The sequence below is a fragment of the Xenorhabdus sp. PB62.4 genome, from assembly GCF_014467285.1.
Lineage (GTDB): Bacteria > Pseudomonadota > Gammaproteobacteria > Enterobacterales > Enterobacteriaceae > Xenorhabdus.
The window spans coordinates 1-43,316 of the sequence record NZ_NKHR01000025.1 but is presented as its reverse complement, the minus strand read 5'-3'; the positions used below and the strand labels follow the sequence as shown (position 1 = coordinate 43,316).

At 40.6% G+C, this 43,316-nt stretch carries 40 protein-coding genes; 20 read left to right on the top strand and 20 right to left on the bottom strand.

From position 1 onward, the window contains the following. Positions 1-111: 111 nt before the first annotated feature. The 4 genes from Xenpb_RS16340 to Xenpb_RS16325 all read right to left on the bottom strand — a co-directional run bounded on the left by Xenpb_RS16340 (position 112) and on the right by Xenpb_RS16325 (position 1,179). On the bottom strand, positions 112-309 hold the full coding sequence (locus tag Xenpb_RS16340) for a DNA translocase FtsK (RefSeq protein WP_187655289.1): 198 nt from the start codon (positions 307-309) through the stop codon (positions 112-114). A gap of 145 nt (positions 310-454) precedes the next feature. Beyond that, positions 455-697: a hypothetical protein gene (locus Xenpb_RS16335; RefSeq protein WP_187655288.1), complete on the bottom strand. Its 243-nt coding sequence runs from the start codon at positions 695-697 to the stop codon at positions 455-457. Positions 698-711: 14 nt separating this feature from the next. Further along, positions 712-870, bottom strand: coding sequence for a hypothetical protein (locus Xenpb_RS16330; protein ID WP_187655287.1), 159 nt, complete (start codon positions 868-870; stop codon positions 712-714). 27 nt (positions 871-897) lie between these two features. After that, complete coding sequence (locus tag Xenpb_RS16325; protein ID WP_187655286.1) at positions 898-1,179, bottom strand: Arc family DNA-binding protein; 282 nt, start codon at positions 1,177-1,179, stop codon at positions 898-900. 115 nt (positions 1,180-1,294) lie between these two features. Between Xenpb_RS16325 and Xenpb_RS16320 the strand changes: the two genes are divergently transcribed. Further along, the gene (locus Xenpb_RS16320; RefSeq protein WP_255523168.1) at positions 1,295-1,480 is read left to right on the top strand and encodes a transposase; all 186 of its coding nucleotides are present in this window, start codon (positions 1,295-1,297) and stop codon (positions 1,478-1,480) included. Between the two features lie 132 nt (positions 1,481-1,612). On the opposite strand, the gene Xenpb_RS16315 is transcribed toward Xenpb_RS16320, so the two are convergent. Beyond that, entirely contained in the window at positions 1,613-2,236 is a 624-nt protein-coding gene (locus Xenpb_RS16315) for a TfoX/Sxy family DNA transformation protein (RefSeq protein ID WP_187655285.1), read from the bottom strand. A gap of 240 nt (positions 2,237-2,476) precedes the next feature. Here Xenpb_RS16315 and sulA point away from each other — a divergent pair, with 240 nt between their 5' ends. Beyond that, positions 2,477-3,049, top strand: a complete 573-nt coding sequence (gene sulA, locus Xenpb_RS16310) for an SOS-induced cell division inhibitor SulA (RefSeq protein WP_187655284.1) — start codon at positions 2,477-2,479, stop codon at positions 3,047-3,049. 354 nt (positions 3,050-3,403) lie between these two features. Next, positions 3,404-4,516: a porin OmpA gene (gene ompA, locus Xenpb_RS16305; RefSeq protein WP_187655283.1), complete on the top strand. Its 1,113-nt coding sequence runs from the start codon at positions 3,404-3,406 to the stop codon at positions 4,514-4,516. 108 nt (positions 4,517-4,624) lie between these two features. Here ompA and matP read toward each other — a convergent pair whose 3' ends face one another. Then, positions 4,625-5,074: a macrodomain Ter protein MatP gene (gene matP / locus Xenpb_RS16300; RefSeq protein ID WP_187655282.1), complete on the bottom strand. Its 450-nt coding sequence runs from the start codon at positions 5,072-5,074 to the stop codon at positions 4,625-4,627. 202 nt (positions 5,075-5,276) lie between these two features. On the opposite strand from matP, the gene Xenpb_RS16295 reads away from it, so the two are divergent. Both Xenpb_RS16295 and fabA read left to right on the top strand, forming a co-directional pair. Further along, entirely contained in the window at positions 5,277-7,007 is a 1,731-nt protein-coding gene (locus Xenpb_RS16295; protein WP_187655281.1) for a Lon protease family protein, read from the top strand. Between the two features lie 86 nt (positions 7,008-7,093). Continuing rightward, on the top strand, positions 7,094-7,612 hold the full coding sequence (fabA, locus tag Xenpb_RS16290; RefSeq protein ID WP_099114300.1) for a bifunctional 3-hydroxydecanoyl-ACP dehydratase/trans-2-decenoyl-ACP isomerase: 519 nt from the start codon (positions 7,094-7,096) through the stop codon (positions 7,610-7,612). A gap of 98 nt (positions 7,613-7,710) precedes the next feature. Here fabA and rmf read toward each other — a convergent pair whose 3' ends face one another. From rmf to rlmKL, 6 genes are all read right to left on the bottom strand, one after another. Further along, the gene (gene rmf, locus Xenpb_RS16285; protein ID WP_099114301.1) at positions 7,711-7,869 is read right to left on the bottom strand and encodes a ribosome modulation factor; all 159 of its coding nucleotides are present in this window, start codon (positions 7,867-7,869) and stop codon (positions 7,711-7,713) included. A 135-nt stretch (positions 7,870-8,004) separates the two neighbouring features. Next, complete coding sequence (pqiC, locus tag Xenpb_RS16280; RefSeq protein ID WP_187655292.1) at positions 8,005-8,610, bottom strand: membrane integrity-associated transporter subunit PqiC; 606 nt, start codon at positions 8,608-8,610, stop codon at positions 8,005-8,007. Between the two features lie 32 nt (positions 8,611-8,642). Next, on the bottom strand, positions 8,643-10,307 hold the full coding sequence (gene pqiB / locus Xenpb_RS16275) for an intermembrane transport protein PqiB (RefSeq protein ID WP_187655280.1): 1,665 nt from the start codon (positions 10,305-10,307) through the stop codon (positions 8,643-8,645). Next, on the bottom strand, positions 10,294-11,562 hold the full coding sequence (pqiA, locus tag Xenpb_RS16270; protein WP_187655279.1) for a membrane integrity-associated transporter subunit PqiA: 1,269 nt from the start codon (positions 11,560-11,562) through the stop codon (positions 10,294-10,296). Before pqiA ends, pqiB begins: the two co-directional genes overlap by 14 nt. Positions 11,563-11,611: 49 nt before the next feature. Further along, on the bottom strand, positions 11,612-13,522 hold the full coding sequence (locus Xenpb_RS16265; protein WP_187655278.1) for an ABC transporter ATP-binding protein: 1,911 nt from the start codon (positions 13,520-13,522) through the stop codon (positions 11,612-11,614). A 4-nt stretch (positions 13,523-13,526) separates the two neighbouring features. Beyond that, a complete protein-coding gene (gene rlmKL / locus Xenpb_RS16260; protein ID WP_187655277.1) occupies positions 13,527-15,644 on the bottom strand; it encodes a bifunctional 23S rRNA (guanine(2069)-N(7))-methyltransferase RlmK/23S rRNA (guanine(2445)-N(2))-methyltransferase RlmL in 2,118 nt (705 codons plus the stop codon). Positions 15,645-15,762: 118 nt separating this feature from the next. Here rlmKL and Xenpb_RS16255 point away from each other — a divergent pair, with 118 nt between their 5' ends. Continuing rightward, the gene (locus Xenpb_RS16255; RefSeq protein ID WP_187655276.1) at positions 15,763-16,875 is read left to right on the top strand and encodes a YcbX family protein; all 1,113 of its coding nucleotides are present in this window, start codon (positions 15,763-15,765) and stop codon (positions 16,873-16,875) included. Positions 16,876-17,093: 218 nt separating this feature from the next. Here Xenpb_RS16255 and Xenpb_RS16250 read toward each other — a convergent pair whose 3' ends face one another. The 3 genes from Xenpb_RS16250 to pepN all read right to left on the bottom strand — a co-directional run bounded on the left by Xenpb_RS16250 (position 17,094) and on the right by pepN (position 21,749). Next, the gene (locus tag Xenpb_RS16250) at positions 17,094-17,645 is read right to left on the bottom strand and encodes a cell division protein ZapC (RefSeq protein ID WP_187655275.1); all 552 of its coding nucleotides are present in this window, start codon (positions 17,643-17,645) and stop codon (positions 17,094-17,096) included. Between the two features lie 158 nt (positions 17,646-17,803). Next, positions 17,804-18,814 (bottom strand): quinone-dependent dihydroorotate dehydrogenase, encoded by a 1,011-nt coding sequence (gene pyrD / locus Xenpb_RS16245; RefSeq protein WP_187655274.1) that lies wholly within the window; start codon positions 18,812-18,814, stop codon positions 17,804-17,806. A gap of 316 nt (positions 18,815-19,130) precedes the next feature. Continuing rightward, a complete protein-coding gene (pepN, locus tag Xenpb_RS16240; RefSeq protein WP_187655273.1) occupies positions 19,131-21,749 on the bottom strand; it encodes an aminopeptidase N in 2,619 nt (872 codons plus the stop codon). A gap of 401 nt (positions 21,750-22,150) precedes the next feature. Between pepN and pncB the strand changes: the two genes are divergently transcribed. From pncB to Xenpb_RS16220, 4 genes are all read left to right on the top strand, one after another. Beyond that, positions 22,151-23,365, top strand: a complete 1,215-nt coding sequence (pncB, locus tag Xenpb_RS16235) for a nicotinate phosphoribosyltransferase (protein WP_187655272.1) — start codon at positions 22,151-22,153, stop codon at positions 23,363-23,365. Positions 23,366-23,573: 208 nt separating this feature from the next. Further along, on the top strand, positions 23,574-24,974 hold the full coding sequence (asnS, locus tag Xenpb_RS16230; RefSeq protein ID WP_187655271.1) for an asparagine--tRNA ligase: 1,401 nt from the start codon (positions 23,574-23,576) through the stop codon (positions 24,972-24,974). Positions 24,975-25,281: 307 nt separating this feature from the next. Continuing rightward, a complete protein-coding gene (locus Xenpb_RS16225) occupies positions 25,282-26,415 on the top strand; it encodes a porin (RefSeq protein ID WP_187655270.1) in 1,134 nt (377 codons plus the stop codon). Between the two features lie 242 nt (positions 26,416-26,657). Then, positions 26,658-27,848 (top strand): amino acid aminotransferase, encoded by a 1,191-nt coding sequence (locus Xenpb_RS16220; RefSeq protein WP_187655269.1) that lies wholly within the window; start codon positions 26,658-26,660, stop codon positions 27,846-27,848. 88 nt (positions 27,849-27,936) lie between these two features. Here the strand turns inward: Xenpb_RS16220 and Xenpb_RS16215 are convergent, their stop codons facing one another. The 5 genes from Xenpb_RS16215 to Xenpb_RS16195 form a co-directional block, all read right to left on the bottom strand. Beyond that, positions 27,937-28,569 (bottom strand): MBL fold metallo-hydrolase, encoded by a 633-nt coding sequence (locus Xenpb_RS16215; RefSeq protein ID WP_187655268.1) that lies wholly within the window; start codon positions 28,567-28,569, stop codon positions 27,937-27,939. Positions 28,570-28,614: 45 nt separating this feature from the next. After that, positions 28,615-29,163, bottom strand: a complete 549-nt coding sequence (locus tag Xenpb_RS16210) for a YcbK family protein (protein ID WP_187655267.1) — start codon at positions 29,161-29,163, stop codon at positions 28,615-28,617. A 415-nt stretch (positions 29,164-29,578) separates the two neighbouring features. Continuing rightward, on the bottom strand, positions 29,579-31,297 hold the full coding sequence (gene ldtD / locus Xenpb_RS16205) for a L,D-transpeptidase (RefSeq protein WP_187655266.1): 1,719 nt from the start codon (positions 31,295-31,297) through the stop codon (positions 29,579-29,581). Positions 31,298-31,556: 259 nt separating this feature from the next. Beyond that, positions 31,557-32,270 carry an acid phosphatase AphA gene (gene aphA / locus Xenpb_RS16200; RefSeq protein ID WP_187655265.1) on the bottom strand — a complete coding sequence of 238 codons (714 nt, stop codon included), beginning with the start codon at positions 32,268-32,270 and terminating at the stop codon, positions 31,557-31,559. 162 nt (positions 32,271-32,432) lie between these two features. After that, a complete protein-coding gene (locus Xenpb_RS16195) occupies positions 32,433-33,287 on the bottom strand; it encodes a LysR family transcriptional regulator (RefSeq protein WP_187655264.1) in 855 nt (284 codons plus the stop codon). Positions 33,288-33,684: 397 nt separating this feature from the next. On the opposite strand from Xenpb_RS16195, the gene Xenpb_RS16190 reads away from it, so the two are divergent. The 10 genes from Xenpb_RS16190 (at position 33,685) to Xenpb_RS16145 (ending at position 43,211) form a co-directional block, all read left to right on the top strand. After that, entirely contained in the window at positions 33,685-34,839 is a 1,155-nt protein-coding gene (locus Xenpb_RS16190; protein WP_255523167.1) for a serine/threonine protein kinase, read from the top strand. A gap of 112 nt (positions 34,840-34,951) precedes the next feature. After that, positions 34,952-36,049 (top strand): tRNA pseudouridine(13) synthase TruD, encoded by a 1,098-nt coding sequence (gene truD, locus Xenpb_RS16185; RefSeq protein ID WP_187655263.1) that lies wholly within the window; start codon positions 34,952-34,954, stop codon positions 36,047-36,049. 16 nt (positions 36,050-36,065) lie between these two features. Continuing rightward, positions 36,066-37,409, top strand: coding sequence for a radical SAM protein (locus tag Xenpb_RS16180; RefSeq protein ID WP_187655262.1), 1,344 nt, complete (start codon positions 36,066-36,068; stop codon positions 37,407-37,409). Then, the gene (locus Xenpb_RS16175) at positions 37,406-38,065 is read left to right on the top strand and encodes a 2OG-Fe(II) oxygenase (protein WP_187655261.1); all 660 of its coding nucleotides are present in this window, start codon (positions 37,406-37,408) and stop codon (positions 38,063-38,065) included. The genes Xenpb_RS16180 and Xenpb_RS16175 overlap by 4 nt, the downstream gene beginning before the upstream one ends. Then, positions 38,058-38,684 carry a 2OG-Fe(II) oxygenase family protein gene (locus tag Xenpb_RS16170; RefSeq protein ID WP_187655260.1) on the top strand — a complete coding sequence of 209 codons (627 nt, stop codon included), beginning with the start codon at positions 38,058-38,060 and terminating at the stop codon, positions 38,682-38,684. The genes Xenpb_RS16175 and Xenpb_RS16170 overlap by 8 nt, the downstream gene beginning before the upstream one ends. A 1-nt stretch (position 38,685) precedes the next feature. Next, complete coding sequence (locus Xenpb_RS16165; protein WP_187655259.1) at positions 38,686-39,996, top strand: hypothetical protein; 1,311 nt, start codon at positions 38,686-38,688, stop codon at positions 39,994-39,996. Between the two features lie 21 nt (positions 39,997-40,017). Further along, a complete protein-coding gene (locus Xenpb_RS16160) occupies positions 40,018-41,130 on the top strand; it encodes an aminotransferase class I/II-fold pyridoxal phosphate-dependent enzyme (protein ID WP_187655258.1) in 1,113 nt (370 codons plus the stop codon). Then, the gene (locus Xenpb_RS16155) at positions 41,130-41,828 is read left to right on the top strand and encodes a tyrosine-protein phosphatase (RefSeq protein WP_187655257.1); all 699 of its coding nucleotides are present in this window, start codon (positions 41,130-41,132) and stop codon (positions 41,826-41,828) included. The genes Xenpb_RS16160 and Xenpb_RS16155 overlap by 1 nt, the downstream gene beginning before the upstream one ends. Further along, positions 41,818-42,333, top strand: a complete 516-nt coding sequence (locus Xenpb_RS16150) for a hypothetical protein (RefSeq protein WP_187655256.1) — start codon at positions 41,818-41,820, stop codon at positions 42,331-42,333. The genes Xenpb_RS16155 and Xenpb_RS16150 overlap by 11 nt, the downstream gene beginning before the upstream one ends. A 71-nt stretch (positions 42,334-42,404) precedes the next feature. Next, positions 42,405-43,211 (top strand): MFS transporter, encoded by an 807-nt coding sequence (locus tag Xenpb_RS16145; RefSeq protein WP_255523166.1) that lies wholly within the window; start codon positions 42,405-42,407, stop codon positions 43,209-43,211. Positions 43,212-43,316 lie beyond the last annotated feature (105 nt).

Genomic DNA, 43,316 nt, shown 5'->3' with positions numbered 1-43,316 from the left:
AGTTGTTGCAATGTAATTCGTTCAGGCTCAGAAAGTGTTATCTTCGATTTCATAAGAACAGGTGGAAAATCGGGTTATCGGGTTATTGATTATAACAGTAATGCAGATAATTTATCTTATTAACTTACCATCATAATCACTGCCTGATATAACCCCAGTCAGCTCCAACTCATTGATTAACCTGTTTGCTCTTTGCCATTCAATATCTAATTCTCTTTGTATTTCTTCTATTGATGCGTAGTCTTTTCTAATCACAAAGTCAACAGCCTGCCAATATAATGGGTCTAGACCCAGAGATTTGGATTTCATAACCATCCTCAACAACGTCCAATTTTCCTTAAGGATGTTAGCAAAGAAATATCAAAAGCCTCACTCCAGAGGCATGATTTGTGATCTGTATTGCAAGGTCATTTGTGGCCAACTTAAATTAAATGAAGATTCTGAAAATAGCTGGTCATTTTCTATGATCACTATATAATTTTTTAATCCCTTTCATACCTTCATTAAAAGCATTAGTGGCTAATATAGTTAATTTTTGACAACTGTAATCATCCATGTGGCGAAGGCAATTAAATGATGGTTGAATCTCTTTTTCCTTATCGTTTATTGCAACTAATTTAGCTGAGCCACCTAAAAACCTATCACCAGATGGAGAATACGTTGAGATATAAATGTTAGATACCGTGTCAACACGCACTCTTGTGATTAACTCTAGTTTGGCACATTACCCCACATGGCGCTACATTCAGAATCGCTAGAGCAGCGCTGATTTTCTACAGTTACTTTAGGTAGCGGTTCTTTTTCCTTAGATTGACCGGCACACCCATTCAGCACCACAACTGCCAACAATCCAACAATTAACTTCTTCATCCCAAACCCTCATTTAGTTACTTTGCCTTATGTTAACCAATCAGCACCGCAAAGTTGAGCAACTAGGTCTTTATTTAAGCAATTCTTTGTCAGTCCTATTTCTTTTTCCAAAACTGTCACTCTATTAGTGACATCTGTAACACTAACATCTAAGTTAACTTCATTTTTACTCACCCAAGCCTCAATAGCAGCTACCATCTCTTGATTAGATGATCTGCCATTGACCTCTGCGAGCTTAGTTACCTTATCTCTTAGTTCAACAGGCAGGCGTAGATTAACCTGTGGATTCTTATATTTTCTTTCTGACATACCTACTCCTAATATTTTAGTACAAATTAAGTAGGTATCTATTGACTATCAATGCGTAAGATATTATTTATATTAACTATTTTTTCATTTCAGTCATATTTTTATCATATTGACCTTGTATATAGTTAAATGCCTCTATCTTCCCGCCTACAGCCCAGAGCTGAACCTGATTGAAATCGTCTGGAAACAAGCCAAATATCACTGGCGACGTTTTATCACCTGGACTCAAGATACCATGGAGTATGAGCTAAATACGTTATTGGAAGGTTATAGCGATCAATTTGCAATTAATTTTTCTTGAGTACTTAAATAATTCATTGGGTGATTTTGAACGAAGCCCGGTTATATTAAGTCATACAATTCGAGCTATGACAGAAAAACTATCTATTACTGAAAAATAGGGGCATTGCCCCTATCCATCAAATATCTCTCATTACGAATGATAGTCCGAATTTTGGTGGAGCCATTCATCGTGCCAACTGATTAATTCATCACGTAATTGCTCCGGTAACACCGCGACATGGCATCCCTCTATTGCACCAGCCAAAGCAAGCAACAAACTAACATTTGTTTTTTTCCTGTGCTGTTGTAGTTTGAGATAAGTTGCTTTGGCTCCCAGCATTTTCAAATCTTCTACTTTAGAGATGCCCACTTTCCATAGCTGTCTTTCTAAAGCAATCCCTAAATTGGGGAGATCTTTAAGCCTGAGAGGCATTTTCTGCCTATCAACAATTTCTTCCATAGTATATTGGTAGGCTAATTGCATATATTCAAACAACTGATTTTTATCTTGCCAAAGTGATTCATTAACGCGGTAATACCGCAAGGTCACAGGTATCCCCCTTTTTGAATAAATAAATTTTTCCATGCCCCTAGCCTGAAATAACACTTCAGCACGGCTACTTCCTCGTAGATAAAGTTCCCCCTCAGAGCTGATAGCAAATAAAACACCGTCAATTAACAACCCAATGCCACCAAATTGAGATTTCTTCTTAAGCTTTCCCAATAAAGATACGCCGTATTGTAATTGGGTAAAACGCGGTTCGGATAAAAACATTTTTATCACTCCATGAATCACATTCCAACATAATGTTTAACCATGCCTGCTATTAATAAAATAGATAACAAGAACAATTAATTAAAACCATACGCAATCTGTTTCCAACTGCCAACCGTTAAGTCGGAAAAATCCGAATTTCTGTGAATTTTTGCGAAGCGCTTTGAAAAAAAGAGACTTGCTTTTAATCAAATAGCGTTATACTGTATAAATATACAGTTCATTATGGCGAGGAACATTATGGGCATTCAATCATCGTGGAGATATCCCACTGAGCATAAAACGGTAACTGCTGACACGGCAGATAACGCACATAAAACAGACAAAAAAATGGTTGGGATGACCGTGAAAAGACTGTCTTTTATAGAATCACTCCAATGCGCTTCATCAACTGTAAAAGGTATGGTCAGTGAATTGGTCTACAACGAGCACCAACCAACGATTAATCACATTCTGCTTCCTTTATTACGTCAGTCCGGAAATGAAAATCGATGGTTACTTTGGGTAACGCCCAACAAGAGGTTAAGCCGCCAATGGTTGATAAGCTCTGGGCTTCCTTTAAATAAAGTCGTCCAACTAAACCAGATCCGTCCCATTGCTTCAATCAGTGCCATGGAAAAGGCTTTAGCAAGCGGTAATTACAGCATTGTATTGGGTTGGTTGCCTGACTTGTCTGAATATGAAGTGAACAGATTACAATTGGCAGCGCAAAGAGGCACCGCGCTCGGTTTTATTATGCGGCCACAAAACTTAACTCATCAATTAGTTTCATCATCAAATAGGTTACATATTCACTCTATTTACTATCACTAACAAAATTTAGGAATTATCCCAATATTTTTTATAAAAAATAAGCTACTAATTGATAATCAGCTTCCTTTACAATAAAAATCAACATATTGATATGGTCAATATTGTAAATATTTGTCAGAAATATTTTTTATTTGTATAACGCTAATTAAAAATTTTGTGCCACTAGTCACAGTGTACTTGTAACTTTTTAAGTTCGTTGTAGACTTTACACAGTTTAGGTTTGTGCTTACCACTCTTATATTTCAGGAAATATCTCCTGACAGGAGCACAGTTACCTAATCGAACATTTTAACCAATGGCTAATAATAAGGCTTTTAAGGCCAATTGCCTATTTGGATGATAACGAGGCGTAAAATGAAAAAGACAGCTATCGCAGTAGCAGTGGCAGTGGCAGCTTTCGCAACTGCTGCTCAAGCAGCTCCAAAGGATAATACTTGGTATACCGGTGCTAAGCTGGGCTGGTCTCAATACCATGATGTAAATTTCTATGGTAATGACTATGATAATCGAATTGGCAACGGCCCAACTCGCAAAAGTCAACTAGGCGCAGGTGCCTATGTCGGTTATCAGGCAAATCCATATCTGGGCTTTGAGCTGGGTTATGATTGGTTAGGTCGCATGGGTTATAAAGGCAGCGTTAATAACGGTGCTTTCCGCGCTCAGGGTGTTCAACTGACAACAAAATTGAGCTACCCAGTGATGGACAATCTTGACGTCTATACACGCCTGGGTGGTATGGTATGGCGTGCAGACTCTTCTGCAACTTACAACGCCAATGCTGCATCTCCTAAACAAGTAAATAAGAAAGACCATGATACGGGTGTTTCTCCTTTGGCTGCGATTGGTGTTGAATACGCATTGACCAAAAACCTGGCAACCCGTCTGGATTACCAGTGGACCAATAACATCGGTGATGCAACCACCGTTGGTGCTCGTCCAGATAACGGCCTGCTGAGCGTTGGCATTTCTTACCGCTTCGGTCAAGATGAAGCTGTCGCTCCGGTTGTTGCACCAGCAGCTCCGGCTCCGGTCGTTCCAGCACCCATTGTTGAAAACAAGAGCTTTACTCTGCGCTCTGACGTTCTGTTCAACTTCAACAAATCAACGCTGAAAGAAGAAGGTAAACAAGAGCTGGATAACCTCTACAACCAACTGGCTAAAATCGACCCGAATCAGGGGAACGTTGTAGTAATGGGTTACACTGACCGCATCGGTAGCCAGAATTACAACCTGCCATTGTCCCAAAAACGCGCTCAATCTGTTGTAGATTATCTGGTTGCTAAAGGCATCCCAGCAAACAGCATTCAGGCAGAAGGCCGCGGTAAGGAAAGCCCTGTCACTGGCTCTACCTGTGACAACATCAAAGTTCGCGCTAAACTTATCGACTGTCTGGCTCCAGATCGCCGTGTAATTATCAATATTCAGGGCACTAAAGAAGTTGTTACTCAACCAAAAGTAGCACAGTAATCTTGTTCTGATAGATTGATCAACAAAACCCTATTTCAGATGGGGTTTTGTTTTTTCTGCCCATATTTTCTTTTCTGTGCGTAGATTGAGTTTGTGAGTAAGTTGAGACTATTTTCTCAATATAGCTTCTAAATCCTGCTTCAAACTCGACATCTGGTGCGTATATTTTTCTCTATATTCAGCATCTTCCAGCAACTGTATTATCGTTTCCGATAAAGTATTGCCCCGACGTCGAGAGAGAGCAGAAAGTCGCTGCCAAACATGGAAGTCCAGATCGATGGATTTTTTGCGTGAATGCTGGTGTTCTGCATTAAAATGGCGTTTACGCCGTGCCCGAATTGTTTGTTTCATCCGGTTAGATAAATCCGAATTCATGTGCAGCGAGATCCATTCCAACACCTTAATGGGTTCACGTTCCAGTTTCATCAATTCATTGACCGCATCCTGCGCTGCACTTTTTTCAATATATTTAGTAATCTGTTCGCCTTCACGGTGTTTTTTTGCCAAATATGCCCATTTCCAGCCACATTCCAGATTTTCCAATTGTTGATATTTCATTTCATCTCTCAGTGACAGCGTAACTTAAATTAAGCATAGCAATTATTTCTTTGAATTGCTCATAGCAACACAAGATATTGGCATATTTTACAAGCAAAATGTGTTGGCTCAAATGTCGTTTCTTTTAAGATTCTGGCATGTTGGTTCATTGTCTAATCTTGTATAATAAATGTTTCCCTTTTCACTATATGTAGCTACCACTTTGACGAATATAAAATTAGACTGGCAAGCATTACAGCCAAACAATGCGCCTTATCAAGCACTCTTTAATTCTGTCGCTGAACTGTCCCCCATCACAATGGATGAGGTTCAACCCAGACTACACAGTGGGTTAACTCTTTTTTGTCAGGCTAATCTGCGCCAACCTTTTATGCTGCTAAAGGCTGAAGAGAGTGATGCTTATCTGTCTCTTTTATCTCATACGATTTCCTCTTTACTACCGAAAGATCGTCCAAGTATTGGTGGCTATTATCAAATAGAACACCAAACCATTACTTGGCATGCGTCCGGGGAAGGTATGTTTGCTCCGACTGAGCGAGTTGCTTATCGTGAGTGGATTGAAGCAGAGCAATTATTTGGCAATATCTATACGCATCAAGGTGTGATTCAATTGCAGCCCGGGCTTATCCATCAAGTCAATGGTGGTATTCTGGTTTTGCCTCTTCGGACTCTGCTTTCTCAGCCATTAATGTGGGTTCGTCTCAAACAGATGATTACCCAACGCCGCTTTGACTGGCTGTCACAAGATGAAAACCGCTCCCTTCCCTTCCCTGTACCATCAATGGAGTTGAATCTGCGCCTGGTTTTAGTGGGAGACAGGTTAAGTCTTGAAGAACTACAATCCATTGAACCCGAACTGGCAAACAGCGCATTGTACGGTGAATTTGAGCCGGATATCCTCTTTCACGAAGAAGATGATCTGGCAGTGTGGTGCCGTCATGTTAATGGTGTTATTCAACAACAGGAACTGCCTCCACTGAGTGCCGATGCCTGGCCTGAACTGATCAAACAAGCGACCCGCTATACCGAAGATCAACTCTGTCTGCCTCTGGACATTCAGTGGTTGCAACAAAAATTGGAATCAGCAGCCAGCTACCAGCAAGAGAACCAGATCACCGAACGTTCCCTGCAACAGGCAGAAGAGAATCGTACTTGGCGCCATGGTTATTTATCCGAACGCTGTATGGATGAAATGCTGAAAGGCCAAGTTTTGATTCGCACACAGGGTTCAGTTATCGGCCAAATTAATGGGCTTTCAGTACTCGAATATCCAGGGCATCCTGACCCAATAGGAGAACCCTCCCGTATCAGTTGCGTTGCTCACTTAGGGGATGGTGAATTTATTGATGTGGAACGTAAAGTAGAATTAGGTGGCAATATTCATGCAAAAGGCATGATGATTATGCAAGCTTACTTAATTTCTGAGTTGAAGTTGGATCAACCACAACCATTCTCTGCTTCCATTGTATTCGAGCAATCCTACGGCGAAGTAGATGGTGACAGCGCATCACTGGCGGAATTATGTGCCCTAATCAGTGCGTTGTCACAACAGCCTATCGATCAGCAAATTGCGGTTACAGGTGCGGTAGACCAATTTGGTCACGTACAACCAATTGGTGGAGTCAATGAGAAAATTGAAGGATTTTTCCGCATATGTCACTACCGTGAACTCACCGGTTCTCAAGGCGTTATTATTCCAACAGCCAATGTGCAACACTTGTGTCTAAGTCAGGATGTCGTTAATGCGGTAAAAAATGGGCAGTTTCATATCTGGGCTGTAGAGCACGTCTCTGAGGCCGCATCGCTACTAACGGGTATTCCTTATTACGATCCACAAAAAGAACACTTGTTAGCTATGATATATGAACGTATCGCACAAGCTAATAATCAAGAGCGACCTCGGTTACCCTGGTTTCTACGTTGGTTAGGTTAATACTGCCATTAGCTGATCGGAGTTGTTCGGCGTACAAGTGTACGCTATTCTCTAGCCCTACATGATTAGTAAGGCTATCTGAGAATATGTTTAAACAACAAGAATCCTACACAAAAGAAGAACTTCAAGCCTCTGGACAAGGTAAATTGTTTGGTGAGAATGGACCACCACTGCCTTCTGGCAATATGTTGATGATGGATCGCATCACGAAAATGACAGAAAACGGTGGTATCTATGATAAAGGGTATGTCGAGGCTGAGTTCGATATCAACCCTGAGTTATGGTTTTTCGACTGCCATTTTGTCAATGATCCCGTGATGCCGGGCTGCCTTGGTCTTGATGCAATGTGGCAGCTTGTTGGCTTTTTTCTGGGCTGGATCGGCGGAGAAGGTAAAGGCCGAGCGCTTGGTGTGGGAGAAGTGAAATTCACAGGGCAGATATTACCGACAGCAAAAAAAGTGACTTATCGCATTAATTTCAAGCGAGTCATTAACCGCAAGTTAATTATGGGTCTGGCTGATGGTGAAGTCTTGGTAGATGGTAAACTGATTTATACTGCGACTGATTTGAAAGTAGGCTTGTTTAAAGATACCAGCGCCTTTTAATGATCCCGCTTTGGTGACTAACTTTTTTCTCCGATGCTGAACACCTCCGCCATTGCGGAGGTGCATTTCTCATTTAATACCAATAGATTTATTTGCCATCAAACGCGATCTTCTTTCGCCTGACGCCATCCCCCCAACCAATACGAACGAGCATCCAATGAATGATAAGGACAATTCTCCCGCGGTCGTCCCAAAATGCCAGCCTGATAGCCTCTGGAAAGCGCTCTTGCTAAACGGTCTCTTTTTTGTCTTTTCATGCCTTATTTCCTCATTTGTTACCATGAAGATGAAACGCCGATCGTTTTTATTCAATTGGTTCTAGTGATACCTTTATATAAAATGAATAGAAAGATATTCATAAATTATCATAATAAAATATTTGCACTACTCAGTTAACGTTGAGAGGCTATCTGCCTGGCAATGGATTTAGTCAACTGGTTGTAGCCTTTTGCTAATGTAAGAACTAATTCAGAATAACCATCTTTTTCCTGTTTCAATTCGAGATTAAATGGTCGTTTGGTTACATTATCCGGGTTAGACAATATCCAGTATCCCTCAATCAATACCCGCCCATCATATCGCCCATGAAAAGCAGTTATTGTGATATCTAACGCATCTGCATCTTTTTCCAGTTCTTGTCCAGAAACCAAACGATGTGGGAATGCCGCACTCAATTCAGAAATCAGAATGTGCTTTAACTGCTGTTGTAATGGGCTGGCCCACAAATGATTTGATGCGTTGATATAGCTAACCTCTCCGGTTTGATACGCAATTCCGGGTGCAGCAAGGTAGTCAGAAAGATTAACGTCTTTTATCCATAGTTGCCGTTCATGTTTAGCTCCCAACTTACTCTCCTGTGATGCTAAGTTTCCCGAAGAGGCTGGCTTTTCCGATGATGAATCAGCTAAAACGGGCAGTTGGTAATACGTTTTTTGTGGCTGACTGCCGCTGCATCCTGAAATAAACAGACTTCCAATAACAAAAACACTGACGGAGATAAAAAATGCCAATTTTGGAATCAATTTTTTCATTACTTAGGTGCCTTTTTAGGTTCAGGATCTTTTATCGCTTCCGCTTCAAATACCAACGCATTGCTCTTATTATTCAGTGTCTTCAAGACAGGCTGCAATTCACGCATTACTTGATCCAGCCGCTGCATATTGTCAACCAACTTGTTATAAGCCGGAGAGCCAGGCTGAATGCCCTGCATACTACGATTTAACTCATGCAACGTATTTTGGATATCTTTAGGAAGCCCCTGAGCTTCTTTACTCGCAAGAATGCGGTTTAATTCATCCATTGTTTTTTGCGCAGTTTTAATAGTCTTCTGGCTTTCTGCGAGTGTTCGCGTTGCCTGAATAAATACCGATTCAATCGGCATATTATTGATCTTATCCAGCGCCGTAATGACTTTTTGTTGAATTTGTGCCAAGCCGCCACTTACTGTAGGCAGAACGTCATAACCAGCGACTTTATGTGGATTTTCCCAGACTTTTTCATCAGGATAAAAATTCAGGTCAATAAACAGCGCTCCTGTCAATAAATTGCCCGATTTCAAGGAAGCTCTCAAACCTCGTTCAATAATTTCTTTCAGTTCCTTGTCTGTATCGAATCCATCTCCTAGCTCTTTCTTGAAACGTCCCGGCTCTATATGAATCAATACAGGAATTCGAAAATCACTATCGACACGCTGTTTAATACTCTCGGTATAAAAAGGAACTTTTACTACTGTTCCCACCCGGATACCACGAAACTCAACAGGCGCTCCCGACTGTAATCCACGCACTGAGTCAGAGAAAAATAACAAAAAGCCCTTATGCTCTGTATAAAGTGAGTTTTGGATATTTTTCTCATTGTCATAAAGTTTAAAGACTTCTTTTTCTTTGACAGGGTTGCCCAATCCCCAACCCGTCGGTACATCAAAACTGACACCACCGCCAAGCAGAGTTGATAATGAGGCAACGTCAACCCGTATACCTTGTGATGACATATCAAACGCTACGCCACTGTCTTTCCAAAACCTGACATTGGTTGTCAATAAACCGTCATAAGGTGCATTAACGAAAATTTGGTAGCGAACTAACCGAGATGCCGGATCAAAAGTACCAGCTTCAACTGAGCCTACACGATAACCCCTAAATAACACCGGATCACCGGGAGAGAGCCGCCCCGCTTTTTCACTTGTCAGTATAATACGAATCCCTTTTGCATCAGGGGAAGCAAGTGGCGGTGAATCAAGCAGTGAGAATTTTTTTTCCTCACCGCCTTGTGTACCAGGTTGTAATTCAATAAATACGCCTGACAGCAATGTACTCAGGCCAGAAACACCTTCACGCCCAATCTGAGGTTTTACAACCCAAAATGCAGTATCTTTGTGTAAAAGCCGCTCCATGCCATCATTCAAGCGAGCCTTAATGATCACCTGCCCCAAATTATCGCTTAGTGAAACTTTTTCAACGATACCAACGTCCACGCTGCGGCTTTTAATTTTCGTTTTTCCCGCCTCTATGCCTTCTGCGTTAGATGTAATCAAGATCACTTCAGGCCCTTGATGGCTGAAATGGTAAAACAATATCCAAGCACCGATAAGCACAGTGATAATTGGTACTATCCATACAGGTGACCAACTCTTGAGTTTGCTGATCCTGGCCTGAGCCAGATCTTCTTCTTTATCCGTCACCTTACGACTCCTCATTGTCATGTAAAGCAAATTTACTATTGGCTTTATCCCAAGTTAAACGTGGATCGAATGTCATTGACGCAAACATCGTCAGGATAACAACCAGAGCAAACAGCACTGCCCCTGTAGCAGGATAAATACTCATTAGCTGTCCCATGCGAACCAGCGCCGATAATACGGCAATAACGAATACATCAATCATGGACCAACGACCAACAAACTCCACCATTTCATAAATAAAATGCATTGTTTCAGAATCATGGCTACTTTGGCTCTTTGCATCCCAACATAACCAACTAATGGCCAGCATTTTCAATAAGGGCACCATGATGCTGGCAATAAAAATGACTAACGCAACAGGGTAAGAACCCGAACTCCAAAGTAAAATAATCCCTTCCAGAATGTTGGAGTTGATGTGGCTCCCCAATGCCTGAGTCACCATGATTGGCAGAACATTCGCCGGAATATAAAGTATGACTGATGTAATCAGTAACGCCATTGTGTACTGAAGGCTATGGTGGCGACGGGCATGCCCCTTTGTGTGGCAACGCGGGCATTCGGATTGCTGGGCAGGCAAAATAGCGGTACAACATTGACACAGCCTGACCCCTTGCACCAGGCCAGGTTTCCCAGCCTGTAAAGGTTGGCAAATTGCAGGAGCTGGTTCTATTTCATTCCAAAACCAATGCCTGTCAAGGCATTGAAAAGCCCTGACCTGAAACAGGCAAAAAAGGCAATAAGGCAGGAAACTCAAACCGATATTAACTTCACCATATGCCATGAGCTTAACAAAGCTCACCAGTACTCCCGCAAGGAAAATTTCTGCCATGCACCATGTTTTCATCTTAAACAGGATGCGTGCCAGTTCAATTTTCAAACGGCGCGCCATCCTGACGTGTTGGCATAAGAGAATAATGGCAACCATGCAGAATGCCGGCACAAGCTGAACAAAGATCAGGAAAAACACGGCCATGCTTGAATAGTCTTCACTATACATTACTTTGGGGATCTGAGTCAGTGTGATCTCACTGACAATCCCCGCGACACTCATGCTGACAAAAGGAAACAGGCATGCAAGAAAGAGCATCATTAATGCACTTATTGCATAACCTGTTGGCTGATTGCGTGGCTCTTTCCACTTTGCTGTCAGCAAAGTACTACATCGAGGGCAAACAGCCTTTTTTCCTTGTTCCAAATCAGGCACAGCCACCAGCATGTCACACTGGGGACAAAGAACCAGCTTGTCATACTGATGGTTATTGGAACACAAAGCATTTCTCCTTTAGCAAAGCCTACATGGTTTTTTTATGCAGCAGCTATCATCCATTTTTCATCATTTCTAATTCCTGCCAACGATCAAAAGCTTTTTCCAATTCCTGTTCTTTATTTGCCAATTCATTCAGAACATTTTGGGTAATTTCGTGTGATTGGTTGAAGAATTCAGCATCACTGACCTGAGATTGCAGTTTCTCTATTTCTTCTTCTAACTTTTCCAATAATGATGGTAGTTGTTCTAACTCACGCCGTAAATGGTAGCTTATCTTATTATTGGTCTTTTTCGAGGTATCTTTCGGTTTTACAACCTTAGTTTCAACACTGACCTTTTTCTCTGCGATCTGGCGCAAGGAAATACTCTGCTCTCGTTGTTGTTGAGCATCGTAATAACCTCCCACATAATTGTTGATTTCACCGTCACCTTCAAAAATCCAGCATTCAGTGACTGAGTTATCAACAAATTGACGATCATGGCTCACCAGAATCACTGTTCCGGTATAACCATCAACCAGTTCTTCGAGTAGTTCCAATGTTTCAACATCAAGGTCATTGGTCGGTTCATCAAGAATCAGTAAGTTGCTTGGTTTCAGGAAGAGACGTGCCAGCAACAGACGATTGCGTTCACCACCAGAAAGTGCTCGCACCGGCGTCATGGCTCGTTTGGGATGGAAAAGGAAATCCTGTAAATAGCCCAGTACATGGCGGGAGCGCCCGTTAACCATCACTTCCTGTTTACCTTCAGCAAGGTTATCCATGACGGTTTTATCAGGGTCCAACGCCGCACGATGCTGATCAAAGTAAGCGACTTCAAGTTTTGTACCGCAATGAATGCGCCCACTGTCTGCCGATAAATCGCCCAGCATCAGTTTCAATAGTGTTGTTTTACCGCAGCCGTTTGGCCCCACTAACGCAATCTTGTCGCCACGTTGAACCTGAGCCGAGAAATTTTTAACTAATGTTTTATCACCAATCTGGTAATTTACATTTTCCATTTCAAACACGATCTTACCGGAACGTGTCGCTTCTTCGACCTGCATTTTCGCCGCGCCCATAACATTGCGACGTTCAGAGCGCTCTACACGCAACGCTTTCAATGCTCTTACGCGGCCTTCATTACGGGTACGCCGTGCTTTAATTCCCTGACGGATCCAAACTTCTTCCTGCGCCAGTTTTTTGTCAAATTCGGCATTTTGTAATTCTTCAACCCGCAATGCCTCTTCTTTGCCTTCAAGGTACTTATCGTAGTTTCCTGGCCATGATGTCAATTTTCCACGATCCAGATCGATAATGCGTGTCGCCATGTTGCGAATGAATGACCGATCATGGGAAATGAAAACAAGACTTCCGTTGAAATCTTTCAGGAAATTTTCCAACCATTCGATCGTGTCAATATCAAGGTGGTTGGTCGGTTCATCCAAAAATAACACTCTTGGCGAACAAACCAGCGCCCTGCCCAATGCAGCCTTACGCAACCAACCACCGGACAGTGAAGATAATTTCGCGTCTGCGGGTAAGGACAATTGTTTCAATACATCACTAATCCGGCTATCCAGTGACCAAAGGCCCTGAATATCCAGCACTTCCTGTAATTCTGCAAGGCGATTGAGATTCTTTTCACTCGGATCGGTTTCCACCAAGCGTGAAGCATGGTGGAATGCTTTAATATATTCAGCCTGCTCTTTTACCCCTTCGGCAACAAAATCAAATACCGTGCCTTCTACATCACGGGGCGGGTCTTGCTGTAAGCGGGCAACAATCAAATCCTGCTCATAAATAACCAGTCCGTCATCCAAAGGCTGCTCTTTCGCCAGCACGCGTAACAGTGTCGATTTTCCCGCACCATTACGCCCGACCAGACACACTCTTTCATTTTCTTCTATATGCAGTTCAGCATTATCCAACAACGGTGCATCACTAAAAGACAACCAAGCACCGGATAAACTAATCAATGACATAATATTATTTTTCCTCGCCAGCGTGGCGTAGTAACCAGCAATTATGAATCTGGCGGTTACGGGCAAAATCCTGAGATAATGTTTTTTCTGTTATTTCGTCTGCAACCAACCCTAATTTCTCCAATTCGGCAAAATCCATTTTGAATCCCCGTTTATTATTAGAAAACATCAAAGTCCCACCACGACGTAACAGGCGTTTTAATTGCTTCATTAATGCGATGTGATCACGCTGTACATCAAAAGTGTCTTCCATTCGTTTGGAGTTGGAGAATGTTGGAGGATCAATAAAGATCAAATCGAATTGTTCACGCGTTTGTGCCAACCATCCCAGACAATCAGCCTGAATTAAACGATGCTGACGTCCAGTTAAGCCATTTGCCTGTAAATTTTTCTCTGCCCATTCAAGATAAGTACGGGACATATCTACGGTGGTTGTCGAGCGAGCTCCACCCAATCCTGCGTGAACCGTCGCCGAACCGGTATAAGCAAATAAATTGAGAAAATCTTTACCCTGGCTTATTTCCCCTAATTTTTGGCGGGCAATGCGGTGATCAAGGAATAAGCCCGTATCCAGATAATCGGTCAAGTTAACCCAGAATTTTGCCCCATATTCATTAACCAAAAAGAACTCTTTCTTTTCAGCCATTTTTTCATATTGGCTATTGCCTTTCTGACGTTGACGAGTTTTCAGGATTAGCTGGCTGGATGACAGGCCAAGCACATTCATTGTTGCACTGATGACATCAAATAAACGTTGGCGCGCTTTATTTGCATCCACAGATTTCGGGGGTGCATATTCTTGAACAATGACTTTATCCGCATAGCGATCAACTGCAACATTGTATTCCGGTAAGTCGGCATCATATAACCGATAGCAATCAATCCCTTGCTGTTTGGCCCATTTACTGAGTTTTTTCTCATTTTTACGCAAACGGTTTGCGTAATCCTCAGCAATACTAACATCCAAAGATTGTGGTTTATCTGACAATTGATAATTCTTCTGGATACAATCCAGCGGGCCATTTTTCGCCTTGAACTCTCGTTCTGCACGTAATTGCAAGCAGCTCAACAGTTCCGGCGAGGCGCTGAATAGTGATAAGCGCCAGCCGGGGAAGCGGCTTTTCATTACGCGGCCAAATACACTATGCAGTGCAATCAACGCAGGCTCACTTTCAAGGCGTTCACCATAAGGCGGGTTGCTCAGTATCGTTCCCGTAACCCCTTCCGGTAATGGATTTTCCAGCTTGCTGGCATCACCCTGCTGGAACTGGATCAGTTGGGATACTCCTGCCCTACGTGCATTTGAACGAGCCATATCCATCACACGGCGATCAATATCTGTTCCGAAAAAGCGGGAAGTGGTTTCCTGTAATCCTTTACGGAAACGTACTTGTGCTTCTGTGGTCACTTCACGCCAGATAGTTTCATCGAATTTCAGCCATGAAGTGAATCCCCAATATTTGCGATGCAAACCTGGTGCACAATCTGCCGCCATCATAGCGGCTTCTATTAACAATGTGCCTGAACCACACATTGGATCAATCATTGGCGTTCCTACATTCCAGCCAGAACGCAAAATAATTGCTGCCGCAAGGTTTTCTTTCAGTGGCGCTTGCCCTGCCAGATCACGATAACCACGGATATGCAAACTGTCTCCACTTAGGTCAAGTGAAACCGTCGCTTTTTCTTTATTCAGGAAGACATGGACACGGACATCAGGTTGTTGTTTTGCAACATCAGGACGCTGCTTTATTTTACGTACAAAACTGTCAACAATGGCATCTTTGACTTTCAATGCGCCATATTGTGTATTTCTGATTTCTTCATTCGTGCCGCTGAAATGCACGGAAAACGTGCTATCGACCGAGAAAATTTCACTCCAATCAATGGATTGGACACCAAGGTACAGATCTAAGTCACTATAAACCTTGAACTCATTAAGCGGCATCATGATGCGAGATGCCAGCCTGCTCCACAGCAAGCTTTTATACATCACCCGATCATCACCCTGAAAATGAACCCCGCCTTGGGCAATCTTGCAGGATTGCGCTCCCAGCATTTCCAGTTCGTTTTTTAACAGTTCTTCCAGTCCACGTGCCGTGCTGGCAAAGAGAGAGTTCATTTTATTAATCACCACAAAAGTTCAATACAAAAAATTGTGGCACATTATAGCCAATACCGACGACATGTCATAAAGTTGCTTATTCGATAAAAAAATAAAAATGCTCTGGAGATAATGGATGATAACTTTGTCGCGCCTCTATACTTATCCCGTCAAGTCTATGCGTGGATTGCAACTTTCACATTCCCTCGTCAATGAAAGTGGCCTTACGTTTGATCGCAACTTTATGATAACCACAACAGACGGTACTTTTATTACTGGCCGCCAATATCCACAACTGTTGCTGTTTACGCCAACGATGCTCCATAACGGTCTTTATCTACAGGCACCAAACGGAGAAAGTTCAACTGTACTTTATACTGATTTTAAAGAAGAGCATTTACCTACCGAAGTTTGGGGGACTCATTTTACTGCTTTAGTTGCCCCAGATCTGATCAACACTTGGTTAAGTGGTTTTTTTGATACCCCTGTGCAACTCCGCTGGCTAAGTGAGGAACTCACCCGCAGGGTCAAGAAATTCCCGGATATTTCTTTATCATTCGCGGATGGTTACCCCTATTTAATTATCAATGAAGCCTCTTTTCACGCTTTACAACAACGCTGTCCCGCAAGTATTAAAATAGAGCAGTTTCGTGCCAATATGATTGTCACAGGTGCTGCGCCCTTTGAAGAAGATAGCTGGAAAGTCATCCAAATTGGCGATGTCATTTTCGACCTTCCCAAGCCGTGCAGCCGTTGTATTTTGACAACGGTCAGCCCTGAAAAAGGTCGTAAAAATCCTAAAGGCGAGCCACTAGCGACATTACAGTCTTTTAGAACTGCCAAAGAAAATGGAGCTGTCGATTTTGGGCAGAATGCTATTGCCCGTAATAGTGGCATTATTCGCGTCGGCGATTGTGTCACCATTTTAGAAAAGAAAACGCCGCGTGAATATGGCGGCGGTGAGCAAGCGAATGATTTAAATATACAGAAAATTGCTGAGCAATCTATTTCTATTGAATTCAATGGGCAGCGTTTTATTGGAAACAATCAACAAATAATTCTAGAGCAGCTCGAAAACCAAGGTATCAGAGTTCCTTATTCATGTCGTGCCGGTATTTGTGGTTCCTGTAAGCTATCCCTGCTTGAAGGGGATGTACAGCCATTAAAATCAACATCCATCAAAGACAATGGAAAAATTCTGGCATGTAGTTGTATTCCCAAAAGTGATTTAGTGATTGAATTAAACTAATCATTAATAATATATAGTGATAATATCTGAATCAGGCAGTATGAATAAAATCATCTGTCTGATTTTTTATCCCTATCTTGCTAATTTTAATTATATTTTTATTTTAAAACTTCAGATGGGAAAATTTTCTGGAAGCAAATTCATTCAAGTAAATGACGTTATAAATATACCTGATAAGGTATAATTAATTGAGTTATACATTCAACAACTGAATGAAATTAAATCGCCCTGTCATATACCGACACCTGAGTTGATTCAATATAAGGTAGCAAGCGATCGTTCATTACCTTAATAGCATCACAAAAACTCATCACACGATCATTCAATTCCAATTTTTGCTGTGCTAATAAACATAAACTAGCATTGTCACCCACTTCCACCACCATAAAGAGTGCTTCAGTGTCACTGTCCTGTAAACGAAGTTGAACAATTTCACCATGTTCAGGTTTTTCCACTAAAGAAAAATGGGAGAAATGCCAGCTTCTGGGCATTTGTGGTTTCATAAAGCGGAATGCGACCACCCCATTCAGGGCCAGTTCAGCTCTGAGCGCTGGGGCAATATTAATATGGCGCGAATGTTCTTCGAAAGCATAATAAAGCGCAGCATCGTCGACAGAGAAAGACATTTCTTTCATTGTCATTGCATAGTCGGTCAACATTTTGGCAGGGAAATGAGAACGAAAAACCATGCCATTAGCAAGATCGAGCATGACACGACTATGTTCATGATCGAAATACCAGCGCCACTGATCATCAGGTCTAATTTTCATTGATTACCCTTTATACTCACAATAGCTTTTTTGGTTAAAAATAAACATCACTACTGAAATGAAAAATTAAAAGAAATAATAAAGATTTAAGCTGTTAGACAAAATATAGACGAGTTGGGGGCAGAAATAAACCCCCAACCCCGAATTGCGGCAAATATTCAGATATGGTTAACTATATCTTTGATGAGTTTTGGCCCTTTATAGATAAAACCAGAATATATTTGAATCAACGAAGCACCCGCTTCCATTTTCTCTCTGGCAGCAACAAGCGAATCAATTCCACCAACACCAATAATCGGTATTTCACCTTTTAATTCTTGAGCAAGGCGTCGAATAATCTCTGTACTGCGTAATTGAACAGGACGACCGCTTAATCCGCCCGCTTGCTGACAGTGGTTCAATCCTTCAATAATCTTTCTATCCAATGTCGTATTAGTTGCAATAACACCATCAATCTGATGACGCATTAAACTATCAGCGATTTTAATTAATTCCTCTTCTGAAAGATCTGGAGAAATTTTTACAGCAACAGGCACATATTTTTGGAACTTCTGTTGAAGCTCTCCTTGCTTATTTTTAATCGCAGATAAGAGATCGTCCAGCGCTTCCCCATATTGCAAGGTTCTCAGGCCGGGGGTATTGGGAGAAGAAATATTGATAGTGATATAACCTGCATGCGGATAAACCTTATCCATGCAAATTAAATAATCATCTTTTCCATTCTCTACTGGTGTATCTTTATTTTTGCCAATATTGATCCCGATAATCCCGTCGTATTTTGCTCGTTTAACATTCTCAACCAGATTATCCACACCAAGGTTATTAAACCCCATCCGGTTGATGATCCCTTCTGCTTCAACTACACGAAATAATCTTGGCTTATCATTTCCCGCTTGTGGGCGTGGAGTCACCGTGCCAATTTCAACAAAACCAAAACCCATTGCACCAAAGGAATCAATGCAATCACCATTTTTATCAAGACCAGCGGCAAGACCTAATGGATTTTTGAACGACAGCCCCATACAAGTAACGGGCTTAGTAGCAACTGATTGGCGGATAAGAAATTCGAAAGGAGTACAGGTGACGCGCTTGAGCTGACGGAAAGTAAGTTCATGTGCTTGTTCAGGATCAAGCTGGAACAATGCCTTCCGTACCAGAGAATAACACATTTAGATTAACCTATTGTTTTTTATACAGGAATTGTCAATTATATATTTTGGGTTATGCACAATCCCATACATATATGATTGCTGCTTTATCGTGACTGGTAAAGACCGCTAATTTACCATTATCTGCATAAACAAAAAAGCCTTCTCTTTATCGGCAAAAGCATATCATTCCTTCTCTTTTATCTGAGTTGATTATTTTGGTGGAGTTATATAATCAGTCTCAAAATATTCCGGATTTGCCAGATGATGGGTATGGGAGATATTGAAGAAGTTCAGGTCAATATCCTCCGGCTACCACCGGAGGATATATCACATATTAACTTTCAAGTGCCTTGGTAATTTTTTCGAACAAATCACCAGACAAGTTTTCTAATCCTTTCAACTGTTCCAGTGCCGCACGCATCAAGGCCTGACGTTTCTCATCGTAACGTTTCAGACGAATCAATGGATCAATCAAACTTGATGCTACCTGAGGGTTTCGGCTGTTCAGATCAGTCAATACTTCCACCAGGAACTGATAACCACTGCCATCTTCAGCATGGAAAGCCACAGGATTACTGGTAAAGAATGTTCTCAACAGTGAATAAACACGGTTTGGATTGCTCAAACTGAAAGAACGATGCTTCATCAAGCCACGTACTTTATCAAGCGCATCAAAGGCTGGGTTGGTTGCTTGCAGTCTGAACCATTTATCCATGACCAAACCATTCTGATGCCAACGTTGATCAAATTCATCCATTAATTGATAACTGCAAGGCAATTCAGCAGATACTGCCGCAGACAAGGCAGCAATACTGTCAGTCATGTTATCAGCCTGATAATATTGTGCTGCCACTAATTTATCAGCCAGCTCGTTGTCATCAATAAAGGCCAAATAGTGGAGGCAGGTATTACGTAAATCACGTTTCGCAATATCCTGATGATCCACGCGGTATGTACCTGTATGAAGGCTGTGATAAACCGCAGTAAATTCATCTGCCATTTCATTAGCCAGCGCCTTCGTCATAGCACCAATGACATCATGGATGGCTTTAGGATCGACAACCGTAAACAGTTCTGCTATTTCATTTTCAGACGGCAAAGTCAGGATCAATGCAGCTAATGCCGGATCAATCTCTTTATCCAACAATACAGCACGGAAAGCATCAATGACATGTATAGGCAATTCCAGTGCCTGAGATTTTTGGTTTCGGGTAACATTCAGCTTCACATAGTTGGTTAGCAATGCCTGCGCCGCATCCCAACGAGAGAATTCGTTACGTGCATGTTTCATCAAGAATGAAAGTTGTTCATCACTATATGGATAATCCAATTTTACTGGTGCAGAGAATTCACGCAGTAAAGAAGGAACAGGGAGTGATGGAACATCATCAAATACAAATGCTTGTTCTGCATGAATGACATGCAGAACATGATGCACAGGCTGACCATCACGACGCAGCGGGATTACTCTTCCTTGTTCATCATAAAGCTCAATGTCCAGAGGAATGTGCAGTGGCAATTTCTCTTTCTGATCCAGCGTTGGTGGTGTCATTTGGCTGACATGCAACACATATTGCTGTTTTTCTGCATCGTATTCGTCGCGGACAGTCAGCACAGGTGTTCCTGATTGGCTGTACCAACGGCGGAAGAGTGCCAAATCAACGTTTGACGCATCTTCCATTGCCTGAACAAAATCATCACAGGTTGCAGCACTACCATCATGACGGTGGATATAAAGCTGTATACCCGCCTGAAATTGTTCTTCACCCAACAAAGTGTGGATCATCCGAATCACTTCCGAACCTTTTTCATAGACGGTCAACGTATAGAAGTTATTCATTTCCATCACCTGATCGGGACGGATAGGATGCGCCATCGGGCTGGCATCTTCAGCGAACTGCGCAGCACGCATAACACGCACGTTATTGATACGGTTAACCGAACGAGAACCCAAATCAGAACTGAACTCTTGATCACGGAACACGGTCAGCCCTTCTTTCAGGCTTAACTGGAACCAGTCACGACATGTAATGCGGTTTCCTGTCCAGTTATGGAAATATTCATGTCCAATGACGGCTTCAATGGCAAGGTAATCTTTGTCAGTCGCAGTTTCCGTTTTTGCCAGAACATATTTGGAATTGAAGATATTCAGTCCCTTGTTTTCCATCGCGCCCATATTGAAGAAATCAACGGCAACGATCATATAGATATCAAGGTCGTACTCCAAACCAAAGCGGGTTTCATCCCACTTCATCGAATTTTTCAGCGATGTCATGGCCCAGTCAGCACGATCTAAATTACCCTGGTCGACAAACAGTTCCAATGCAACTTCACGGCCACTGCGGGTTACAAATGTGTCCCGCAGGACATCGAAATCACCTGCCACCAGCGCAAATAGATAAGCCGGTTTTGGGAATGGATCCTGCCATTTCACCCAATGGCGACCATCATCCAATTCTCCCTGTTCAATGCGGTTACCATTGGAAAGCAAGAAAGGGTATTTGACTTTATCCGCTGTAATGCGAGTAGTAAAGCAAGCCAGAACATCCGGACGATCCAAATAATAAGTGATGTGACGGAATCCTTCGGCCTCACATTGGGTGCACAAGGCATCTCCGGAGACATATAAGCCTTCAAGCGCTGTATTTGCTGATGGGCTAATTTCGTTCACAATCTTCAAGGTAAACTGGGCTGGTAGCTGCTCAATCAACAGCTTACCATCCTGTTCCTGATAATGTTCCCACGCTTTATCATCTATATAGATACTTTTTAACGTGAGATTTTCTCCATCCAGAATCAATGGAGTAATATCATTAGCCAGACGTTTTACCTGACTGATTGCCGTTACCGTGGTTTTATCTGTATTCAACTCAAAATCGAGATCAATGTCGGTAATTGTATAATCTGGTTTTCTGTAATCCAGACGTTGTTTTACGAGTCGCTGTTGTGTCATAGGGAACCTTTTCCATTATTTTTAACAGGCATATTTGATAACATCTGTATAACCTTAGCTACAAAGCGCCTGGCATATTGTGTTTCCACAGAAACTTTCCAATTGCTAACGCTGCCATAGAGAAACCATTCTTTCAATCAATAAGTCTCTTTTTCTGAATGTTAATAACTTATTAAATAAAGGTATAAATGATGTAGTCAGCATATTAGTACTTTCGTGCTAATTGTCATCTCATATCTCATTTAACATGATATTATCTATAAATGGATTAACCTTAATCTTTAGATTCGGGAAAATATATGCAGCTACATAGCTTCAATAACCCAATAATCACGGTATACTCTCCCGACTTTATCGATTTAGCAGACACGAATATGCTCCGCGAGGATGCCTGACGCGCCATGACTTTAGACGCTACCCCGATTATCAAATCACTGCTTGATACAGATGCTTATAAATTTCATATGCAGCAAGCAGTGTACCACCATTACAACAATATTCCTGTTGTTGCAGAATTTCGTTGCCGTGGTGATGAGCTGCTCGGAGAATACGCCGAGGCGTTGCGCCATCAAATTAATATGATGGCTGATTTAAGATTAACAGAACGCGAATTCGATTATCTCTCTCGACTCCCGTTCTTTAAAGAGGATTACCTGAACTGGTTCAAAACATTCCGCTTTAACCCTAAACAAGTAGACGTTTCTGTTACCCATAAAGGGCAATTGGCCATCCGCATTTCCGGTCCATGGCACGAAGTTATCCTGTGGGAAGTGCCTTTACTTGCCCTCATCAGCGAATTAGTTCATCGCCATCGCTCACCTGAAATAAAACCAGAAGATGCGGTTATTCAGCTCAGAAAACTGATTGAGCTGTTCCACAAAGATGCGAAAGAAGAAGATATTGATCTGTCCGGCTTTAAGTTAATGGATTTTGGCACTCGTCGCCGTTTTTCACACGAAGTACAGTATGCCATTATCAATGAGCTGAAAAATAGCTTCCCTTATTTAACCGGAACCAGTAACTATCAACTGGCAGAGCAGCTTGATCTTCCTCCGCTTGGTACACAAGCTCATGAATGGTTTCAGGCTCATCAGCAGATTAGCCCTGACCTGGCTAATAGTCAGCGTGCTGCGCTACAAACATGGCTGAATGAGTATCCAAATCAGCTAGGTATCGCTCTGACAGATTGTATCACTATGGATGCTTTCCTGCGGGACTTTGACAAACCCTTGGCGACAGCTTACCAAGGCCTGCGTCATGATTCCGGTGATCCTATTGAATGGGGTGAAAAAGCCATAGCACACTACCAGTCACTGGGCATCGATCCAATGACGAAAACACTGGTATTCTCTGACAGTCTGGATTTGCAAAAAGCATTAGCGCTATATCACCACTTCCATAAGAGAATCAATGTGATTTTCGGTATTGGAACACGGCTGACCTGCAATATTCCAGGTGTAAAACCACTGAATATTGTTATCAAGCTCGTCGAATGTAATGGCAAACCGGTAGCGAAACTCTCCGACAGCCCCGGAAAAACGATCTGTGAAGATGATGAATTTGTCGATAGATTACGCCGGGCGTTTGACATTCCTTATATAGAAAAAGCAGTATAATCTGGCTGATTGTTCCTTGCGTAACCGGCTCCATGCTGGTTACGCAAGTGAAAAGCCACATTTTCCCTTATTTCCTCGCTAAGACCCGAAATTTCTTCTTGTTTCCTGAGAGATGACAAGTAAGATAGAAGATCTGCCCCTGAAGATGGGGCATTTATGGTAAATCTATCTAGTTATCTAATTCATTAATAAAAGAAGAGAGAAATTTATGAGCGTAGCGCCTGTAGTCGATGTACTGCAAGGCCGTGTTTCGGTTGACAGCGAAGTCACCGTTCGCGGTTGGATACGTACAAGGAGAGATTCTAAAGCTGGTATCTCGTTCCTCGCCGTCTATGACGGTTCCTGCTTTAATCCATTACAGGCTGTCGTTAATAATAATTTACCTAATTATCAGGATGAAGTGCTGCATTTAACCACAGGCTGTTCTGTAGAAGTGACAGGGACTGTGGTTGAATCCCAAGGTAAAGGCCAATCTTTTGAATTACAGGCAACTAAAGTTGTTGTCGTTGGCATGGTTGATGATCCTGATACCTATCCAATGGCGGCCAAACGCCACAGTATCGAATACCTGCGTGAAGTTGCGCATCTTCGTCCACGCACCAATTTGATCGGCGCAGTTGCTCGTGTCCGTCATACACTGGCACAAGCCCTGCACCGCTTTTTCCATGAAAAAGGCTTTTTCTGGGTATCATCTCCGCTGATCACCGCATCAGATACTGAAGGTGCCGGCGAGATGTTCCGCGTTTCCACGTTGGATCTGCAAAACTTGCCACGTACAGATAAAGGCGAAGTGGATTTCAGCCAGGATTTCTTTGGTCGCGAAGCTTTCCTGACCGTATCTGGTCAGTTAAACGGTGAAGCCTATGCTTGTGCACTGAGCAAAGTTTATACCTTTGGACCAACTTTCCGTGCAGAAAACTCCAATACCAGCCGCCACTTGGCAGAATTTTGGATGGTTGAGCCAGAAATGGCGTTTGCCGATCTGAATGATATCGCCAAACTCTCCGAAGACATGCTGAAATATGTTTTCAGGGCTGCTCTGGAAGAACGTGCTGACGATTTGGCTTTCTTTGCAGAACGTGTTGATAGCGAAGTTATTACTCGTCTGGAGAAATTTGTCGATTCAGATTTCATTCAATTGGATTACACCGATGCAATAGAAATTCTGGAAAATTGCGGCCAGAAATTTGAAAACCCTGTTTTCTGGGGCGTGGATTTGGCATCAGAGCATGAGCGCTATTTGGCAGAGAAACACTTCGAAGCGCCAGTGATCATGAAAAACTATCCAAAAGACATTAAAGCCTTCTATATGCGCATGAACGAAGATGGTAAAACCGTTGCTGCGATGGATGTGCTAGCGCCAGGCATTGGTGAAATCATCGGTGGTTCTCAGCGTGAAGAGCGTCTGGATATGCTGGATCAGCGTATGGAAGAAATGGGACTGAATAAAGAAGATTACTGGTGGTATCGTGATCTGCGCCGTTATGGCACCGTTCCTCATGCTGGTTTCGGTTTGGGCTTCGAACGTTTGGTCGCTTATGTGACTGGAGTATCCAACGTTCGTGACGTTATTCCATTCCCACGGACACCGAGAAATGCAAGTTTCTAATGAATCAGCTCGATAAACGAGCAAAATTCAATCCCCTGAAAAGCCAGCGAAAGTTGGCTTTTTTTATTTTATGGTAAAGAGCACACAAAAAAAGTTCCCTGATATTTACATTTTGAAACACCTATTTGCACTTTGTTACCGATTTTGCGCTTTTGTAGCATTTTGAGGGTAGATAAAATTCATTACCAATGGAACACTGGTCGCCGACTAATAAGACACTCGATACCCACAAATAGTTCCAAAATTTTTTAGTGTTCTGTTTCTGGCAGTGGCAGGTGTCTGAATAACACCAATGAGGGTAATAATAATGAAGCGCAATATTCTTGCAGTGGTAATCCCAGCTCTGCTGGTTGCTGGTACAGCAAACGCGGCTGAAATCTTTAACAAAGATGGCAACAAACTGGATCTGTACGGTAAAGTAGACGTTCGTCATCAGTTCTCAGACAAGAGAAGCGGCGAAGATGGCGACGATTCTTATGCTCGTATCGGCATCAAAGGTGAAACTCAGATCTCTGACCAACTGACTGGTTTTGGCCGTTGGGAATACAACCTGAACGCTAACGACATAGAAGGTAAACAAGAGACTAAAACTCGTCTGGCTTTCGCTGGTTTGAAATTCGCTAACTACGGTTCATTGGATTACGGTCGTAACTACGGCGTAAACTATGATGTCAACGCATGGACTGACGTACTGCCAATCTTTGGTGGTGACTCCATGGCCCACACTGACAACTACATGACTGGTCGTTCTACTGGCCTGTTGACTTACCGTAATACTGACTTCTTCGGTTTGGTTGATGGTCTGAACTTTGCTCTGCAATATCAAGGTCAAAACAGCGAACGTACTAAGAATGGCCGCAAGGGAAGTAAAGCAAACGGCGATGGCTACGGTTTGTCTACCACTTATAACGTAGGTTACGGTATCACTGTTGGTGGTTCTTACGCTAACTCTACTCGTGCAAATGGTCAGTGGAATGATACCTTTGCTAAAGGTAAACGTGCTGAAGCGTGGAACATAGGTGCTAAGTACGATGCGAACAACGTATATCTGGCAGCAATGTACGGTGAAACCCGTAACATGACTCTTGCTGGTACTCTTGGAGTTGACGTTGTAAACGAACAAGGCAAAAAATCTCAAGTTAACGTTGACGTTGTTGCAAATAAAACTCAGAACGTTGAGTTGGTTGCACAGTACCTGTTTTCTGACCTGGGCTTGAAACCATCTCTGGCTTATGTTCAGTCTAAAGGTAAAAAACTGGGTGAAGGTGAAAAACACTACAACGCAGATCTGGTTAAATATGTTTCTGTAGGTACTTACTACTACTTTAACAAAAACCTGTCTACTTATGTTGATTATAAAATCAACCTGTTGGACAAAAATGAAGGAATAGATGCAGGCGCTCGCAACGTATTCGGTGTTGGCCTGACTTATCAGTTCTAATTACTGCTGATAAACTGTTTAGCGAAAAGTTAAACACATTTATCTCAGAAAAGCAGCGCTTCGGCGCTGCTTTTTACGTTTTACCCCACTGTTTTTATTATCTTTTTTCTTCACTCCGTAAACTACTTCACAAGATTTTATTCTTTTTGCTACAAGTGGTTGGCAAATGAGTTCCTTAAGGTTACCCTGAGCAGCGTATAACTTACTTTGGGCTTAACTCTCCGAGTCTTGGAATCAAAAAAATGTTTGAAAAAATCACAGCAGCGCCTGCCGACCCTATTCTTGGTTTAGCCGATAGCTTTAAAGCGGATCCACGTGAAAACAAAATCAATTTAGGTATCGGCGTCTACAAAGACGAAACCGGTAAAACCCCTGTTCTGACCACCGTTAAAAAAGCAGAAAAATTCCTGCTGGAAAACGAAACCACCAAAAATTATCTGGCAATTAGCGGGTTACCTGAATTTGGTCGTGTCACTCAGGAACTGCTATTCGGTAAAACCAGCCCTATCGTAACCGACAAACGCGCCCGTACTGTACAAAGCCCAGGCGGAACTGGCGCACTGCGCACTGCCGCTGACTTTATTGCTAAACAGACCAATGCAAAACGTGTTTGGATCAGCAACCCAACATGGCCAAACCATAAAGGTGTTTTCTCCAGTGCTGGTTTAGAAATCCGCGAATACAACTATTACAATGCAGAAAAACATGCTTTGGATTTCGAAGGTATGCTGGCAAGCCTGTCTGAAGCGCAAGCCGGTGATGTTGTTTTGCTGCACGGTTGCTGCCATAACCCAACTGGTATTGATCCAACGGCTGAACAATGGCAAAAACTGGCGGATTTATCTGCTACGAATGGTTGGTTGCCAGTGTTTGACTTCGCGTATCAAGGTTTTGCTAAAGGGTTGGATGAAGATGCTGAAGGTCTGCGTATCTTTACCAAAAATCACAATGAACTGATCGTTGCCAGCTCTTATTCCAAAAACTTTGGTCTGTATAATGAGCGTGTTGGTGCTTGCACCATCGTTGCAGCAGATAGCGATACCGCAGAAAGAGCGTTCAGCCAAGCGAAATCTATTGTTCGCACCAACTACTCTAACCCACCAGCACATGGTGCTTCCGTTGTTACAACAATTTTATCTAATGATGATTTGAAAGCAGAATGGGTTCAGGAATTGGCAACAATGCGTGAACGCATTCAGCGCATGCGTCAACTATTTGTGAACACCTTACAAGAAAAAGGTGCAAAACAAGATTTCAGCTTCATTATCGCTCAAAACGGCATGTTTTCATTCAGTGGCCTGACTAAAGAACAAGTTGATCGCCTGCGTGAAGAATATGGTGTTTATGCGGTTAGCTCTGGTCGTATCAATGTAGCTGGTTTGACACTGGAGAATATGGTTCCTCTGTGTGAAGCTATTGTTGCAGTGCTCTAATTTATATCTGAGTAACTGATATCTATTCCAAAAAAGCCGCTGAAAAAAAAGCGGCTTTTATATTTACACGATGCTGACACGTTTCCAATTAATCTTGCAAGAATGGATTGGTTTTCCGCTCGTGTCCTAACGTTGACATCGGCCCATGACCGGGAATGAATTGGTAATCATCACCTAATGGCAGTACTTTTTCTTTAATAGTTTGAATCAGTTCATCATAATTTCCACCTGGGAAATCAGTACGACCAATACTCCCTTTAAACAGCACATCTCCCATTGAGATTAATTTATCAGCATGATTAGCAAGGATAATATGCCCTGGTGTATGCCCCGGACAATGCAAAACGGATAACTCAACATTGCCGACTTGCAATATATCCCCTTCATCTAACCAACGATCAGGCGTGAAAGATGGACATGGCTCAACACCAAACATTTGGCATTGAATTTCCAACCCTTCTATCCAAAAAGCATCCCCTTTATGTGGCCCATAAACAGGTACATCAAAATGGTTGGCAACTTCAACGGTAGCACCCACATGATCGTAATGACCATGTGTCAGCAAAATTTGTGTGAGTTTCAGTTCACGGCGCTCTATTTCGGCGATAAGTTGCTCGGCATTGCCGCCCGGATCAACAATCGCTGCTACCTGAGTTTCTTCACACCAAATCAATGTACAATTTTGCATTGCCATCGTGACAGGGATAATGTGGTATTTCATTATATTGTTTAACTCCACAATCAAGACTCATTTTTAGTAATAAGATTACCACGTCCTGACCGGGCCTGTATCAATATGAATAAAATTACTTTTTGGATAAAATCCAACTCCCCCTGCCCGCATTTTCAGTGCAGCCTTACGAATATGCGCTAATTGAACGCCATCAATATGGAAATCCATTGCCTGCCCGCGAGTATGATAACTATGTTTTGCAACCCCACCGCTAGCTTGCCGCAACATATTATTTGTCATCAATGAACGGTAACCAGAAACGAGTTGAACAGATTTATTTGTTCCCATCAACATCTGTAATAAATAAATTTGATCAAACAATTTCGGATCAATAGTTTTGATCTTATTCTGACGGAAATCGCGAAATAAATAATTCAAACGGGCTAGTTCTGATTTGTTATAACGGCGACCATCAAAGAATTCAGCTTTGAGTGTTTCTCCTGTATGCAGATTATCAAAGCGTAAAATTCGAGGACGCGGTGTTGTCAATGCGGCCAAAGCAGGTTGAGGTAATAAACCCAACCCTAGCGCGGCCACGCTTACGCCGAGCCACTTTCGGCGATCGTGGTCAATATCATTCATGGATAAAATGCCCTGCTATTCTATGATGTATTAATAATTTCTAAACTACATTATCAGTTGAGTTTAACCAATTAATGAGACATCAACAAATAAAAAGTAGTTTCAATTATTTTTGTATATTACTGTAAATTTACCAAACTATAATTGTGACCAATCTAACAAAATGAAAATCATATTAAATATAGATGAAATTTTAATGACGATATGTTGTTGACAGATTTCTTTCGTATGAACCATAGGAATTTACTAATCGTAGATAAAAGTAATTCATTAAGAAACCCTTATAGTAAGAAAAAACCTGAAAAAAGAATTAGTAACATAAAATAACGGTGAAGGAAATATTTTCCCTTCACCGTTTATAATATGGGTATAAATATCAAATTTATGCTTTTTATGTGACTAATAACGACAAAAATCATAAATCACTTCTGGCAGCCAAAATTTTGGATAAAATCTCAGATTGTTGTCTTGCATTCACATCATAACCGTAGATATCAGCTCGGTATTGTGGTACTCCCTTATCATCAACCCAAGCTGTTTGATAATAAAGAAAGACAGGAATTTTTTTGGGAATATTAACATACTTTGTTTCCCATTTTTTCAATGAACCGCTAACTTTATCTTTATTCCAACCAGCATCTCCTAATAACATATTAGCTAATTCAGGCGCTTTATTGACACGCACACAACCAGAGCTGATTGCTCTCATTTCCCGGCTAAAGGAAGCCTGATTTGGCGTATCATGTAAATAAATTGCTTCCGAATTTGGCATGTTAAATTTGAAACGCCCTAATGAATTAGTTGGGCCGGGAGCTTGTCTTATACGATAAGGGAAATTACTTGGTGTAACGACTTCCCAATTAATTGATGAAGGATCAATAACTTTAGCATCATTGCCCCAACTAGAAAAAACGGTATAACCACGAGTACGAAAATAACTTGGGTCACGCTGCGCTCTTGGTGCAATATCTTTGCGTGTCATACTCGTAGGTACATTCCATGGTGGATTGATCACTACATTGTTTAATTCACTACTCATAATGGGCGTTTTGCGACTAGGGCGGCCAACTACGACTTTAGAATTTAATATTTCTTTTCCATCCAGATAATAAAAAAGCGAATAATTCGGAATATTAACTAAAATACCTGTAGGAATATTTCCGGGGATAATTCGTAACCGTTGTATATTTAATGCCATAATGCGCGCACGAATTTGTGGCGTCGTATTTAACCATACCTTAGTGGATTGGCCAATAACACCATCGGCTGACAGACCATGTAGAGTTTGAAAGCGTTTTACAGCGGCGATTAATTCTTTACTGTAAGTTTTATTATCAGATTTGGCATCTGATGCCTCCAACGTACCTGCCCGAACCAATATTTTTCTTAATGCTACAACACCTTCACTGCTTTGCCCGGGTTTTAGGGTACCTTTCAGTGAAAACTCCGTCCATGGTTGCTTATCAGCTAATTGAGCCAACATCTCCTTACGCATATTTTCATACATAGGATGGTTGGGTGATAAGGTTGTAATATAAGATTCAGTATCCTGATCCTTGATATGCTGCTGCCATTTATCAATTAAATGAGAAGGCGGTAAATCAATCTCATAAGGTGTTTTGCTATATAACCATGAATCTCCTTTTTTCTTAACATCGTTAATAAAATGGAGATAACCTAACATAGCATCGGATAAAATAACATCACGCCCAATATCACTTAATTCAGGAGAGTTAAGTTGAACTAACCATTTTTCAAATTGAGGCTGAAAACCAGCTAACGATATTTCGAATAATTGTTCTTCAAATTGCTGAATAGATTTTTTATCTGTCCATAACGGTTTCATTTTATTAGCAGTATATAACGTTACCAATCTCTCAAAAAATATCGGTTTTACTTGTTGCGGCAGCCAATTTTGTAACTGCTTCCGATTATCATTAATAAAATTTATCTGAGATATAGGAATAGTCTTATCAGATAAAGCAACCGAAACCTCTTTTTTTGATCTCCCTGTTAATTGTTGCACATCACTTAATTCTGAGCCACTTTGTTGAGTTGCAAAGGTTCCTTCTGATACCGCCAATGCGCTACAGATAAAAGAGACTTTCAGTAACCTTACCGGGTTCTTCACCATAACAGTTCACCTCACCTTATTATACATACCGCTATTCAATGACTTATTCTAATTATCAGGAGTCCTATTTTATCAGAAAAGAATAGTAGTAATTATATACATAATTACCTCTTAAGATAGGGGGGCCTACCCAATCATACTCAATTACACTAAGCAAAAGAAAATTTTCACTATTATAAATTAGATTATACTGGCTCTAAAAAGGAAAAAGGCACCTATTCGTGCCCTTAATTGGAATGTATTATCTTGAAATTTCAGATTAATACTCAGATTTAATGACTACTTCTTCTCCGAATCGGCCTGCTTTAGGTAGAGGCTGGTAAGAGGAATTTGATGCTCTCAAAATGCGTATGCCACGGATATTTAACTCACGGGCTGCGGCAATATCAGCATCTGCATCACCATAGTAAATTTTCAATTGATGATCTTTCATCCAACTAGTTTTATCATTCTTATTGGGTTCATCCCCTGCAAAAATAATATTATGCATTTTATCAGCAGGAATATGTAAACCTTCTTGTACGTACTTAGTAACAGTTTCTGTTTTAGTTGCTGTACGCCCTGTAATAAAATAAATATCATCACCCCGTTTCAAATGCATCTGAACTAATTCAATACCAATTTTTTTCGGCATACTGAATTTATCCCATCCATTATTCATTTTTTCCCAGAATTCGGTTTTTTTCAGATAGCTTTCATCATTAGGTGAATATTCCAATTTTCCCCGATAAAATCCCGGACTGGAAAACATGACTGTATCATCAATATCAAACCCAACAGCCATTGGAAGTTGTCCTTTCAAACTTTTTTCAATCTGCTCCACCGAAACCCAATGGATAGCCTGACGTTGAGCTAAATCTGCGGCTGTTACTCCTTGACTAACTTGCTCAGGCATAAACATTTTTGCCTGTGTCACACCGTTTAGACCAAAAACAAACACAATCGCACTGAATGCCAGAATTACTTTACGCATCGTTATTCCTTTCTTATACAGATCATAACTGGACGGGATAATAAACATTATTATCAGATTAAAATGAGACGTACTGCAAAATTGCTAAAGGCTAGCATTGGAAAAATGGATATTTATCTTTTTATTACAAATACAGATAAAATAGTTAATCATCTAATATGATTAGTTAATATAATAAAGTAATTCTAATTCCTTTCTCTTTAAGTAATAAATATAACTGGATAACTCAGATGAAAACAACGTATTAGGAATAATTCTCAACCCAGTATTCTTTAGATAATTTGAATCCAATATTGCTTTGTTAACAACTGAATAACCAATATCAAAGAAAACAAAATCTATAACATGGCTAATATCAGGAAATACTAATACTTGAGTATTAATTCTATTCTCTTTCCTATATTTTAATAATTCATCAAAAAATGGATGTTTTGTTATTCCAGAATGAAGTATCATTTTCTCATTACAAATCAAATCAATTAATGAATTATTCTTATCCAGTAATTTTCCTGAAGCAATGAATACTTCAGACTCATGATCATCTATTTTACAGGAAATTCGTTCTAATTTATCTTCCACTGGAGGATGAGTAGAAATAAAAAGATCGAGTTCTCCTGAAAGTAATTTACTACGATGTTCATCGAAATGGTACATTTCACTAATAAGATCAACTTGACCATTTTCAATTATTTTAATTATCAATTTATTAAATGATTTATTATAACTATCTGTTCCTACTTTGATCTCTTTTTTTGTTAATGCCATTGGAAAACTAGATTTAATACTTTCGACATCATCACGTATTGGTAATAAATATTTATATAAACTTACCCCTTCTTCTGTCAGAGTTACTCCAGCATTAGAGCGATTAAATAGTTTAAATCCCAATGAATCCTCTATATCAGCAATACTTTTGCAAAGTGCGGGCGGACTTATGTGAATATTTTTAGATGCATTTTTAAAAGATCCGCACTCCGCAACACTCAAAAAATGCTTTATTTTTTTTGATAAAATCATAGTCCCACCAATAAAAAACAAAAATTTAACAAATGAAATGTAAGGTTATATAATCCATATTTAAGTGTCAAGAATACTCTTTAGTACAAAATCTACATTTTGATAAAATCAGTCTATTTCAATTTACCTAAAACCAATAAAAATTAGTTGTCGGTTTAACTTTTGATTAACTCTACAAAATAAAATTTGAATTGATTTTAATGATGACAAACCTCATTTTTAATCAAAATAAATTTTTTATTTTTCACTTGAGTGAAAATGTCATCTCACTAAACCATTCGTGTGCATCAGATTAATAATGTTATATTTCTATTTTTATAATAACTATAGCTAATAGGTTTAAAGTTAAACGCGGCAGAAATTAGAAATATTAAAAAATGTATTAAAGGAGAATGTCTTGACTAAAACTATTGATACCATTAATAACCACAAATCAAACAATATTCCTGTTCATGTAGAATGTCATACAGAATGGGGAAAATTACGACATGTTATTGTTGGCCGTGCAGATAATGCATGTATTCCCCCTCCTGAACCCGCATTTATGGCCCGTATTCCAGAAAATTCAGATATGCGTGGTCGTTATGGACCAAGAAGCCAGGAATCAATTGATGCAGCGAATGTACAACTAGATGGGTTATCTTCGATACTGGTTTCACGTGGAATTCGTGTTGATCGTCCAACCCCATTAAATTTTAACGCTTCTGTACAATCTCCTGATTTCACTCAAGGCACTATGTTCGGTTGCCAACCACCAAGAGATGTACTCATTACTGTTGACCGAGAGATTCTAGAAGCAACAATGAGTTTCAGATCTCGCTTCTTTGAGTATTTATGTTACCGACCTTTGATTTCTGCTTATATGAAAGAAGATACAACTATGCGGCATGAATCAGCCCCTCGCCCTCGGTTATCAGATGCTAGTTACCGATATGGTTATTTATCTGAAGAAATCAGCATGGAAACGCGAAAAGAGTGGGTAACGAAAAAAGAGTTTGTCACGACAGAAGAAGAACCAATTTTTGAGGCTGCTGATATTGTCCGATGTGGGAGAGATCTTTTCGTGCAGCATGGTTTTACGACAAACATGAGAGGCATTGACTGGTTGCAGCGCCATTTTCCTGATTATCGCATTCGTCCTATTAATTTTCCTGGTGATCCTTTCCCAAGCCATATTGACTGTACACTATTACCTTTACGTCCTGGCTTAGTTTTAAATAATCCTACCAGACCCTTATTGCCTGAGTTCAGACAACTATTTATCCGTAATGGCTGGCAAATTATTGAAGCTGCATCGCCTGCACATCATCAATCACCGCCATTATGTTATTCAAGTGTATGGCTCTCAATGAATATCCTGTCACTTGATGAAAAAACGGTTTGTGTGGAAGAAAGTGAAATTCATCAAATAGAACAATTGGATAAATTGGGATTTGAAGTTATTCCTGTACCTTTCCGAGATGCCTATCCTTTTGGGGGCGGTTTGCACTGTGCTACGACGGACATTTGGCGAGAAGGAAGCCTTGATGATTATTTTCCTAAAGAAAGTTGATCATATTAACGCATAACGTTTTTACATACTGCTTTTATATAATCAGTATATAAAAACAGTGGGCCTTAACTAACCATTGAAAAACCATGCTTTAAAAATTGGAAATATTTTAATGAATAATAGCGAACTTGCCACACCTTTTTTAAAATATTCACCCGATACCTTTCTCTACAGGGATATTCAGTATTGTCTGAAAAAAGTGCCTACTGATTTTCTCGTTGAGGAAGTTTCTAGATTCTATAAGCCCTCAATAGAAAAACAGATTTGGCATTTTCAATTACGCAAAGAGGGAATGACAACCTCTGAAGCCATTACCAATATTGCCAATATATTGGAAATACCACAAAGCCATATTGGGTATGCTGGATTAAAAGATGAAGATGGCGTAACAAGTCAGAGAATATCTATTCAATCTTTATCACAAGAGATAGATATCAGTGCTATCAATGCCCGCTTGGATATGACATCAGGAAAATGGCTCTCATTGCACGAAGTTGGCTGTTTTGAAGAAAAAATAAAGATTGGTCAGCTAGTAGGTAATAGTTTTCGCATTGTGATTCGTAATTTAGATAAAGCTATTGCCCATACTTTGGCACAACAGTCATCACATAATCATGCTTTTATTAATTATTATGATACACAAAGGTTCGGCGTACCCGGAGGACCTTCTACAACCCATCTTATTGGGCAGGCTGTTTACCATAATGAATGGAAAAAAGCCTTATCATTAATATGTCAATCGGAGTCGCCAGAAGCACTGGCCGCCCAAAAATGGCAAGGAAAACCCATACATTTTTTCCATCAATTAGATCCTAGGAGGCTTTCTTTTTATTATGCCTCTTACGGCTCTTATCAGTGGAACCATCTCGTAGCACAAGAATTCCAGCGACATCATGAAGGATTAAACGTGGTGCGCTCATCAATACCCTATATTTTGCCCAAGACTTATTCTGATGTAATGGAATTTGCCGCAGCGATGCCTTGGCATCCATTTACTCGCTTCGAAGTTGCCGATGGAAAAAAAGCAGAAAAACAGAGTTTGCGACCAACCATTGTACATACCTACATAAAAGTTATCGATCTCAGTGAAGATCACGAATTCCCTGATCGTTCCAGTTTGACAATAGAATTTTTTCTTCCATCTGGATGCTACGCGACGATGGCGGTCTGCCAATTTATCTATTTAGCAAATGCTCATTTCACTATTTAATTCAGGAGATTTGTGCATGCGTATATTATTATTAATTCCTCCCTATATTCCTTCTTATTTCAATGCAGGCCATCACCTGCCTTTATTTCAAGTTGCAACATATATCAGGGAAAGAAATCCATCATGGCAAGTCACTGCATTGGATGGTGGCGCATTAAATCTGACTTGGCATGACTTAGCCAAAGAATTAGCAAAAGGCTATGATTTTGTGGGTTTATTTAACGATTTTGATGCCGTGGATAATTTTAACCGTACTACGCTGTATTGCCGGGAAATATTACCACAAGTGAAGATGTTTACTTTCGGGCGGCTTTCAAAACAGATCCCTGATTGGTTTAAACAATTTGATTTTGAAGGTATTGTTTTCAGCGGTGATTACGAAAGCAGTGTTGAATCTTTTCTATTGAATTATCGTTCTGATACGACAAATATTCCTGGTCTCATTGTGAAAACTTCCCATGGTTATTTGCAAGGAGATATCGGCCATATGTTAAGTCCAGAGGAATGGATACTACCTGATACATTGGAGATTCCTTATGCGGCTTATGACCGAATGTATAAGAATGATTTGAATAAATTTTGTGGTATCCCCGATCGACGTGAATTGGTTATTCCTGTTGCACGTGGATGCCCAGTTGGTTGTGAGTTTTGTGATGTACCACCAATGCAGGGAAAAAACGAACGGCGACTTTCCGTTGACAGAGTCATTGAATATATCACAGAGCAACAACGTATCCAGCCATTTGACTATGTCTCTTTTTATGCTCCTACGTTTACCCTGAATCGTCGATGGGTAAAAGAATTTTGTCATAAATTCATCGAATTAAAACTCCCCATTCAATGGAAATGCGTGACCACAATTTATCATTTGAATAAGGAATTAATTGAATTGATGGCACAAGCAGGCTGTATCAGAATCAGTCTGGGTGTGGAAACCATTTCTGTCTCTCCAGACCTGAAATTGCCAAAAATAAAGCTAAACACTGAGGCCAAAGTTGAAGAACTATTGGCAATCGCCAAACATAATGAAATAGAGATCAATGCATTCATTATTCTTGGATTGCCAGGAGATACAATAACAGCCTCAATCAAGACGATTGACTGGTTGATCGCTGAAGGAGCCAGAGTCCGGCCAACCGTCTATACCCCTTACAACAAATTGCATGAAAACTCCTCAATAACGGAAGTTGGTAAATATAATCGCCAACTCTTTCACGAAATACCTCAATCCCCAGAGGAACGTCAACAAGGTTACTCATTATTATTTGCCAATGAGAAAGATCGCCCAACTGAAGTGATGAAAAAAATCACGCAACAAATGAGACATGAAGAAAAACACACATCAGGAGACGGCATATGAATATACGGTGGCATTCCCCTGACTTCAAAAGAAAAAAAGAACCCTTTGAATGGTTCTGTTCAGATCACTTTCTATCTCCAAACATTTTTAAGCGCTTGCAGACAGAATTTCCACATACTGGTTACTGCAAATCTCATCGCGAAGAAGGGGATGGAAAATACTACAGTACGTGGGATCTCTTAGCTATTGATAATGGCATTCCTGTTCAGGAAACATGGGATAATCTGACTTCAGCTTGGAAAACCATGTTGAAAGTCATTCTAAGTGATAATTATCGCGACTATTTTTCAACCCTGATGGAACGGGATCTTTCACAAACCCGCTTACATGTGCGTTTTACCATTTACCATGAAAATTGCTGGTTGGCTCCCCATTGTGATCGTCCAGATAAAATCCTGACCCAAACCCTCTATTTTCCAACGGGTGTTATAGAAGGCGGGGAATTACTCATTCTCGGTTCCTCTGATCCTGATGATATCAAAGAAACCGTTGTGCCTAGCCCAAACCGCTCGGTGCTCCTTTTGCCCTCACCCAACTCTTGGCACAGTGTGCGTAAGGTGGTATCTGGTTCGCAACATGCACGGCGAGCACTTCTCCTGCATTACGTAAGCTCTGATCATGTTTCAGATAATGAGGATAACAAAACTCATGTTTAATTTATTATTGCCCCACACATTGACAGACATTCCCTATCACTGGGGTATTGTATCCCCCTTTATTCGCGCAGATATTGCCAAAAACCTGATGGAAACATTTCCTAATGACGGCTTCATGGTTGCGGAAAAAACGGTAGAAGAAACCAGTGACAAAAAAACCTACAGTTTGGAAACATTGCGTATTGAAAAAGATACTCCCCTTTCTCCTGTATGGCGTGAATTCACCGAATACCTGAAAAGTGAGCAATATCGAAAGCGGATGGAAAAATTGATTGGACAAGATCTCAGTTCAACTATTTTGAATTTAACATTATGGCGATATCGCTCTGCCCAATGGCTAGGCCCACATACTGATAAAACTGAAAAAATCGTGACCCAAATCTTTAACTTTAACCACAATTGGTCACCAGATTGGGGAGGATGCCTACGTATTTTATGCTCTGATGATTCTCAAGATGTTTACCGTGAAATTCCGCCAGAACTAAACACCGCGGTGATTCTACAACGTTCAGATCAATCATGGCATATGGTAACGCCAATTACTGATTCTGCACCCGAAGCGACTTATAGACGTGTATTGACTGCTGCTTTTGTTTCGAAATACGAACCGGAGAAATAACATGCAAAAAATTGACGTCATAGGTGGCAATACATTATCAGGCAGCGTACAAGTCTCAGGGTTTAAGCATGCTTTTCCACCTCTGTTTAGTTTGGCATTGTCATCAAGCGGGCCTTCTCTGATCAAAAATGTTCCTGATATTGCAGATATCAGAATATTGGGAAAAATAGGCCAATTACTGGGTGCCAATATATTGCATGAACCAGAAAAACGTACCATGTATATTGATCCCTGTGGCTTGAACAACACCAGTATACCTGAGGATTTTAGTACCTTGATTCATGGTGCATGGTATCTTGCACCTGGCTTACTAGCCCGTTCAGGTCATGTCGTATTAGGTGAAACAGGTGGCTGTAAGATTGGCGTAGGGCAAGGTGGGGAACGCCCCATTGAACAATTATGCTCCGTTTTGCAAAAATTCGGTGCCAAGGTAGAAACAACAGGAAATATTATTCAAGCCACCGCGCCACGTTTTTCCTCTACCAAAATCGATATGGCTCACTTTGCCGACGTTGAAGAAGGAACAGGAAAACTAACTGGCCCACTTTATTCTGGTGCAACAAAAGCCGCCTTGTTGTGTGCTGCAAGAGCTGAAGGCATCAGTGAAATTATTAATCCTTATTCTAAACCCGATGTCGTGGCATTAGTGGAAGCCATCAAATACCAGCAAGTTGACATAAATTGGGAAAAAGATCGAATCATCGTTGTAGGAAAGCCTGATACCGGTGGTTTTCAAACAACTCTTGGACCTGACCTGATCGAAGTTATGACTTACCTGACTCTTTCCGCTTACTGCAACGCTCCCATTTCTATCACGGGTATCTCACGAAATCATATTGAAGCCGGGCTTTCAGCTGAAATCGCCTGTTTGGAGAAATTGGGTTATCAGCTCCAATGGAAAGACAATGATCTCTCCATTACCCATTCATTTCCGGCTTCCCGATTAGATATTCAAGTCACCTCTCACGGAATATTCAGTGACAATCAACCCTTTATGGCTCTCTTGCTAATGGCATCTCAATTGGGTGGCAGTATAACGGAGCAAGTTTGGGTCAAACGTTTCCAATATATTGAAGAGTTGGAGAAAATGGGCGCCAAAGTTATACATCGTGCAAAATCAGTAGAAATTATTCCCCATGTTCCCAATAAAAATGGCTTAGCAGTCAAAGCCACTGATTTACGTGGAGCCGCAGCCTTAATCATTGCTGCATTGAAAATATCGGGAAAAACTCAAATAGACGGTATTGACCACCTTGAACGTGGTTATCCTGACTTATTGGGACAGTTGCGTGTATTAGGCGCCCAAATTTAAAATTCTAATAGGAGTGTATAAATGGCGGGCATAACACCAATTAATTATCCACTACCTCTGGCATCAGAATCACCTCCTCGCAGGAGAGAGTTTCTGTCTGATGGCATAAATTTACGCAGTGGTGAATTACATCATAATGCATTAACAAAAATAATTCAGGATATCGATGTTCCCCCACAAAGGCATCAGCTTTATCCTTATCCTCACGTGGAACATGAACGTGCAGCGAAAGCATTAGGGATTACTTCATCCTCTATTTATTTCACTCCAGGATCAGATATTGCAATTAGTCTGATATTACGTCTGATTGCCTGTACGACGAAAAGATTAATTATTCCTATACCTAATTATTTTGGCTGGATTGACCACGCCAACCTTAATAACATCAACATCCTACCAATTTATTTTAATGATCAATGCCCTGAAAACTTTTGTATTAAAACATTACTGGAAACAATCCAAACGACCCCTCCATCCATTGTCGCAATTTCAAATCCCAATAGCCCAACAGGAATAGAATTTGATAGCAACACATTATTAAAAATTTCTAACTTATGTATGGAAAATGGTCATTTACTGGTTATTGATGAATGTTTTATAGCATTTAGTAATATAAATCATTTAGCTCTTTTAGGTCAGCCTGAACATATTATTTACATCCGATCATTTTCTAAAGGCTATGGTTTGGCTGGTGCTCGTATTGCTGCCACAATAGCCTCTCCAAAAATTATTGATGTTTTGTCCCAAGAAAGGACGGAATCCGCTATCGCAGGAAGTACATGGACAATACTCCACGGAATTCTAGCCAAAGAGGAGCACATCAAGAAAATTTGCCAATCCATTATTCAGGCAAGAAAATATGTTATTAAAATCATTATGGCGTTGCGCCCAAATTGGCAAATTCTTCCTTCAGGAGCTAATTTCATCAATATCAAAACTAATGGTGATAATCCCATTGAATTAGTAAAAACCGCAGCCTTAGGTGGATTTTATATCCGTGACATGAGCTCACAGGAAAGAATGAATGGATATATCAGGATTGGGGTTGGAGAATTAGAATTAATGGTGAAATTCCTCAAACAAATTTTTCCCGTAGAATACGATTACAGTGAACTAAATTATAGTGAACAGTGATGAAAACTCAGCTAAATAATATCTATCAACTGAATATTTTCCCAATACATCATACTGATATCCTGAATGGACGGATGTTGAAAATCAGGCAGACAACGACAGATAATTGTGGAACACTCATTCGTTGTGGTATGCAACGAGGAAAAGAACAAACGGTATTCAATATATTGTCAGAAATTTTACCCATAAATAGTTGGGTAGATTTACGCACTCCTGAAGAGTATGAACCACAATTCAATGGTTATCATTTTCCTGCATCAACAAAATATGTAAATCGTCCTATACGATTTATACCACCAGAGAATAATCTTACACATATTGTCACTGAATCTGATTATATCGATCTTTATTTCACCATGAGTCATACAGCATGGACAATTGCTCAAGAAGTGGCAGAATTACTTCATACCGGAAATGTTGTGCTGCATTGCAGCTTGGGGAAAGATCGCACGGGGCTTGTAACAGCAGCTATTCTTCACCAGTTCCAATTTTCTGACATCAATATTGCCCATGATTTTGGGCTGTCCGCCAGATTTCTCCGTCGTCAGTATCAATTGATCCAAGATAAAGCCAAGAGAAATGGTGTTCCCAACCATCTTCAAACGCGCCGTTATGAACTATCGGAGAAAACAATTATTCCTGTGCTAAATGAATGGACAAACATAATCAAACGCAGCAGGAATGGGCATGATTGGTAATATGCACCGTATCTTAGTGATTGGCTCTCCAGGTGCAGGAAAATCAACCTTTGCCAAAAAATTGAGTCAAATTTGCTCGATTCCCTTGTATCATCTTGATCAAGAATATTGGCAAGAAGGATGGACAGCACCTTCGGCAGAAGAATGGCAGCAGAAACTCTGTTCCTTAACGGATCAATCAGAATGGATTATCGATGGTAACTATGGCTCAAGTTTGTCACAACGTTTGGAAAAGGCAGATACCGTAATTCACCTGTATATGCCAACCTATATTTGTTTATTTCAAGCATTAAAACGCATATTAAAATGGCATAGAAAACAACGACCAGATATGGCCTCTGGTTGCTATGAAAAAATTGATCTAAATTTTTTACGACAAATTATAGAATATCGGAAACACCAATTTAAAAAAGATAAATTATTACTGGATAATTTTAATGGGATTTATATTAAAATTACCTCACGGAAAGAAATGGAAACATTATTAGAAAAGTTACAAAAGTAATTATTAAATAGATATTTTGAATCTAAATTTGAAATATTACCACTCATTAATTGAGTGATAGGAAAACAATCATGGCTTTAAACATTCGAGAACGTCTATTTTTGCTGGCAATGGCAATTGGCAGTATGGGTGGAGGTATCTGGCGTCCTGTAGCAATTTTTTATTTAGTATTGGTTCAAGGATTAGATATCGTCGAAGTTGGGCTATCAATGACGATAGGTGCCATGATTGCGTTGCTTATCGCAGGCTTTCCTGCTGGCTTATTGGCTGATAAATTAGGGCCAGCTCATTCGACTCTGCTGGGCAGTCTACTACGATTCATTGCGTTTCCTTGGATGTTGGTTGTTTCAACTTCTTGGCAGGCCGCCATCATTGTTATGTTTGTTTCAATCGGTGAGCGTATTTACTGGTGTGCCAATCCCGCCGCAATAAGAACTCTATTTCCTGTTAAAAATAGTCAGTTAAATGTTTTTGCCATTATAAACAGTTGCAGAAATATTGGACTGGGCTGTGGGGCATTACTGTCCCTATTCTTTATTAATAAAGATGGGATATCCAATGCTATGGCTAACTTGATTATTTGGGGTAATTCACTCGGTTATTTTATATCGGGAATCATTATTTTCATAATAACTCAAAAAACTGCCAAACAACCTGCTAATATGACGTTAAATCCGATTCAAACAGATAAAGATAAAACATCATCTTTCTCTATCCTTAAAGATAAAAAATATCTTATTTTTGTTTTTTTGATTGGCATATTATTATTGGCGGGTAAAAGTATCGAACTAGTATTACCTTACTACTTTCTTATTGAACGCGAACTGCCATCCTGGTTTGCTGCCTTTGTTTTTACGGTCACGTATTCAATCCGTTGATGGTGGTATATAATTCCCCTTTTTTCGGAGAAATTAAATGGCGATGATTGAAGTAAAATGTCGATTTTGCCAACGAACAGAATTCGTCAAAAAGCACGGTAAAGG

What these genes read in the sequence shown, in the direction of transcription:
- Xenpb_RS16165 (WP_187655259.1), top strand. Translation starts at nt 38,686, where the DNA reads ATGCAAAAAATTGACGTCATAGGTGGCAATACATTATCAGGCAGCGTA.
- Xenpb_RS16215 (WP_187655268.1), bottom strand. Translation starts at nt 28,569, where the DNA reads ATGAAATACCACATTATCCCTGTCACGATGGCAATGCAAAATTGTACA.
- asnS (WP_187655271.1), top strand. Translation starts at nt 23,574, where the DNA reads ATGAGCGTAGCGCCTGTAGTCGATGTACTGCAAGGCCGTGTTTCGGTT.
- Xenpb_RS16150 (WP_187655256.1), top strand. Translation starts at nt 41,818, where the DNA reads ATGATTGGTAATATGCACCGTATCTTAGTGATTGGCTCTCCAGGTGCA.
- Xenpb_RS16255 (WP_187655276.1), top strand. Translation starts at nt 15,763, where the DNA reads ATGATAACTTTGTCGCGCCTCTATACTTATCCCGTCAAGTCTATGCGT.
- ldtD (WP_187655266.1), bottom strand. Translation starts at nt 31,297, where the DNA reads ATGGTGAAGAACCCGGTAAGGTTACTGAAAGTCTCTTTTATCTGTAGC.
- rlmKL (WP_187655277.1), bottom strand. Translation starts at nt 15,644, where the DNA reads ATGAACTCTCTCTTTGCCAGCACGGCACGTGGACTGGAAGAACTGTTA.
- Xenpb_RS16180 (WP_187655262.1), top strand. Translation starts at nt 36,066, where the DNA reads ATGCGTATATTATTATTAATTCCTCCCTATATTCCTTCTTATTTCAAT.
- pqiB (WP_187655280.1), bottom strand. Translation starts at nt 10,307, where the DNA reads ATGAGGAGTCGTAAGGTGACGGATAAAGAAGAAGATCTGGCTCAGGCC.
- fabA (WP_099114300.1), top strand. Translation starts at nt 7,094, where the DNA reads ATGTTTAAACAACAAGAATCCTACACAAAAGAAGAACTTCAAGCCTCT.
- truD (WP_187655263.1), top strand. Translation starts at nt 34,952, where the DNA reads ATGAATAATAGCGAACTTGCCACACCTTTTTTAAAATATTCACCCGAT.
- Xenpb_RS16330 (WP_187655287.1), bottom strand. Translation starts at nt 870, where the DNA reads ATGAAGAAGTTAATTGTTGGATTGTTGGCAGTTGTGGTGCTGAATGGG.
- matP (WP_187655282.1), bottom strand. Translation starts at nt 5,074, where the DNA reads ATGAAATATCAACAATTGGAAAATCTGGAATGTGGCTGGAAATGGGCA.
- aphA (WP_187655265.1), bottom strand. Translation starts at nt 32,270, where the DNA reads ATGCGTAAAGTAATTCTGGCATTCAGTGCGATTGTGTTTGTTTTTGGT.
- pepN (WP_187655273.1), bottom strand. Translation starts at nt 21,749, where the DNA reads ATGACACAACAGCGACTCGTAAAACAACGTCTGGATTACAGAAAACCA.
- rmf (WP_099114301.1), bottom strand. Translation starts at nt 7,869, where the DNA reads ATGAAAAGACAAAAAAGAGACCGTTTAGCAAGAGCGCTTTCCAGAGGC.
- Xenpb_RS16340 (WP_187655289.1), bottom strand. Translation starts at nt 309, where the DNA reads ATGAAATCCAAATCTCTGGGTCTAGACCCATTATATTGGCAGGCTGTT.
- Xenpb_RS16175 (WP_187655261.1), top strand. Translation starts at nt 37,406, where the DNA reads ATGAATATACGGTGGCATTCCCCTGACTTCAAAAGAAAAAAAGAACCC.
- Xenpb_RS16160 (WP_187655258.1), top strand. Translation starts at nt 40,018, where the DNA reads ATGGCGGGCATAACACCAATTAATTATCCACTACCTCTGGCATCAGAA.
- Xenpb_RS16220 (WP_187655269.1), top strand. Translation starts at nt 26,658, where the DNA reads ATGTTTGAAAAAATCACAGCAGCGCCTGCCGACCCTATTCTTGGTTTA.
- Xenpb_RS16265 (WP_187655278.1), bottom strand. Translation starts at nt 13,522, where the DNA reads ATGTCATTGATTAGTTTATCCGGTGCTTGGTTGTCTTTTAGTGATGCA.
- Xenpb_RS16250 (WP_187655275.1), bottom strand. Translation starts at nt 17,645, where the DNA reads ATGAAAATTAGACCTGATGATCAGTGGCGCTGGTATTTCGATCATGAA.
- Xenpb_RS16315 (WP_187655285.1), bottom strand. Translation starts at nt 2,236, where the DNA reads ATGTTTTTATCCGAACCGCGTTTTACCCAATTACAATACGGCGTATCT.
- Xenpb_RS16195 (WP_187655264.1), bottom strand. Translation starts at nt 33,287, where the DNA reads ATGATTTTATCAAAAAAAATAAAGCATTTTTTGAGTGTTGCGGAGTGC.
- pyrD (WP_187655274.1), bottom strand. Translation starts at nt 18,814, where the DNA reads ATGTGTTATTCTCTGGTACGGAAGGCATTGTTCCAGCTTGATCCTGAA.
- Xenpb_RS16325 (WP_187655286.1), bottom strand. Translation starts at nt 1,179, where the DNA reads ATGTCAGAAAGAAAATATAAGAATCCACAGGTTAATCTACGCCTGCCT.
- Xenpb_RS16225 (WP_187655270.1), top strand. Translation starts at nt 25,282, where the DNA reads ATGAAGCGCAATATTCTTGCAGTGGTAATCCCAGCTCTGCTGGTTGCT.
- Xenpb_RS16170 (WP_187655260.1), top strand. Translation starts at nt 38,058, where the DNA reads ATGTTTAATTTATTATTGCCCCACACATTGACAGACATTCCCTATCAC.
- pncB (WP_187655272.1), top strand. Translation starts at nt 22,151, where the DNA reads ATGACTTTAGACGCTACCCCGATTATCAAATCACTGCTTGATACAGAT.
- ompA (WP_187655283.1), top strand. Translation starts at nt 3,404, where the DNA reads ATGAAAAAGACAGCTATCGCAGTAGCAGTGGCAGTGGCAGCTTTCGCA.
- Xenpb_RS16145 (WP_255523166.1), top strand. Translation starts at nt 42,405, where the DNA reads ATGGCTTTAAACATTCGAGAACGTCTATTTTTGCTGGCAATGGCAATT.
- Xenpb_RS16155 (WP_187655257.1), top strand. Translation starts at nt 41,130, where the DNA reads ATGAAAACTCAGCTAAATAATATCTATCAACTGAATATTTTCCCAATA.
- sulA (WP_187655284.1), top strand. Translation starts at nt 2,477, where the DNA reads ATGGGCATTCAATCATCGTGGAGATATCCCACTGAGCATAAAACGGTA.
- Xenpb_RS16210 (WP_187655267.1), bottom strand. Translation starts at nt 29,163, where the DNA reads ATGAATGATATTGACCACGATCGCCGAAAGTGGCTCGGCGTAAGCGTG.